This window comes from Micromonospora sp. DT68 (genome assembly GCF_049847245.1).
Classification (GTDB): domain Bacteria; phylum Actinomycetota; class Actinomycetes; order Mycobacteriales; family Micromonosporaceae; genus Micromonospora; species Micromonospora profundi.
Genome location: NZ_JBNCNZ010000001.1, coordinates 604,225 through 659,962 on the forward strand (window position 1 = coordinate 604,225; position 55,738 = coordinate 659,962).

A 55,738-nucleotide genomic window follows, 5' to 3' on the forward strand; every position below is an offset into this window, starting at 1 on the left:
GGTGTGGCCGTGCGGGGGGTTTGCGGCTCTCCGTGGGGGGGGGGGCCCCCCCGCCCCCCCCCCCCCCCGGTGGGGGGGGGGGCCCCCGCGGCGCTGTCGTGGACGGCGAGCAGGGCTTACGCGTCGAGCGACGCCTTGGCGGCGTCGATGGCGTCGAGCAACTCCTCGCTGTACTCGAAGCCGTCCTCGACGGCAGCCATGTCGACCCCGCATTCGCGCTGCCGCGCCTGCAGCAGCGTCTCCTCGACCGGACTCACCGGGAACGCCAGCGGGTCGAGCTCGGGGGCCCCGGCCAGGTCGTCAACCAGGAGCCACTTGCTGTGTTCGTCGTAGACGACCACACCGGCGGCGATTCCCCTGGTCCACTGGTCGAACAGCGTGGCCAGGCTGGTGGCGGCACAGACCGACTCCCAGGAGTCTTCTGAGACCGGGTAGCGCCAGATCTCGCCCTCGTGCTCGCCCGCGAGGACGAACGTGTAGAGGAGGAAATCGAAGTGGAACAGCGGCAGTTGCTGCCGCCACGGGAACGGCGTGCCGATCGACAGCCCCAGGTAGTCCAGCGCTTCCCCGCCCTCCGGCCAGGGCATGCGCCATCCGACGTTGGGCAGCACCTGCCGGTCGGGCCAGCGCTGTGAGTGCAACCAGGTGAGCTGCTCCGCCACGTGATCCACGTCGAAGATCCGGTGGACCTGATCCGGCGGTCGCCCAGCCGGCTGCTCGGGCTGCTCGGGCCAGTCGAGGCCGGCAGCCGTCGCCGCGACGCGGTACCCGTGCACCGCGTCGCGCAGCACGCGCATGTCATCGAGCATCAGGAAGCTCCTCGGCTACGGGGCCTTGGGGGTCATGCAGAGGCTAGCTCCGCCCCCGCTGACCTTGAAGGCGAAGCTCGGGCCGCCGGCGTCGACCCACGGCTTCACTGGCAACACGACGAACCTCGTTTCGTTTGTCACCTTGCACTTGCCGTAGAACGAGTTGATGTCTCTGGCCTGCGGCAGCGACTCCGTCGTCGGCACCAGCTCGAGGTCGGCGACCTGACCGGTCAGATTGACTGCCTGGTCTGTAGCCCAGAACGGGAATTCGTCGCAGGTCTGACCGGGCACCCGCACGTCGCACGCGTTCGGCTTGAACTGCGCGTCGTTGAACCAGCCGTGGTCGTAGCCCTTGGCGCGCGCTGCCTGACCGTTCACGCTGCGCGCCGGGTAGAACCACACCGCCCGCGTCGGCGGCTGCGGGAACCCGCCGTCACCCATCGCGGCCACGATGTGCTTTCCGGTGTGGATGAGGTCCTCTCCCCGGTAGTTCTTGCCGCCGGGGACGTAGACGATGACGTTGTCGTCACATCCGGCTTTGCCCTGGGTGCCACGCTGGGCCGTACACGCCGCGTCGATGATCCGCTTGAGTCGCGAGTCCTCACTGGAGTCCCACGCGAAGGGGAGATCGCGTTGGTCGGCCACCAGCTTCGTGGTCTTGATGACTTCGGCGTAGACCTTCAGGCTGTTGTACCACTCGCCCTCGTCCAGGCCCCAGTTGTCGAACGTGTCGAAGTCGACGTCGTGCTCGATCGGGTACTCGATGAGACCGTTGACGCCGATCGTGCTGGGGAACAGGATGGCGAGCAGGACGCCCAGCACGACACCGATGCCGATGCCTGCGGCACCGACGACGATCCACGAGGTGCCGGCGGCGGCGGCCGGAGCAAGCGCCACAACCTCCACCGTCTCCGCGATGGGCGCCAGGAGGGTCGCGCAGGCTCCGCTGGCACACCAGGCGATCGGTGCCGTCGCGCCCGGCACCAGCAGGCGGGCCTGCGGGGTGGCGTCCACCGAGGCGATCACCGGGCCGCGGCCGGTCGGGGCCACCGCGAAGAGCATGCTGGTGATGCTGTCCGCGCAGTCGAGCAGCTTCTCGCCCGACGGGGGCAGGAAGGCGTCGAGGCAGCTGCTGTCCGATGCCCGGTAGCAGCCGAGGAAGACCTCCGTGCTGCCGGCGGGTACCGGCACCGCGGCGCGTGAGCTGGCCGCGATGTAGAAGTCGCCACCGGCGCCAGCGCACTGCGACGCCTCGCTGGCGGTCGTTTGTGTGGTCGCCGCCGATACCTCGTCCACATGGACCATCGTGGTGAAGTCACCGGCGAGTTCCCGGGCCACCGTGCCGTCGGCACGCAGCGCCTCGACCCGGAACGCGTACGACGTGTACTCCTCAAGTGGCTCGATCGGGAGCTTGATGACGCTGTCGGCAGTGCACGGGTTGGCCACGTTGCCGTTGCCGTCCACGCAGAGCTGCTCCACGGAGAACTGGTCGTAGATCTGGCCGTCCAGATAGGCGCGGTAGCTCGTCTCGTTGGCGGGCTGCGGGTGCCAGCTGGCGAGGGCGCCCCCCTCGTCGGGGTCCAGGGTCAGACCGGCGTCGACGTCCGGCGGCGGCGGCAACGCGTCCGTCGTGAAGGACGCCGTGGCGGGCGTGGCGGACCTGTTACCGGCCAGGTCGATGGCGACCACGGAGACGGTGTGGTTGCTGGAAGGCTCCAACCCGGTGATCGAGTACGAGCGCGTGCCGACTGTGGTCCGCTGCGCGGTGCCGCCGTCGACGGTGACCTCGTATCCGGCGAGGCCGTAGTTGTCGGTTGCCGCGTTCCAGGTCACCTTGGCGCTGGTCGCCGTGATCGTGCCGACCGTCAGGCCGGGGACGTTGCTCGGCGGGATCAGGTCCACCACTGTGATGTCGCGCAGGATCTTCGCGTACCGATGGGGCTCACGTTCCGCGCGGGAACAGACCTGGACCGGTCCCAGGTGCGGCGGGCGCATGCTGGTGGTCCACGAGGCTGACCAGTTCGTGACACCGGGCGGCGGCGGACCGAAGGTGAAGCTGGACGAGATCGTCTTCTCGATCGAGACGTCCACCATCGTTGCCTGCTTGTGCAGGTAGCCGTTGATGGCGATCTTGCCGTTCGCGTCTACCGAGACCTCCGATCCGGCGATCGGTCCCTCCAGCCGGATGGAGGCGTGGTTGATGTCCTCCGGTACGGACGGGTCGCTGCACGCCGGAAGTTGCTCCTCGGTCACCGCCGCCGGAGTTGCCTGGGCGGAGGGCGGACTGATCAGGGAGACCGGTAGGACGAGCGCGACGGCCAACGCCGTCGCGCGGAGGGACCTGCTGAAATACCGATGACGTGTGTGGTCGGCCATGCCGCTCCATCCCCCGTAATGGATCAATACGGGCACATTCTTTCATCTTGATCTATATTCGGGTCACCCAATATTGCCCGTGCTTCCGAGGTGCGTGGTTGCGGTACGGCGGCAGTGTTACCGTTCGCAAAATCTCCTCTTTCGGGAACAAAGGGAAGCATCGATCCTCGACGCGTTCCCTGTCACGTACATGAGCGGTTGTACCGCGTGTGACCGTGACCTCTGTGGAGTGCCCGACCTGGCGAGCCGCCTGGGCCGAGCTCGAGAACGAGCGGCGCCGGCACGCGTACCGCACCGCGATCGCCACCTGGCGACGACGCGGCGACCACCTGACCCGCCTGCGGATCGAGGCCGCCGGGTTCCTCGGGTGCACGCAGCCACGTACCGGCCTGCCGGTGCACCTCGAGGACGACGAACTCGTCTTCCGGATCCTCCCCGTCGCCGACCTGGTCGAGGCCGAGGCGAGGCATGTCCCCGGCCTACCCGCGCCGGGGGCGCTCACCTGCGCCGAAACGGTGAGCGACACAGTGCCGGCGGGCCTGCGCGTCGTCGACACCGGCATGGCGGTGGTGACCAGCCACCGCATTGCCTTCGCCGGCCGCGAACACCGACGCGAATGGCGATACGCGGAGCTGACCGACGCCGCGCACCACCCCGACGTCCCGGTCACGCTGCTGCCGGACCGCGACACTCTGAGTGGGCTGCGCGTCCCGGCCAACGCCGTGGTCAATTTCCGCTTCTATCTCGCCCTCGCCGTCGCTGCCGCCGCCGGTAACCGCGCTGACGTCGTCGCCCAGGTCGACGCCCTGCTGGCCACCCACCGCCGCGAACGGCCGACGCCGCCACCGTCGGCCGAGCCGGACGAAGCGCCACTGATCGCGGTACGCCCCGACCGCCGGGCCCTCGCCGCCGCAGCCGTCGCGACTGTGGTCGTCGCGACGCTCGGCCCCGCCGTCGGGCCACCGCAGGCAAGGCCGGCACCGCGAACGGCGTCCGCTGTCGTCGCTGTGGTCCCGCCGCGTGCGGTCGGGCCGGTGACGTTCCAGGCGGATACGACCAGCCTGCCAACTCGCGCAGCGCCCACGCCGGTTACCGGTGCTGCACCGGTCGGGCCGTCGAACCCCACGCAGCCCGCCCGGCCAGTGGTCCCGTCGCGCGCCCCGGCTCCGCCGGCTGCCCCGCCCACCGCTGCTGCCCCGCCCGCTGCTCGGCACACCGCTCCGGTCGCGTCCACCGCACCGGTTCCGCCTACCGCTCCGGCCCCTTCCGCGAGTGTGCCGCCGACACCGGACCTACCCACACCATCGCCGTCGCCCACCGTGACGGAGGTAGCCACCACGCCGCCACCGGGTGACCTCACGCTGCTGACGGCCTGCCTGGATCCGCTGCTGCCGCTGGTCGACCGGCTGCTCTGCCCGCCGGTCGAGTAGTAACCCGCTGCTGCCGCCGGGTCAGCCCGCGGCACCGAAGTCGGGGACGGTGAGGGCGCCGTCCGGGCCGAGCGGGAAACCCGGATTCCAGGCGATCTCCCACACGTGACCGTCCGGGTCGGCGAAGCAGCCGGCGTAACCGCCGTAGAACGTCTCCCGCGCCGGCTGGGTCACCTCGGCGCCCGCCTCGATTGCGGTGGCGATCAGCTCGTCGACCTCCGCCCGGGAGCGCACATTCTGGGCCAGCGTCATGGCACCGGTGCCCGGATCGGTGATGCCGGCGTCAGCGGCGAGCTTGTCGCGGCTCCACAGGACGAGAGCCAGGCCGCCGGCCTGGAAGAAGACCGTCTCCTCGACCTCCTGGCCACGCCAGCCGAGCTGCTCGTAGAACGCTTTCGCACGCGCCACGTCCGTGACCCCGAGAGTGACCAGACTGATTCGCTGTTCCATCGGTAGATCCAATCACTCAGGAGGGGCGGGCGGCTTGGATGCTGGCTCCGTGGTCGGGGCTGAGGTCACGCTAGCGGTGAGGTGTGCCGCGGGGTTTCGTTCGTTCGTCACCCGCTCGGGTTGAAGTCATTGACGACACGCACTTGGGGAGCATGTCCCAACCCTCTCAACCCATAGCATCGACGCTATGGGTTGGGGTGGCGTGGAGCTGGAACCAGAAGTCCGAGACTGGCTGGAGGAACTACCAACCGCCGACTTCGCCCGAGCGGCGTTCTACATCGATCTACTGGCCAACCGAGGCGTGCTGCTCGGTGAGCCGCACAGCAGGCAACTCGACGGCAATTGCGAGAGCTGCGGTTCTACCTGGAGCGCGACGCGGTACGGGTGACGTACTGGATAGCCTCCGATCGGAGGATCATCCTGCTCACGGTGTTCCGCAAGACGCGGATGCGGGAGGACCGGGAGGTCGAGCGGGCTCGCCGCGCATTTGAACGGTGCGTGGCGGAGCGGCACATCGTGAACGAGGGGGCAGAGCGATGAGTGATCGCCTGGACTGGAATGACCTGCGCGAGCGCCGAATGGCGGAGCCAGGAGCGGCCGAGACCTACGACGCCACCCGGATAGCGTTCGAGCTTGGTCAGGAGGTACGTCACCTGCGCGAAGGGCATGGTTGGAGTCAGACCGAACTCGCGCGAGCTGCCGGCATGACCCAGTCTGCGGTGGCCCGCTTCGAGGCTGGCGGCACCGTACCGACTTTGCCGGTCCTGGAACGCCTCGCGCGAGCCCTGGACCGGAGGCTGGACGTCAGGTTCGCGCCGAACGCGGACGCCGCCTGACCGCGCCGGCTCGGGTCCGCTCTGACCGGCAGAGACAAGCCCGGGAGGTTCCCGGAACGCGAATGGCACTGCGCGCCACATCGCGCAAAACGGAGTGGAACCATTACCGAGGGCGATGGTTCCACTCCGTTTGTCAATGTGCCTCGTACATCGTTGGCGTTGACCCTGAGTCGGGGCGTCCTACCACCGCGTTTGTCCTCTCGTGCGCGCGGAACCTCCGCGTCACACGAGTCACACGATGGAGATCGACCGGATCTGGGTGTTGCCCTTGGTGTCGACGTACACCTTGTGCTCGCCGACGGTGTAGGTGCCGGCGGCGTTGTTGTTGATGGTGAACGTGCCCGTCACAGCAGACTCGCTGCCGTCGATACGGGTCTGCTTCACCGTGATGGTCAACTCGTTCGTGTTGCCCTTCAACTTCTTCACCACAGCCGACGGCTTCGCGTCGGTGACCGCGTTGGCCACTGTCACGTAGACCGCGTCGGGTGACGAGAACTCCGCGTTCTTCTGCCCGTCGCCGAACTGGAAGAAGCCCCGCTGCTCGATGGCCCCGCGACCCGGGAACGGATCCGGGTTCGACGCCAGGTACGTCGGGTTGACCTTGTACAGGTCCGCCTTGGAGTCCGCGAGCTTGGCCTGAACCCCGGTGTACGGCGCGTCGGTGATCGCGAGGTTGACCGACAGGTAGATGGCGTTGGGGTTGTTGGCCGAGATACGCGACGAGAAGAACTTGTCCGCACTCTGCCCGGCAGGAACGGCCAGCGGCACAACCTGGCCGCCGACGAGAATGTTGAACTGGAAGCCGCCGTAGCCGCCCGCGACGAACTTCGCCCACGCCGCGTCCGACATGTGGCCGGGACGCTCAACCTTGAACTCCAGACGCATCGGCGCCACGTACGTGCTGCTCTGGAACTCCGGGTCGGTCAGGGGCAGGTAGACCCCTCCCGGCTCGTGGCCCAGCGCGAACGCCGCAGCTGTCGGGGCCGAGTTGCCGCGTCCGTTCCACATCGGGATGTTGAACGAGGTGGCGCCGAGCAGCGCCTGGTTGCCCAACTGGTTCGCGCCGACAGCGCCCGACGCGTCCTTGTAGGTGCCGATGGTGACGTCGAGCAGGTCGAGGTCCGCCCGGTCGGCGTTCAGCCCCGGCATGTCCGCCCACATGAACTTGGCGCCGGCCGGCCCGGTGTAGCGGGCCATCTCCAGCATTCCGTCGGCCATCATCTTGGTCATCTGGACCGCCGAGTCGACCTTCATCCGCTCGTTGGCGGTGTGCCACCAGCGCTCGTTGCCGGGGATGACGGCGCCGAAGGCGGTCATCTTGTTGCGGAAGTTGCTGGCCAGGGTGCCACCGGTGGTGCCCTGCGGGTAGACCACGTCGCGCAGGGAGTGCGGGTCCGCGAACTCCTGCGGGTTGTGGTCGATGGTGGCCTGGTAGCTCTTGTACTGCAGAGCCGTCAGCGGGTTGTCGTGGGTGACGTACAACCCGGCGCCGATGGGCGAGCCGAGGTTGCCGATGGTGAATCCCTTGCCCTGGAAGGCTTCCGTGATCGCCGCGGTCGCCTGGGCGGAGTCAGCCGCGTTGACGTGCATGCTGCGCACGTACATCGGCATGCTGAGGTTGCCCGTGGCCTCCGTGTAGAAGCTCGTCGGGATCTCCGAGTTGATGTTGGCCATCAGGGCGAGGGTCAGGTTCGGCGTGCCGCTGTTCGGGTTGCGCAGCAGGTTCGCCGGGACGCCCATGTACTTGCCGATGTAGGCCTCGCCCTCGACCCCACCGCGGAAGAACAGGTCGGCGATGCCGTCGGCGGCCTTCTTCAACTGCAGGTCGGCAGTCGTGCTCCCCAACTCGCCGAGGCCCTTGGAGAGGAGGAACATCCCCCACACGACGGCGTTCTTGCCGTACTGCGGGGTGGGCATCTCCATCGCCACGTCAGTGTTGATCTCCAGCGTGAGCGAGTCGCCGGTGATCGTGGTCTGCACCTTGGGCGTGGTGCGGGGGACGTCCGGGAGCCAACCCTTCGTGGTCGCGGCAGCGGTGACCGCCGACACGAACCGGTCGCGCTCGGCGGAGCTGGCGCCCGCCACGTCGAGGGTGAAGATGGCCCGCGAGGCGATCTGCGTGGTGCTGCCGTAGGCGATGTCCTTGAGCGTCGGGTCGCCTTCGCGCAGTGTGACGCCGGCCGTGGCAGCCGTCAGCCGGAAGGGCTTGGCGCTGTCCGCCGCCAGGCTCATCGACACGGCCGGGGTCACCGAGCCGGAGTTGCCGACGATGACCGGGAACCGCGAGTCGGAGGTGTACGCCGCGATCGGCATCTCCTCACGGTTGAGGTTCTTGTAGGCCCAGTTGTCGTAGAAGCTCGGGTTCGAGTTGTACGGGATGGACTGGAAGGCGGCGGTGTTCGCCGCCGTGGGCGTACCGGGACCGCCGTCTTCGTAGATTCCCATGACGATGCGGATGCGTCGGTCGAGCGGCAGCCCTGCCTCGAGCAGCGCCTTGGCGGCGAGCAGCGTCGCCAGCGTCGGGCCGCTGTCGTCCTGGATGCCCGCGCCGTAGACCCAGCCGTCCTTGATGTAGGGCGAGTGGTAAGCGCCGGGGGTGCCGAGGTTGCCGTCGGCGTCCCGCCAGCGCGCCAGCTGGACCGCCGAAACGGAAGACGTCGGCGAGTCCAGGTGGCTCAACGCCATGATCATTTCCGGGGCGTCCGGGTCACCGATCTCGGCGTAGACGTACTTGTCGGCTTGGCGCTGCACGACCACCGGGAAACCCAAATCGGTGGCCAGCTTGACCACCCAGGCGAGCTTGGCGACCTTGCGGTCGTACTCGTACTGGTTGGTTGCGGTGTTGCTGACCGGGAAGGGGTACGCCGTAGCAGCCGTGCCACCACGGGAGATGGAGTCGTAGCTCGAACCGTCCAGCATCGCTCCGACCAGAGTGAGCGGGCTGTAGGTGCCGTCTCCCGCCCGGGCGTTGCTGACGCGTCCCGCCAACGCCTCGACCTCGGCGTGGATGGCGTCGCGCTCGGCGTCGGTTAGGGACAGGTCGTAGGTGACGCTCGGCTGGAAGCGCTCCTCGCCGGTGCTTGTCGCGGACGCGTTGGCCGGAGGGGCAATGGTCGCCACGAGGGTAGTGGCGACCAAGACGGAGAAGATCGATTTCCGTCTGTCTTTCATAGAAACTCCAGTACAGAGGGGATGACGCAGTGGTGACAGCACACACCAGCCGTGCCCCCAGCGGCCGTAACCTGGGATTTCTTGAGGATCATCTGAGATTCGGCTGGACGCTCTGCCCCAGTTCAGGTGCAGTACTTAGGCGGCGATCGTCCGAGCGGTGGCGTACACGTCGGCGGGGAGGGCATGGCAGAGCCGCCACAGGATGCGCATCGGTCGGTCGCCGGTGTGCGACTCGTACGTCATGGTTCCGGCGTACAGGTACGGCGGCGCGCCCAGGTCGCCCTCGGCGATCCGGGTTTCCCGCACGAAGAGGTGCACTGTCGAGCCGTCCGAGGTGTAGCGCTGTCCCGTCGCAGAGGCCGACGAGGTGGTGCTCTGCGACTCCCACTGGAACAGCGTGTCGGTGATGGCCCGGTCGGCGTACATGGTGGTGGGGGAGTAGTGAGCCTCCGACTTGACGAGGGTGACGAAGAACAGATCGGCCTGCGCGTCGGGCAGCCACTTCACCCCCTCGCGCAGTGAGCCCGGGTTGGTCATCCCGAAGGCAGCACAGGCCTCGTTGCGGCTGTAGCGGGCGTGCACCCGCAGCGGCACCTGACCCGGGACGGCGCTCGATGTGACCCTGTGGATGCGGTCCCGCAGCACGTCGGCGACCTGCCGCAGCTCGGCGCAGCGGGCCGGCTCCTTCCACAGCCGCGCCAGCCGCTCGTCCCGTGTCGCCAGAGGCGCAGTCGCTCCCCAGAGGCTGAAGTGCAGCATGTCCAGTAGGCGGCTGTTTCCCGCGTACACCTGCTGACCTGGCGCGGGCGGTCCGGCCGCGACGCAGGTCAGCAGCTCAAGCCGGTCGGGGTCGTCGGTGTGCAGCATGCGGCCGATAGCCCGGCCCAGGTCCCGGTCGTCCGGACCGGGCGCGGACGTCTCGATGCCGGCGAGTCGGCGTAGTCCGGTCCAGCCGCCAAGCCTGGCGGACCGGTACACGTCTTCGATCTCCAGGCCGGTCTCCCGCAGGAACGTCGCCAGGTTGACATCGCCGAGCTGACGCAGCTCAGCGACCAGGCCGGCCTTCGAGGTGGGCAGCGCATTCTTCAGGTTGGCGAGTACCAGATCCTTGGCGACCCGGTCCAACTCGATGTGGCAGCCGCTGGGCAGGCTCGGGAAATCGTCCTGGACCGCCTGTCTGATGGCCCGCCGGCTCACCCGGGTCAGGGCTCGCCACCGCAGGTCGAAGCGGAAGTTGGCGTGCTGCCCGCCGATGAAGTCGAGCACGGTCAGGCACGGCTTGTCGTCGTCCAGGCGCAGGCCACGGCCGAGCTGTTGCAGGAAGATCGTGGCGCTCTCGGTGGGCCGCAGCATCAGGATCGTGTCGACCATCGGCAGGTCGACACCCTCGTTGAACAGGTCCACTGTGAAGAGCACCCGCAGCCTGCCGGCCTTGAAGTCCCGCAGCAGCCCGGCACGGTCGGTGCCCGCCCGTGAGGTCACTGCCGCCGCCTCCACACCGTGCTTCCTGAACCAGGCGGCCATGAACTCGGCGTGCCCGATGCTCACGCAGAAGCCAAGCGCTCGCATCCGCCCGACGTCGACTTTGTCGCGGACCGCGCGCAGTACCAACAACGCCCGAGCATCGTTGCCGGTGTAGATGGTGTCCAACTGCGTCGGGTCGTAGCCCTGCCCGCGCTTCCAGGTCACCTGCGACAGGTCCACGTCGTCGTGCAGGCCGAAATACTGGAACGGCGCCAGCAACTGCCGCTCCAACGCGTCCCACAGATGCAGCTCAACGGCCGCGCGGCCGTCGAACCACCGGCGCACGTCGCCGCCGTCCGCCCGGTCGGGGGTCGCGGTCAGTCCCAGGAGTACGCGGGGACGCAGCCGCTCCAACAGCCGCGCGTACGTCGGCGCCTCCGCGTGGTGGAACTCGTCCACGATCACCATGTCGTACGCCTCGGGGTCGACCTCGCGGCGGTGCAGCGACTGGATGGAGGCGAAGACGTGCTTCCAGCCGTTCGGCTTCTCGCCCGCGACAAGCGTCTCGCCGAAACTGCCGTCCCCCATCACCTGCCGGAACGTCGACAGGCTCTGCCGCAGGATTTGCTCCTGATGAGCGACGAAGAGCAGCGAATCTGCTCGGCCCGCCTTGTGTAGCCGGCGGTAATCGAGGGCAGCGACGACGGTCTTGCCGGTGCCGGTCGCCATCACCACCAGGTTGCGCCAGCGCCCGTGCACCAGCCGCTCGGCGTCCAGGTCAGCAAGGATCTCCGCCTGGTACGGGTACGGGCGCACGTCCAGGTTTGAAATTTCGGTGGGTGCGTCGTCGCGGCGCTCCCCGCTCAACGCGTGCCGCAGCCGCTCGGCATCCCTGGCCGCGTCGTACGCCTCGAACGCCGGATCGTTCCAGTAGTCCTCGAACGTCGCCGTGAAAGTGTCGATGACGTGCGGCTGCTCCATGTTCGAGATGCGGACGTTCCACTCCACGCCGTCCACGAGCGCGGTCTTCGACAGGTTCGACGAGCCGACGTACGCGGTGCTGGTGCCGTTGGAGCGGCGGAACAGCCATGCCTTGGCGTGCAGGCGGGTGGTCCTCGTTTCGTACGAAACCTTGACCTCAGCGCCCAGCTCGGCGAGCCGATCCAGCGCTCGTTGATCGGTGGCACCGAGGTAGGTCGTGGTGATGACGCGGACTCGGCCGCCACGGGCGATCAGCTCGCGGAGGGCTGGCTCGACGATGCGCAGGCCGTACCACTTGATGAACGCGCAGAGCAGGTCGACGCTCTCGGCCGACGCCATCTCGTGGTTGACCTCGTGGCCGATGCGGGGCTGGTGACGGCCGTTGACCAGCAGCGCGCCGGTGGAGAGTGGAGTGGTGGGGCGCTGCGGGAAGGCTGGTAGCGCGGGAGGGGTTGGCGGGGCCGCGATGGCGTGGAGCAGGTGCTTGGCGTCGGTTACCTGATCCTGGTCCGTTGCTGCCTTTGGGCTCAGGGTGGCGATGGCATCGGCGATGCGATTCGCCATCTCGACCTGGTGGTGGAGCTTGTCGTCACCGCTCGGGATGGCTTGCAGGGCGCGGGCAGCCAGGGCGGCGATGTGGCGGGCGAGGGTGTGGTGGGCGTCGGCGGGGTCGAGTTTGTGGCGCTGGATCTGGTCGGGGTCGACGTGTTGGAGCCGGTCGGCCAGCTCACGGGTGATCAGGTGCTCGTAGACGCCCCGCTCAAGATCCGTCACGCAGGCACGGTAACTCTTTCCGAAGCGGCGCTGCCCTCCGCCACGCTGTCGGAAATTAACCCGGGGCTTCGCAAACTATGCGTTGGTCAGCAAGGGCAGCAGCCCCGCTGACTGCAATCGGTTGTACGCCATCCGGATGTGGGCTGGCGTGAACAGCCTCGCCTTGCGGCCGCTCCAGGCCTGCACCCGCTCGATCAGTTCATCGAGATCGTTGGTCTTTGGATCCAGTTCGGCGGCGTAGTGCACAGTTGCCAGAAGTTCGAGGCTGTACGGTGCTTCGAAGCCCTCAATGAGGCTAGCCAGCCGCTCCAGCGACTGCAGCGCTGGTGAGACGAGAGGCTCGAACCGCGATGACAGCGCCTCTGTCGTCCCGGCGGTCAGTCGGATTGGCTGAAGGTCCTCGACCCTATCGCTGCGATCACCGAAGCCGATGAGGTAGTGGCCTTCGAGCCTGTCGAGCACATGGTTCAGATTGTCCGCGTACGGCCCGTATCGTCCTCGGGTGAACTTGAGTCGGAGCGGTTGCCCCAAGATTTGAAGGAAGTAGGCAATCTTCTGGATCTCAAGCACGGTCACCCCGTCCCGAGGTTCGAGCGCCCGTGCACGCTCCAGGTAGCGGTCGATAGCGCACAGCAAGGTGGCGCGACCTGGAGTGAGCGGAGGTTTGGTGGTTGCCACCGGCATGTCCGCGGGATCTGGGGCGCCTTCCGGTGGAAACAGCAGCACCCGAACGTCTGGGAGGGCCGCGAAGGACCGTTCTATCAACGGCCGGACTTCGTCCCAGTCAAGACCGCCGTTGCCGCAACCGAGCGCCGGTATGGCCACCGAGGAGATTCCACGCTCACGGATGACTCGGACGAGGTCATTGAGGCCTGCCTGGATGTCCGACACCCTTGAGTTGGTACGCCAGTGCCCCTTCGTTGGAAAGTTGATCACATAGCGGCGTGGCCCTAAGAGAGCCGAGTCGAATAGGAATATTCGACCCAGTTGGACCTCTTTGGCGGCGCATGCTGCGCGGTAGGCGGCGTAGTTCGCCGGGTAGGCGCGCTTGAACTGCAGGGCTATCCCCTTGCCCATCACACCCACGGTGTTGACGGTGTTGACCAGAGCTTCGACGTCGGCGGTCAGCAGGTTGCCGTGAGCGATGACGATCATGTGCGCGCCTCCCCTCGCAGGAATCCGTAGTACCAGTCGGGCCTGACATCAACGTACGCGTCGATGATGCCAGCATCCCGTAAGACCCGCCTCAGCTGCTGCTGCCGAGCCGGTGTCCTTACGACGTAGCCCGCCAGCAGGTCGAGAGGGAACTCACGGTGGACCAGCAACTCCGCCATGCGGCGTCGGACTCGGTCGGGGTCTTCCGGCAGGTTCTTCCAGATGCGCTCCCTCATCAACGCCCAGTCAACGAGCTCGGCCATCTCCTCTACATTGCTGGAGAACCTGGTCAAGCTTGCAGCACAGTTGCCGTCGCTGGCGACCCACCTCAGCCCGGCCTCGTGCACGCGGTCGAGGGAACTGACCATGTAGACGAGCGGATCGTCCCCGTCTGGGTAGCAACCAACCTTTCCGTCCTGATGCTCGCGGGCAATCCGGTACATCATCGGTGAGCGAGGGGCGAAGTAAAAAGGTACGTAGTTGGCGACCGATCCGCCCGGCGGGCATGTCACTACGCGCTGGCGTCTACTGGCCTTGATGTCCGGAGCCCCTACGTTTGTTGCCAAGCGGTCGCCCACCGCATTCCCGGCGATAAGTCGGCCCGTGGAGAGGATGGCTGGCAGGTTGCCCACATGCGTGAAGTGCATGATCCGGGCGTGCGTTGGCCCAGTGGCCGGTCCGGGCATCGATCAATCCAGGTCGCTCGGGTCGATTCGTGCCTTCACGTCGCCATGTTCCGCGAGTAGGTAGAGCAAATTCGAGCCGTCGATCAGCTCGAGCGGTTTACCGGACGCGAACTCGTACGAAGCGGGGCCGTATCCGCTCGTTGTAACCAAGATCCCCTTGGATGCGCCCTCGTTTTGAAGCGTGCCGTAGAGGTCGCGGACGGCGGAAACATCGACGGTGTTGCGGTAACGCTTTGCCTGAATGACGACCTTGCCGCCGAAAATTGGGCGAGGGTCGAAGGCGACACAGTCCACACCCCCGTCTCGGGATGCGCGCGTCTGCTTAGTGTCGAGCCCCATCTTCGCGAAGAGGTTCTGAATTAGACTCTCGAACTCGCCGGGCGTCAGCCTTAGGAGATTTGGGCGCTGGTCGAGGTCAGCAAGCACGTCTACCTCATCAACGAAGCGCTTGTCGACCATGTCAAACTCCAGCACCGGCCGAACTGGCGAGAGCGCATCGGGACGCTTGGACACTGAGGCATTGAGGTGTTGCAGGCAGGCGGCTGGTTCGACTTTTCGAAGGTTTAGTGCGGTAAACATCTCGCGAGTTGTGCGAAGTGTAACTAGGCACGGGCGGATAGCAACACCAGTGCGCGGGTCGGTCGTTTCAACGATGCCGTTGAAGACGATCGCGCTGATGAGCCCGGCGCGGTCGGATTCGAAAAGCTCGTGGATAGTCCGCAACGTAGTCTGCGCCACGATGCTCGCGTAACGTTCCTTTATCTCCTTTGCTGGGCGCGCAGCGGTGCTGATCTCATCGCGCGCCTTAATGTAGCGGTACTCCCGCACACCTGGGATAACCTCCAACGTCGGAAGGTGGTATTCCACCACGAGTTGGTGAGACTCCGGCACATACGCGATGCGGTAGTGCTGGGGAAAGTCGTCGGGGTAGACGGAGTTGCCCAGCACCAACCCGAAGTATTCGACTACCGCTGCGGGATCCGCGGCAGCTAACGCGGCGGCGAAGCGGTCGACCTCGGCGTTGTGCGCTGCGGCTTCGGCCTCGACCTTCGCGCGGCCCTGCTGATAGCGCTGGTGAGCGGCGGCCAGCCGACGCTGTCGGTCGGACTCTGCCGCCACGTGTTGCGCCTTCGCCTGCTCGAAGGCGTACCGGGCATGGGCTTGCTGTTGTTCAAACTTGGCCTGGCCCCCGAACAGCTTCCCGATGAGCGACGGGGCGGACGGTTCGAAACGTCGCCAATCCGGCGGAGGCAAAGGTTTGGCGAGGGCCCCGGGTTTGAAGGGCGGGTGCTTCACGTTCTTACGAAGGCGCCGAAGGTCAATGTAGTCGTCCACGTCGAGAGTGGCCACGAGCAGTGCGTCAAGCTCATCCACGTGCGCTTGCAAGTCCGAGTTGTTCGCCGCCACCTCGGCAATGCGGGCCTCCGTGTAGAGCCGCTTGCGTTCCCGCGCATCGGCGGCGGATGCACGCTCGGCGGCCTTTCTGGCGCGCTCAGCCTCTCGGTGAATGTGCTGATGGTGTCGGTAAGCGGCGGTCTGGGCTTGCCTTTGGACGCGGGCTTGGCGTGCCTGCGCCCGCTGCATCTCCTTGAGGATCCCCACGTCATTCCTAATCTCGCGGCGACTGCGGCCCGCACACCCTAACCAGCGATCTCGTAAGGCGGTGAGCGATTCGGGGGCGCGTCGGTGAAGCCGGCGGATCGGTACGTCCTATTGTGCGCATTAACTAGCGTTCTCGGTGTCGGATTTCGGACACGCTCGTCATTCGGCGAGGTTGGCGTATGGCGTCCAAAGAGTCTCATGATCTCCGTTTCGGATCGTGCGGAGACGCTTGCTGAATTCGTCAGCGACTTTTGGTGAAGTTGCCAAGAGGGGTGTGGCTGCTGCGATCATCTTCAGTTCGCGTGCGTGTCGCAAGAGCACCCACCAATGATCTTGAACGACGTTGGAACCGTAGGCGGCGGCCAAAGAAGAATGTTTGCCGGTGCCTCCAAATCGCGCCTCGCCGACTGCGACCGCTGCTAGATCAACCTGCCACGGGCCGACGCATGTGGCGTCGAAGTCACACATCACGGTCCGCCCCGACGACTCCCGGAGGAGGTTACCGACGTGGGCGTCGCCGTGGATGAGCGTCCGCGTTCCGTGCTCGTTCAAGGCCGCGACTTCTGGCTCCAGACGGTCACACCAGTCGACTAGGAAGTTCCGGTCGGGGTTGCTGAGTCCGTCCGCGTCGGCCAGCCGTAGCCTGGCGTCGCCAATCGGATCCCAAGTGGGTAGCGGAAACGGGGGCACACCCAGAGCATGAAATTCGCGCAGCACCGCGCCGAGGTCTTCGACCGTCAGAGCAGACGGACACGGCGGGACGTATTGCCACACCGAAGCGACCAGGTCCCCGAACTCGATTGGCTGCTTAACGCCCCGCGCTAGGCGGATCGTCGGCGCATCGATCTCAGCGAACCACCGACCGAGCTGGACAACCTTCGTCACCCTGCCCCGGAGTTGATGGGTCCGCGCAGTCCGGATGACGATTCCTGCCCTGGGCAGCGCGAAGACGGCGTTGTTGGTCAACTGCAGCAACTGGGCGCCCTCAGGGGACAGGTCTAGCGCGGCGGCGATGTCCTGCATTGCCGCCGTCATAGCCTCCTTAGAGAACCGCCCGCTCATGCTGCTGTCGCAGCCCGAGCGGTTAGCACACGATCGAACTCGGCCACCTCGGGCAGCGCCCGATGCCGCGCGAGGTCGCGACGCAGATTGACGACCCGATCGATCACCCGCTTGGAGCTCATCGCCTGCGACTTCTTCACCACCCTGGCGCCGACCGCGAGCGCTTGCTCGGGCTCGTCGGCGAGGAACAACGCGCTGCACAGGCCAACCTCGTTCAGCACTGTGCTTCGCACGTTCGCCGGACCGAATGCGGCGATCGCATCCTCAACCCACCTCACCGCTTCGGATGCCTGTCCGCTATCTCGCCGCGCCCTGTCTCGGTAGACACGGCCGTACTGAGCGAACAGTTCGCCCTGGTCGTAGAAGCCCATCCAATCCGGCTCACGCTCGTTCTGGATGCGCTCGAACGCGTCGCTGGCCTTGCCGAGAGTGGTTACTGCGTTCTGGTGATCCCCGAGCGCGGCAATCGAGGCGGCTTCCGCGCCAAAGAGCAGGGCCTCGACTGCCGGGGTTGCGTGCGGCCCGAGCTGCGCATGAGCGAGTTGCAGCGTTGCGAGCGCGTCCCGGTTGTGCCGGAGGTGTTGAAGCTGCTTGGCCTGTGAGTACCGGATCATCGCAGCCAGCGGCACGTCCCCTGCCGTCAGCGCGGCCCGCTCGCCCGCCACGAAGTGCCGCTGCGCGTCAGCATGCCGGCCTGCATCGAGAGCGGTCCACCCCGCCAGATGCCGAGCTGCCGCCACCGCCGCGACGAGGCGCGGGGTGAGCCCGGCCGGGTGCGACCAGTCGAGCATCCGGTATACCGACTCAGCGAATCGGGCGACTTCCCGGTACAACAGGCCGCCGCCGCATTCGTAGTCGACGGAACGGTAAAGCTCCAGGACCGCGTTCAGTCGAGCGACATCGGCAGCGCCGACGCGTCGGGGTTGAACGATCTCGGTGCTTCCGAGCAGCCCAGCGCCTGCGGCCACCGCGGCGATGCCGGCCAGCAGCGTCCGCCTACCTTCGTCGGGTCCGCCACTGCGAGGCGCGACTGAGGTGCTGGCGGCTTGACCGTTCTCGCTCGCTCGGTGAGTTCGACCAGGGAGCGCGAACCACAGGTGTGCCTCGGGGATGTGGAGCACCTGCGCCCAGTGCGACAGCCGGTCCAGGTGCACCAGCGGAGGCCCGTTCTCTACCCGACTCAACTGTGCCTGCGTGATCCCCAGCCAGCCAGCCACCACGGTCTGCGGCAAGGCGACCCGCCCGTGGTACGGATGGCAGCGGTAGGCCCGGATCACCCGCCCCAGATGCCGCTCTGCCAGCGCCCGCCGGACCGGCTCGTGGTTCCAGAAACTCGCCGGCACCACCGGTGGCGCGCTCAACCGGTCGCGTTCGGCGGCCTGGCACGGCGTACACCGTCCGCTGTCGTTGTCCCGGGCCAGTCGTCCGCCGCACCGGGGGCAGTCCGCAGGGGTCACCGGCGGCTCCATCCGTCTCGCCTCATCAAGCCTGTCCATTGAACACGGTGTGTAGAGGTTCGGTATACGCGCGACGCATATCCGAGGCTCGCCGGATCGCGCAGACAGAGGGGCGTCTGCTCAGGGCTGACGTATTGAGCGCAGCGCCTCGATGACCACGGTCCACCGAACCGGCCCGTGTGCCAGGTCGAGCACCTTCCCGTCAGCGACGTGCACGCCGGCAGCGCGCAGCACCGCCAGGTGACCGGCGTACGCCGGATGCGCGGCCAACTCCGCCTTGACATGCGGGACGGCAAGGATCGGTAGACCCGCCCCCAGCGATTCGTTGAGGATGCCGAGCGCCAACGTGTCGTTGATGCCCAGCGCCCACTTCGCCATCGTGTTGAACGTGACCGGTGCGGCCAGCACCGCGTCGGCCGGCGGGTGTGGCTCGGGGTCGCCGGGCATCCGCCACTCCACGCGTACGAGATAGCCGGTCTTGTCTTGCAGGGCCTCCCGATCGAGCCATGGCCCGGCGGTGGGGCTGACGATCAGGCATACCCGCCATCCGTCGGTGATCAGCAGATCGACCAACTCGTGGATGTGTTCCGCCGGGCCCGCGGCGCAGACGACCAGGTACAGCACCGGGCGTTCCGTCATGCCCGCAGTCTGCCCGACCGGGACGGTAGGTAGTGGACCGCATGCGAACTGCGCATGCCCTCGACGATCACTGTGACATGCCCCCGTACCTGGTCAACCACGAGGGTCGACGCATGGCCCGGGGCGGGTGCTGGCTCCGGGGCTGCGCCGACCCGAACGGCGCAGCTCCGCTCCCGCCCGCCCCGGCGCCGCATCATCCGTCAACGTCTCGGAGCCGGCATGCCCACCCTGATCGACGACTTTCCGGTCCTCACGCCCGTCACCGACGAGGATCTGTGCATCGCGCTGCGGGCGGTCACCGTCCACGTCCCCGAGAGCTGGCCGCAGGGCGAGTTGTGCCGCAGCGAACGCGTCCCGTTTCCGTGTCGGCTCGCCCGTTGGGGGTGGGCGACCATGGAAGCCGCCGGCTTCAGCGAGGCGCAGCGTCAGCTCGGCCAGGGGCCGGCGGCATGACGCCAGGAGAGGCGGTCGGCCAGTGGCTGCGGCTCGTCGTGGCGGACGCGGAGCTGTCGCCGTACCTCATCGGGGTTGACCTGGGCCGACTCGCCGCGCACCTCACCGCGGGCCTGGAGAACGCGCTGGCCGGAGGAGCAATGCCGAGCGACGGCTGGCGGGGTCTGGGGTTGTCGGAGGCGCAGCATCGGAGAGTCGTCGACTACCTGGCGGGGGTGCTGTGGGCGGCCGATCTGCCGGATGGCCAGATCGCCCGGGTGCGGCGGGCGTTCGAGGTGCTCGCGTGAACTTCACCGACGCGTGGACGTCGGTTGTTGACCGGGCCGCCGGTGACTTCTGGCGGACCATGGAGGATCGGAGTCCCGGGCTGGTTCCCGAACGGGTGGCGCCGCTTCTCTTCCACACGCTGGGTCAGCTCATGCTCGGTAGCGACGACCGGGCAGGCCGGGCGGCGCTGCTGGTGGTGCTCGGCCGCGCGTACCGTCGCTACGACCTGCTCCCACACGCCCTCACCATCGGGGACGCGCTGCTCGCGACGGTGGCCCGGCATGCCCATCCACTATGGACAGCCCCACTCGCCTTCGCCGGGGAGCGCGCCGTGGACCGCGCCACGCACGCCGTGCGTCGCGCCGCCGCCCGCGTCGGCGACGGTCCGGCCTGGTGGCCAGCCCAGGTGATCGGCCACGAACGGCCATCACCCGGCATCGCCATCCTGACGGTACGTCCCTGGCGACGCCTGCCCCACCAGCCTGGCCAGGCCGTTCCGGTCTGCACACCACGCCTGCCCGGGCGTTGGCGCTGGCTCTGCCCGGCCAACGCCCCACGCGTCGACGGCACCGTCGAGCTGCACGTCCGCGCCGTACCCGCCGGCACCGTCTCCCACCACCTGACCCATGAGGTACGCCCCGGCGAGCTGATCTGGCTCGGCCCACCCGCCAACACCGGGCTGGGCCTGCATGGCGGTGATCTGCTGCTCGTCGCCGGCGGCACCGGCCTGGCGCCGCTGCGCGCCCTGGTCGAACAGGTCGCCGCCGCACCCGACGGTCGGCGGGTGACGCTGGTCGTCGGGGCGCGCACCTTCACCGACCTGTACGACGCGATCACCCTCGACAAGCTGCAACGCGCCCACGACTGGCTGACCGTCGTACCGGCGTTCTCGCACGATCCCAGCGCCGAGCCGGCCGAACAGGGCGACGCCCTCACCATCGCGCTCGACTTCCACCGTGCCGACCAGGAGGTCTACGTCTGCGGGCCGCCCGCGATGCTGGCGGGCGCCCGACCACGACTGCGCGCCCTCGGCATCCCGGCCGCCCGCGTCCACCTGCCCGTATCGCAGTGATGGGCGTCTACCGCAGTCGGCATACCCTGACCGGTCGGCTCACCTCCGACCGGATCGCCGCTCTCGACCTGCCCCGCACCCGGCTCGGTCGCCGCGGCTACGAACCCGAGCACGTCCACGCGCTGCTGCACCGCCTCGCCCACGAGCTGGACGAACAGGGTCGCCAACTCGACCTCGTTGAGGCCGAGAACCACCGCATCAAAGACGCATTGCACGCCTGGCAGACCCACCAGGCCAGGATCCGGCAGGAGCAGGGTCGGCACGGAGAGCTTCCCCGAACTGGTTGATGCCGGTGAGTTGTCAGAATGACTCACACGCATCACGCTCGTCAGCACAAGGCCGGCCGGGTGATGCCGGTGCCCGGGGGAGGCTTTCCAACGCGGCGAGGACGACGGCGGTGATGACGCGGCAGCATGCCTGGCCGAGCCATAGCGGTCGTGCATTGATGCCGATGCGCATCCCGCCGAGTCGCGGAGCTGCCGAATGCAACTTCCGTCGTTGCGCTGTGCGGCGATACGTAAAGCACCCAGTGGTGTCCAAATAGCGCATTGTCAGAATGCTGCACCGATTACACCTGGCGATCAATCACGCGTGTTCCATACGCTGATCCGGCGGCGTACCGCATTAATTCTCCGCGTTGCGCAGCTCCGCTGACCTGGCGGGAGCTGTCGCCCGTCCGTCCCTGCGCGCCACCATCGCGAGGTGTCGAATGGTCATTCCACGCCCTGTTCGTGCGGCGCTTGCCGCCGTACTCGCCTGGCATCTGACTGTTTCCCCGACGCCCGGCCCCGCGGGCGTCACCGTGGACAGCGGCCAGGAAATGGCCGCTTATCTGGCCGCCCATCCGGGTGGAAAGGCGATCAACGACAACGAGATCAGCTACGACGGTGGAGCTTTCGTCGTCTCCCTGCGGCGGCCGATCGGGACGCTCGCCGCCGCCGACTGCCCCTCGGGCTGGTTCTGCTTCTACGAGTGGCCCAACTACGGCTATCCCCGGGGCCGGCTCGCCGACTGCGGCCGGCAGAGCCTCGCCACCTGGCAGTGGCAGTTCCGGGTCGAGTCGGCGCACTACAACCTGGGCAGCGGGACGGTGTCGTTCTACTACTACGACAGCCGGCTCTTCGACATCGGCGCGGGCAACCGGGTCCGCAGCGACGCGTCCCCCTACCGGAACTGGCCCAACTATGTGGAGCGTCGCTGCGGTTGACCCGCCTGCCGATCGTTCAGGCGCAGCCGGGCCCGGTGGTCCGGTCGGTCCGCGCCTTGTTCAGGAAGAGCACGTATTCGAGGATCTGATTGTCGGCCACCGTAGTCGTCTCGTGGCTGAGCAACTCGCCGTTTCGCGGGTCGAACTGCACCGTCTCGCGGCGGCCCTGAGCATCGTCGGCGCTGAAGGCCAGCCCGGTCCGGCCGTTCCAGTCGGGGTACGCGCCCCGGTCCTGGATGCCCGGCGTCGCCGCCAGCTCGAACAACAGCGCCGAGATCTGACCCGGGCTCAGCAGGTGGTAGCGGAAGATCCGGCTGACCACCTTGAGCAGGCCAGCGGCGTTGCGTAGCTCCGGCGGAAGCTCGCCCACCAGCGCGGTGAGCTGTCTACGCAGCTCCGGTGGGTCTACCGACGGCACAGGCGGGATCTCGGACAGGTCGCCCCGGCGGTAGGTGACCGGCGCGGGTGCGCGGGACCGGCGACCGTCGATGGTCGGCGTGACGATCCGGCGGCCGGACAGCGCGGAGTCCCACCACAGTTGTTCGTCCCGGTAGCTGTCGTGGTTGATCCCGGGCGCGAGGTCCGCCGGGGCCCAGCCCCGCAGACAGCAGACGGTGTACGACCCGTCGGCGGCTGTCGGCGCTATGCCCCCAACGAACCCCGCGAGGTCCGCGAGACGCCCGGCCCTGCCGGCGTATGCCGAGGTGCTGCCTGGCGACGGCAGATTGCCGGGCGGAGACTCGCTGGTCGGCGTGACCCGGGCCTCACCACGGCCCCGGACCGTGGTGGCGCTGACCACCAGCGGTGCCAGGGACACCCCGCTGCCGAGCAGGATAGCCAGGACGGTCCGTAGCTTCGGTGGCAGCCGGCGGACGACTGCTGCCGGGGTCGCCGTTACGTCCTGGTCGAAGGGTCGGCGGGGGCGCGGAATTCCGTTCGTCTGGGCCGAGACGGCGTGTCGTGGGGCCGGCCGGTTCGCGTGTCGCTCGCCGTTCCGGGTCGTGGGACGTCCCGGAACGCCGGCGCGGGTGACGCCGGCCGCGTTCCCGGTTGCGGTGCCTGGCCGGTTGCCGGTTGGCGCGTTCCCGGTCCCAGCAGCCGGTCGGTTGCCTGCGGAGGCGTTCCCAGTCGCCGCCGTACCGCCCAGAAAGCCTAGCGGGCTTTCCTCGTCGCCTCGACGGGCAACGGGTGGGGCTGCCCCCAGTTGGGGTGTGCCGTGCCACCCTCCAGAGGGCTGCCGCTGCGGCATCTCCACCGCCCACCAGGGCCGCATCGGCGCCTCCGGGTCGGGTTGACGCCGCGTCTGGTCGGGGTGCGTCCAGTCCAGTCGCGCGCCGCGGTTCTGCTGGCTCGGCTGTGGTCCCACCGCGTCGAACCGGGCCGACCGGTCGTTGCCCGGGAACGTGGGCTGAGGGTCCACTCCGGCGAACGGCACGAGGGGCAGACTGGCTGAGGTAGGCGGAACGATGTCGCTCTGGAACTCCTGCTGGTACGCCTGGGCCGCGTAGGCTGCCAGCCGGAAGTACCAGACTCGCCCGGCGGGGCCGGCATCCTCGTAGGTGCAGCAGATCAATGCCTGGCTCACCAGGGAGAGCAGGTACTGGCCCCGCCAGGTCATCCCCCAGTTGCCATCCTTGGCGACCGCCAGCCCGACCGCATAGCTGGCTTTGATCACCTTGACCGACAGGGCGGGCAATCGGCCCGAGGCTCGCAGGGTCGGGGTGATCAGCAGTGTGCGCAGTGCGTCGGCCGGAATGGCGCCGAGGTGATCCGCCAACTCGGGGAGCACGGCATCCAGGAGCAGAGTGGTCAGGTCCCGGGTGAGCGGCGCGTCGACGGCGAACCGATCCAAGTCCACCAGGCAGAATTTCTTGACGTCCACCAAGCCCGGTCGGGAGAGCGGGTAGAGCGCGTTGCGCCCCTGCAGGTCGCCGTGCGACGCCCCGCAGAGTTGGTCGAGCCGGCCGTCGTGCCATATCGAGCCGGCCTCGGCGAACCGGAGCGGGTTCGGCAGCACCGCGCCGGTTGCGGCGTCGTGCAGCCAGTCGGCACCGGTGTCGCCGAGGCCGAGGGACGTTGCGAACGCGTTCACCTCGTCCTGAGCCCTGGCGTCGGTCAGTTCGCGTCGCACGAACTCGCCAACGGTCGTCCGGCTGATCCGCCGTCCCTTGCGGTACCACCCGTTCCACACCCCGTCGAGCAGCGTTCGGTAGGCGTCCTTGCGCTGGTCGTCGCGTACCTCGCAGAGCGGGAGGACCTGCTCCGCGCCGCGCGCGATATCCTGGAACATCAGATACCGACCGTCACCGACGGGGTGTCGCGGGTAAGGCTGGCGGACCAGATGGCGCTCGGCGAAGCCGGCGTCGACGTCGACCGCCTCCATGTGCCTGGCTGTCTCCTCGGCGGCCTGCCCGGTCGGCAGCACCTTGACGTACAGATGCTCGGCGTCCCGACCGTCACGCCGCGCCACGATGACCGGGATCAGTTCGGCGCCGCTGTGCCCACGGCGTCGGCTGGGTTGGCACGGAGGGCGGACGGTGGCGCCGAGCCCGGCCGCCCACTCCCGCAGCGCGGCTGAAACCGGCGCATCCTCTATGTACGAATTGAAGTCGTCAACGAGACCATCGCCCATGTCCGTCGTTGGACCTTCCACGTAGTGGTGAAAGTGGACGCGGACGCGCGGGGGTGGCACGTCCGAGTGAGGGATGCGCGGGTAGGCGCAGTGGTCAAAGTACCCCAAGTTTCGGACGAACGCGGTATTAATTCGCAGCCACTCCTGCATCTACCCAAAAGTAATAACCGATTACTTTCTGCTTTCTCCGGAATGCAATCCGTGACATCCAGAAAGGTGGATATAGGATCGTCACGGAAAGGGAGGGTTATGTGACAGAGCGCACGGATTCCCTGCTCCAGCGCCAGCGCCGGCCCGAGATGATGGCGCTGCTGCACGCCATGTCGGTCTGCCACCGCCGGGCGCAGCGGCTCGACAACCTCCGGATGGCGCTGTCCATCGCCATCGGTGTCGCCGGGGCGGCGATCGCCCTCACCCGCGCGTCGGCCATCGGCGTCACCGCGGCCGGTGCCCTCTGGGCTGTGGTCAACGCGATAGGGCTCGCCTCGTGGTCCGCCGGGCACATCCGCCGCGCCGCCACCCTTCAGGAGATGTTCGACGTACGGCTCTTCGGGCTGCCCTGGAACGCGGTCGCGGCCGGCGAGCCTCTCGCCCCCGAAGAGGTCAGCCGACTCGACCGTGCCTACCGGGGCGACGAGCGGTACCTCCACGACTACTACGAGGTGCCGCCGCTGCCCCGCCCGTACGACGTGCTCGCCTGTCAGCAGCAGAACCTCGGGTGGGGCGCCAGAGTCCGCCGGCGCTACGCGTACACCGTGCTCGCGGGGGTGGCGCTCTGGGCGGCGCTCGGAGTCGTCGTCGCCGTCACCGCCGACCTGACCGTGTCCGACCTGCTCACGCAGTGGTTCGTCCCGTCACTCGGCACTCTCCTGCTGGGCGTCGAGATCTACCGCGGCCAACGCGACGTCGCCGCCGAACGGGACCGCGCTCTCGGGATCCTGCAGACCCAGGTCACCGCCGCCGTCCGGCACGGCGACCCCACCGCCGACTCGGCGCTGCTCACTCTCGCCCGGCAGACCCAGGATCTGATCTTCCGGAGCAGGCAGGGCCAGGCCCGCGTGCCCGACTGGTTCTTCCGGCGATTCCACGCGGCCGACCGCGTCGACTTCCAAGCCGCGATGGCGACCCTCGCGGAGTTGCTGAGCAGCCATCCACCGGCCGCCCGCACCGACTGACGTCAGCCATCGCCAAGACCGCGGGCCCGGGCCGGGAGGGTCGCCTCAATCGACAGTCGCGCCTGGCCGGGTACGCGTACGGATCGGCTGCCACGCGTAGTCCTGCCATCAGGTCGGCCAGAACGTCGAGCCGGTCGGCGAGCGCGAAATGGTGCAGCACGGTGGCGTCGAATACGAGCAAAGGCTCGTAGACCGGGGCTGTGGCGGTCACGGTGCCAAATCTGTTTCGCCGCGTGTCGGTAGGTCGCCCAGGCTGATCTGGCCATGCAGGAGTTCGACGGCACGGGCATCCGTTATGAAGTCTCGGCGCCAGGCTTCCATGACGGCGGCTATCAACCTGACTGGTGGCGCGTTCCCCTTCGATACCGCGATATGACGTCAGCGGGCGGTGGGTGGAAGCGCCTCGGCCGTAGCGTCCGGACAGACGGCGCGATTCCGAGGGGGCAACCATGCAGGCAGTCGAGGGTGGGGTGTTACCGGGGGAGGAAGCCCCGGTCATCGTGAACATCGACCGGTGGCGGGCGGGGCTGCCATCGGACGCGTGGCCCGACAGCCTTCCGGCGAACGGCGAGATCTGGCGGCGCGACGTCTTCGCGGTGACCGACGCGTACCGGGCCGGTTCCGCGACCGCGCGGCAACTGTTGACCGCCGTGCTGGTCTGGGGTTACGGCCCCATCGGGTACGGCCCGTGGCGCACCGCCAAGTCGCTCGCGGCCGACCCGGATGGCAAGCGCCTGGCGTACGCGCTGGAGGCGATGTCCGAGCCAGCGCCGGACGAGGATGCGTTGCGCACGGCGTACCGCCGATTGTCCGACCCCGACCATGCGCGCCTGCCGTGGTTGGGGCCGGGTTTGTTCACGAAGGTCCTCTACTTCGTCGGTTACCGGCGCGGCGTGGGCGGTGTGCAGCCGTTGATCCTCGACCGTGTCGTGGCCAGCCACCTTCCGGTGGAGGTCGGCGTCAGTCGCCGCAACGGGTGGTCATCCGAGGAGTGGCTGGCCTATCTGCGGTGGGCAGGCGCGCAGGCCCAGGCAAGGGGGATCGAGCCGGAGGCGGTGACGACGGCGGTTGCGAACGACTGGTGAGGCGGTGGGGACGCTCAGATCGGTCAACGGCGCACCTGATAGCGCAGGTGAAGCACCCGGTTGCCCTGAATCACCACGTCAGGGTCCTCCAGCAGGTGCTGCGCGTCGACCGACCCGAAGTAGCGCTTGCCGGACCCGAACACGACGGGTACGACGTCCATGCGTACCTCGTCGATCAGGCCCGCGGCAAGAACCTGGCCACCGACGTCGCCAGCGGCGACCTCGACTATGCGGTCACCCGCAAGCTCCTGCGCTTTGGCCACGGCTGCCTCGACGCCGTCGACGAAGTGAAACGGCGCCGTGGGGTCCCAGCCCTCGGGCTCCGGCCGGTGCGTCACGACGACCACGTGGTCGATCCCGCCCGGCGGCTTTCCGTCCCAGCCGTCCGTCATGTCGAAGACGTGGCGGCCGACGACTGTCACCCCGATCTGGTCCCAGTACGGGCGGGTGTAGTCGTAGGACGTCTGCGACACCTTCAGCGCGCCGCTGGGGTCCAACGGGACGTCACCGCTGGACAACCAGTCGAACAGCGGTCCAGGCTGGTCATTCTCGTCCGCGACGAAGCCGTCCGTCGACACCGAGCTGTACATGACCACCTTGCCCACGGGGCTCTCCTCTGCTTTGGGTTGCCCCCAAATTAGCGTGCCGTGAGCTGCCGCTCTTGTAAGAAATCAATCCGCCGGCAGTGGCCAACTGTCCAGCACGTGGCCGGGATGTTCGCGCAGGAACCGCCGCCGGACTTCGACGTACCGGGTCGGGGTGAGCCCGGTGAACGCCCGGAACTCGTGGCCGAAGTGGGCCTGGTCGAAGTAGCCTGCGCCACCGGCGAGGTCGGCCCAGTCGATCGGTTCGGCGGGGTTGATCGCGAACACGGTGGCGGTGAAGCGGTAGGCGCGGGCCAGGCGCTTCGGCGTGACGCCGATGAGTTCCTTGAACCGCTGTGTCAGATGAGTGCTGCTGACACCGGTTGCCACGCTCAGGTCGCCGATCGCCACCGCCCCGCTGGTCGCCGCGATGACCCTGCTCGTGTGGCGGACCAGCCCCAGGCCGGCGGTCTCGCACAGCCGTCGCATCAGCTCCTCCTCGAGCAGCGTCAGCATCTCGTGCGGTCCGTCCGCCGTGGCCAGCCGGTCTCGCAACTCAGCAACGGCGGGCCGGCCCCAGACCTGCTCTACCGTCACCGGCCGGTCACACAGCTCGGCCGCGGGCATCGGCAGGAACGGCGCCAGCCCCCACGGTTTGAAGTGCACGCCGACGGACCGCGTCGGGCGTGGGTAGCCGAACTCGAACGCGCGGGTGGGCGTGGTGACCACGCAGCCGTCGGCGTACTCGGCCGTCTCGATGTCGGTGCCGGCGCGGATGCGGAACGGCGCCCCGAGGTTGACGATGAGCAACGCCGCCGGACTTGCCGGCAGCGTCAGTCGGGCGTACGGCGGCGCACCCTCCAGGTAGTAGAGGTCGTCGATCAGCCCGTCCAGCGGCGGTCGCGACACTCTGGACACGTACTCCACGCCCACAGCATCGCCGACGCCCCGCCGATATCGCGCGCCGGCGCGCTGCCGTCAGCATCGAGCCGGCGCCGATCCCGGACGCCTCGCCATCCGCTCGCAGCCGCCGGGGGAATTACGTGAACGCTGACAGCGGCTACGCCGCGGCGCGGAGACGGTCGTCGAGCGCGTCGAGGTCGGGGACGAACCAGACGTGCCCGCCCTGGTTCGACTCGTGCACCAGGGCACGCAGCGCCGAACTCTCCGCGAGCTGTGCGGAGATGTCGCCGACGACGACCAGGCGTAGCCGGTAGTTGACGAACTTCTGCATCACGTCACCGGCGAAGCGGGTGCCCAGCGAGAAGAAGCGCTCGTCGAGTCGGTTGGCGGGCACGGCCACCACCTGGGCGCCGACGAAGGCCGCTCCGATCAGGTCCAGCGCGTCCTGCTCGGTGGCGACCGGCGGGCCGGCCGGGTCGCAGACGAGCACCTGCACCCCGGCGCGCTCCTGGATCTGGTCAGGCATCGTGGACCTCCCGGTCGATCAGGCCGTTGTCGGCGTTGAGGACGGCGTCGAGCAGGTGCAGCAGCTCGGCGGTGGCGGCGGGGTCACCCAGAATGATGATCTTCAAGCGGCGTCGCGCCTCGTCGTGCACGGTCTGCACCCGCAGTGGATTGGCCTGGTCATGGCCGGTGTTGGCGCTGGCGAGCACGAGCGTGCCGAGTCGGTCGGCGGAAGCCCGGTCGACGCCGTCGATCTGCACGATGCTCGACACCTCGGCCGGCCCGGGGGCCACAGCGGGCGACGTCTGCCCGGTGAGCGCATCGAGGTCGGTGGCGGCGATCCGGTACTGCTTGCCGATCCGCACCGCCCTCAGCCGACCGGACCGGATGTAACCGCGCACTGTCCGCACGTGCAGCCCGAGTCGGTCGGCGACCTGCTCCACCGAGTACATGTCTTCCTTCATCGCTCCCTAACCTACCTTAACCGATGATGTTAGGGAGTGATGGGGAGTGGTGGCAACGGCGAATCGTTTACGGCATCAGCTCCAAAGGGCCTGGGGGACACCAGCGCCCCCAGCGGCGGCGTCACCCTGAGTAAATAAGTGGGCGACCGGTGTCGGACGGTTCCAGTACCGTCTGGAAACCATGGACGCGCACCTCGGCGACGCCATCATCGGGCGGGATCATCCCGCGGCCCTGCTGCGCGCCGAGCTGGACCGGGCCGCCACCAGCCACGGCGGCCTCGCCCTCGTCACCGGCGAGCCGGGCATCGGCAAGACCACCCTTGTCACGGCGGCTGCCCGGGAGGCTCGGCAGCGCGGCGCGCTGGTGCTCGGCGCAGCCTGCTGGGATTCCGGCAGCGCTCCCGGCTACTGGCCGTGGGTGCAGGTGCTGCGCGGCCTGCGGCGCTCCGCCGACGACTGGGCGGCGGCGCGGCAGTCCGCCGAGCCGGCCCTCGCGGCTCTGCTCGGCGAGACCGGCGCCGAAGCCGACCAGGCCGGCCGCACCGCCAGCTGGGCCGGTATCGACACGGGCGGGGAGATGGCGGACCGTGAGGCGTTCGCCCTGTACGACGCGGTGACCGCCGCGCTGGTCGCAGTCTCCCAGCACCGACCGGTAGTGGTCGTCCTCGATGATCTGCACTGGGCCGACCCGGCATCGCTGCGGTTGCTGGAGTTCGCCGCCCAGCACACCTGGTTCGAACGGCTGCTGCTGATCGGCACCTACCGCGACGCCGAGGTCGAATCGGGCGACCATCCGTTGCGCCCACTGCTGATGCCGCTGGTCGCCAAGGCCACCACGATCACCCTCAGCGGCCTGGCCCGCGACGAGGTGGCTGCTCTGATCACGCGTACCGCCGGGCGGGAGCCCGACGCCGACCTGGTCGATCGGGTGCACGGCCGTACCGGCGGGAATCCGTTTTTTGTCGAGGAGACCGCCCGGCTGTGGCGCGCGGACGGTGGGGCGGGGACGATCCCACCTGGCGTACGGGAGGCGGTGCGGCGTCGGCTGGCCCAGTTGCCGGGGGCGGTGGTCGAGGCGCTCACCGTCGCCGCCGTGCTGGGCCGCGAGTTCCACCGGCAGGTTCTGGCAGCCAGCTCGGCGACCCCGACAGCGCAGGTCGACAGGCTGCTCGATCGTGCGGTGACCGCCCGGCTGGTGGTCGCCCGGGGCGGCGGCCGGTTCGCCTTCGCTCACGACCTGGTGCGGGAGACGCTCTATGACGGGCTCACCGACGAGGATCGGCAGACCCGGCACGGCGCGGTCGTGCGAGCGGTCGATGATCTGCGGGAGCTCACCGACCGGCTGATCCCGGCCGACCTCGCCCGGCACGCCTACCTCGCCGGCCCCGCACTTGAACGGGCCCGGGTGGCCACGCTGCTGGTCGCCGCCGGGCGGGACGCGTTCGGCCGGCTGGCCGCCGACGAGGGTGCGGTGCACTTCCGCCGGGCGCTGGAGGTCGTCGACGACCGGGCGCAACGGGTGCGGATGCTCATCGAGTTCGGTGAGGCCCAATATCACCACGCCGGTCGTGACGAGGCCGCAACACTGCTCACCGAGGCCGGGGCGCTGGCCCGCACCCTCGACGACCCGGTGTTGCTGGCTCGCGTCGCCCTCATCGTCAACCGCGCCCGCCAGGTGGAGACCATCCACTCGGTCGAGAGGGCGGAGCTGGTGCGGGAGGCGTACCGACGGCTGATCGGCGAGCCGGACGCCACCGCGCCGGTGGGCGCGCTGGTCGCCGACCTGATCACCGCGACCGAGACGATCGCTCGTCGAGGGCAGGACGACGAGGCGCTCACCTTCAGCCTGTGGGCCCGCCATGACACCACCTGGGGTCTGGGCACTGCCGCGGCCCGGGCGGCGCTCACCGCCGAAATTCGGGACGTGGCCCGCCGCTCGGGCGACCGGGAGACGGAGCTGTGGGCCACCTCGCTGCGTTGGGTGGCACTGCTGGAGTTGGGCAACCGCGGCTTCGTCGAGGAGTTCACCGCCTTCGTCAACGCGGACCGGCACGGCGACCTCACCCGACACCAGATTTCGGCGGTCGTCGACAGCGGGATCATCGCGGCCTTCCGGGGTGACTTCGCGGAGGCCGACGAGCGGTTCGTCTTTCTCACCAACCTCTCCGATCCGGGCCATGCCCAGTTCGGGTTCATGGGCCATCACCTGCGCTGGTCCCGGCTGGTGCTCCAGGGTCGGTTCGCCGAGGCCGAGACCCTGCTCGATGAGCTGGCGCCGATCGACTACCCCTATCAGGAGTTGCTGCGGGCGATCACTGCCGCTGAGCGTGGCGACGGTGCGACGACGATCCGGCTGACCGTCGGCATCGAGGCCGCCAACATCCGGTACCCGCGTCCCGTGTCGCCGCTCTGGCTACGACTGCGTGCGCAGGCCGCCGCCGCGTCCCGCGACCCGCTGCGCTGCGACGACGCGCGGGCCGCGCTGACCCCCCATCGTGGAGAGTGGATGGTCGGGCTGTTCGGCTGCGACATCAGCGGTCCCGTCGACCACTGGCTCGCGGTGGTCGACGCCGCGCAGGAGCGCTGGGACGACGCCATCGCCGGGTTCACAGCGGCTCGCGACTCCGCCGACCGGCTGGGCTCCCGAACCTGGTCGCTCATCGCCTGCGCCGGGCTGGTGAACGCCCTGTTCGCCCGCGGCCACGCGAGCGACGCCGCGACAGTGGCCGAGCTACGCGCCACCACCACCCGCGACGCCACCGCCCTCGGCATGCTCCAGGTCCTGCACCGACTCGGCACCCCGGCGACAGCCACCACCACCGCCCATCCCACCAGCCCAAACCAGACCGCCATGCCGGGCCAGGTCGTCATGCCAGATCAGGCCGCCGTGCCGGGCCAGACGGCCGTGCCAGATCAGACCGCCGTCCCAGGTCAGGCCGCCGCGCCGGGTCAGGCCGCGTCGATCGTGGCGGCAGTTCAGGGGTACGAGTTTCGGCGCGACGGGCCCGTCTGGCAGCTCGCCTACGCGGGCGTCGTCGCCCAGTTGCCCGACGCCAAGGGCCTGCACGACCTGCACCTGCTGCTGAGCCGGCCAGGCGGTGACGTGCCGGCCGTGGAACTGCTCGACCCGGCCGCCGGGCCGGAGCTGGTCGCGGCCCGGCGGATGGGCGGTGACCCGGTCCTCGACGACGAGGCGAAGGCCCGCTACCGGCGGCACCTGGAGCGCCTCGACGAGGAGATCGACCGGGCCGCCGCGCGCGGAGACGACCGGAAGGTGGCCGCGCTGGATGCCGAGCGCGGCGCGCTGCTCGACGAGCTGCGCGCCGCGGCGGGGTTGGCCGGCCGGAGTCGCCGGCTGGGTGACGAGGCGGAACGGGCCCGCAAGACGGTGACCGCCCGGATCAGGGACACGATGCGCAAACTCGACGAGCGGCACCCAGCGCTGGCCGGTCACCTGCGCGAAGCCGTCTCGACCGGCAGCACCTGCCGCTACCTGCCGTCCGAGACGGTGCCCTGGCGGCTCTGAACACCTCGGGGACGTACCCCGATGGCTTTTCGAAGAGACGGGCGTGCCGCGCCGGACGTCGGTCCGGCTGCTGCTCGCCACGCACCCCAACGACGTCACCGGGGTGGGCAGCCGTGTCGGCTACGAGAGCCCGTCGCAGTTCAGCCGCGAATATCGTCGCCAGTTCGGTGCGCCTCCGAGCCAGGACGCCACCCGTCTGCGGGCCGTCCCCCGAGTCGAGGTGCCCGCAGTCGTCTGACGCGACGGGCGCCGCCACGGTCGTGGCGGCGCCCGTTGGACGGAGCAGGATCAGCGGCGGTTGTAGCGGTACATGGTCAGCGTGCCGAAGACGACCAGGAAGCCGGCGCTCCACGCCAGCAACCACATCGTGCTGGACGGGTCCGACGAGCCGGCCATGGCGGCGCGTACGGCGGCCACCAGTTGCGTGACCGGGTTGACGTTCACGAACGCCTGGAGCCAGCCGGGCATTGTGCTCGGCTCGACGAAGACATTGCTGAGGAACGTCAGCGGGAACAGCACCATCATGCTGACCCCCATCACCGACTTCTCGCTGCGCAGAACCAGGCCGAAGAACGTCCACACCCAGGAGAACGCGAACGAGAAGACCACAAGCAACCCGATCCCGAGGGCCACCCCGGCGACCCCGCCGTCGGGCCGGAAGCCGAGCGCCAACCCGACGCCGAGGATGACCAGGGCGGCAAGGACGTAGCGCAACACGTCGCCGAAGATCATGCCGACCAGGGCGGCCGGCCGCCACACGGGCAGGGTCCGGAAGCGGTCGAAGACACCCTTCTCGATGTCGGTGTTGAGGCCGACGCCGGTGTACATGGTGATCATCACGACGCTTGTCACCATGATGCCGGGAAGGAAGAACTGCAGGTAGTCGCGCGGGCTGTCGGCGAGTGCGCCACCGAACAGGTACGTGAACATCAGCACCATGATGATCGGGAACGCGGTCACGTCGAAGAGCTGCTCCGGCACGTGCTTGATCTTCAGCATGGCTCGCCAGCCGAAGGTGAGCGACGCCCCCAGCGCGCTTGGTCGGGGCGGTCGGGCTCCGGGCGCGAGGACCGTTGCCAGCGCCTCGGCGGACGGTACGTAGACCGACGGAGCCCGTTCGGTGGTGGTCGTTGTGGTGTCGCTCATCGGGCTGCCTCCAGCTGGTCGTCCCGCTCGTCGGCAGGCACGGCGGGATGGTCGGTCAGGGCCAGGAAGACCTCGTCAAGGCTTGGCTGACCGAGGGAGAAGTTGTCGACGACGATGCCGGCGCGGGCCAGGTCGCCGAGCGCGCGGGCGGCCTGGGCGCTGGCCTCGAGGTCGGTGCCGGCCTCCCCGACCCGGGCGAGCAGCGCGACCGGGTCGGCTTCGAGCTGCACCGGTACGCCCAGTGCCGCCTGGAGCACCCGCTCCGCCTCGGGACGCTGCCCGGGGTCCCGTAGCCGCAGGTGGATCGTGCCGGAGCCCACCGACGACTTCAGCTCGCCCGGGGTGCCCTCCGCGATCACCCGGCCGTGGTCGACGACGGCGATCCGCCCGGCGAGCTGGTCCGCCTCGTCGAGGTACTGCGTGGTCAGCAGCACTGTCGTGCCGTGCGCCACCACGGCCCGGACGATCTCCCACACCTGGTTGCGGCTGCGCGGGTCGAGACCGGTCGTCGGTTCGTCGAGGAAGAGCAGGTCGGGCGTGTTGAGGATGCTGGCGGCGATGTCGATACGCCGCCGCATCCCACCGGAGTACTTCTTGACCTGGCGGCCGCTGGCCTCGGTGAGGCCGAACGCGGCGAGCAGAGCTGCGGCGCGGTCGCGGGCGGCCGGTTTGCGCAGGCCGAGGAGCCGGGCGAGGAGCACCAGGTTCTCCGTGCCGGTCAGGTCCTCGTCGACTGAGGCGTACTGGCCGGTGAGGCTGACCCGGCTGCGGACCGCGTCCGCCTCGGTGACCACGTCGTGCCCGAAGACCCGCGCCGATCCGCCGTCGGGCCGCAGCAGCGTCGCGAGCACCCGGACCGCAGTGGTCTTGCCCGCCCCGTTCGGCCCGAGCAGGCCGTAGACGGTGCCGGCGGGCACCTGAAGGTCGATGCCGGCAAGCGCCTTGGTGTCCCCGAACGAGCGGGTGAGCCCTTCGGCTTCGATGGCCAGGCCGGTGGTGCGTCTACTCATGATGGAAACCTTTCGTCGAACGTGTTCAGGAGACGTAGGGCCGTGCGGCCCGGCCGTTGCGAAGCGCCAGGCCCCACCAGCGGAGCTGGTCGAGCAGGGCGCGGATGTCACGGCGTAGCTCGTCGGTGCAGAGTGGCGTCGGCTCACCGGCGAGCAGGTCGAGCCCGACGACGTCGCGCACCGTCATGGCGTGCAGGGCGGTGAAGACGGTGCGCAGTTGGTCGACGGCGTGCAGACCGGTGGACCGGCAGCCGTACGACACGAAGCCGACCGGTTTGGCCTGCCACTCGTCGTACGCGTAGTCGATCGCTTGTTTCAGAGGTGCCGGAAAGCTGTGGTTGTACTCGGGGGTGACCACGACGAACGCCTCCGCCCGACCCACCTCGCTGACGAACGCCCGGATGGACGCCGTCGGCTCAGCGGGATAGCTGGCCGGGAAGTCGTAGTCGTTGAGGTCAACGACAGTCACGGTGAGGTCGTCGTGCCGCGCGGCCTCGTCGAGAAACCAGCTGGCGACCCGGTCGCCCGCCCGTCCCTCCCGGGTGCTGCCGATGATGACAGCGAGTTCCAACGGTGTCATCGTCACCTCCTCCCATCAACCTCAAGGCGCGAGGCAAGGCCGATCGCCCGCTAGATCTGATCTAGCGGGTGGCGTTTCGGCGCGGGATGTCGGATGCGTCGGCTTGACTGGGGCCGACGAACAGGGGAGCACGATGACGCAGGTACGCATCCAGCCGTGGCAGGAGGACGACCTCGACCTGCTGCGGCAGCTCAACTCACCGGACACCCGCAGGCACACCGGCGGCCCGGAGACCGACGAGCAGGTGCTCGCCCGACACGAACGCTACGTGCACTTCGCCGAGGGCGGGCAGGGCTGCATGTTCACGCTGGTCCTGCCGGACGGGGCACGGGTGGGCAGTGTCGGCTACTGGGGCCGCGAGTGGCGCGACCAGCCGGTGTACGAGTTGGGCTGGGCGGTGCTGCCCGCGTACCGGGGGCAGGGGTTGGCGACCGTCGCGGTGCGCGCGGCTGTCGACGTGGTCCGCGCCCGGCGGGACCGGCGCTACGCCCACGCCTACCCCTCGGTCGACAATCCCGCCTCGAACGCGGTCTGCCGCAAGGCCGGTTTCACGCTGCTCGGCGAGACGGGCTTCGAATACCCGCCGGGGCGGATGATGCGCGCCAACGACTGGCGGCTCGACCTGACCGCCCCGCCCACATGAGCGTGATGCCTCAGAGTCATTCTGATGACTCTGAGGCATCACGCTCGCGGCAGCATGTCCCGCCCGGCGGCGGCCGGGATCAGCGGGGGACGTAGTCGAACGTGTCCGGGTGCGAGCCCTGCCGACCGGCCTCACCCTTGTCCAGCTCGGTGATCCGCTCCATCGCGGCGTCGTCGAGCTGGAAGTCGAAGATCTGGAAGTTCTCCTCGATCCGCTTCGGGGTTGTCGACTTCGGGAAGACGATGTCGCCGCGCTGCACGTGCCAGCGGAGCACCACCTGCGCCGGGGTCCGGCCGAGCTGCTCGGCGATGTCGACGACCGTCGGATCGCCCAGCACCTTGCCCTGCGCGATGGGCGACCACGCCTCGGTGATGATGTTGTGCTCGCGGTCGTACGCGCGGACCTCCTCGTTGCCGAAGTACGGGTGCGCCTCGATCTGGTTGACCGCCGGCACCACGCTCGTCTCGGCGGCCAGCCGCTCCAGGTGCGGCACCTGGAAGTTCGACACGCCGACCGAGCGGGCCCGGCCGTCGCGCTGGAACTCCTCAAGCACCTTCCAGGTGGAGACGAAGTCGCCGTCGTACAGGGTCGGCAGCGGCCAGTGGATGAGGAACAGGTCGATGTAGTCCATCTTCAGGGCGGAGAGCGTCGAGTCGAACGCCTTGCGGGCGTCGTCCGGGCGGTGGAAGCCGTTGTTCAGCTTGCTGGTCACGAAGACCTCGCGACGGTCCAGCCCCGACGTGCGCACCGCCTGGCCCACCTCGGCCTCGTTGCCGTACATCTCGGCGGTGTCGATGTGCCGGTAGCCCACCTCCAGCGCCTTGCTCACCGCCGCGACGGTGTCCTTCGGTTTGATCTGGAACACCCCGAAGCCGAGCTGCGGAATGGTGTTGCCGTCGTTCAGGCTGATGTCGGGGATCGTCGTGGCCACTGCGGCTCCTTCGCGTCTGTGTGTCGTGTCATCCATACCCGGGCCGGCCACCGATTCACCGCCCGAGGGCGAGCGCGGCGAGCGCAGGCGGGGCCGGTTCACCCGGTCGTGTCGAACAACACCGGCCACGGCCGCGCCGCCGGCACCGACGGGTCAGCCCTGGTCGGTGCCGGTTCGGCGTCGGCAAGCACCTCGGCGGCGAGCTGCGCGAACATCGGCGCCGCCGGATGCGCGGACCGGTCCGGCCACGCCGCCGAGGTGCGCTTGGCAAGCGGCGCGTCGGCGATCGGCCGCCAGGCGATCCGAGGCTCCCGCCGAGCCACGGTGGCCGGCTCCAGGGCCGCCCCGCCGCCGGCCAGCACCAGCCCGAAGAGGAACTCCGGGTTGCGCGCCGGCCGGACCCGCGCCGGCCGCCAGCCGTACCGTCGGCACACCCCCAGCAGGTGGTCGTGCCAGCCGGGCGCGGTGGCCCGGGGCGCGGCCACCAGGTCCAGGCCGGCCAGCGACGCGAGCGTCACGTCCCGCCCGCGGGCCAGCGGCGAGGTCCGCGGCAGCAACACCCCCAGCGGTACGTCGACGGCGGCGCCGAAACGCAGCCCGTCCGCGTCGACCGGGTGGTGCACAAGCCCCACGTCGAGGTTGCGTTCGGTGAGCATCCGGGTCTGCTCGGCGGTGGTCAGCTCGTGCAGCTCCACGTCCAGGCCGGGTGCCCGGGTGGTGAGCCCGTCGAGCAGCGCGCGCAGGGTCACGGCGGGGGTCTCCGGCGGCACGCCGGCCCGGAGCACGCCCAGCTCACCCGCGCGGACCTGCCCCATCAGGCTGCGCAGCCGGCCCTCACCCGCGAGCAGTTCCTCCGCCTCGCCGAGCAGCAGCTCACCGGCGGTGGTGAGGCGCACCTGACGGCGGGACCTGTCGAACAGCTCGACGGTCAGCTCCCGCTCCAGCCGCTGGATCGACTGGCTCAGCGGCGGCTGGGCCATCCCGAGCAGCTCGGCCGCCCGCCCGAAGTGCAGCTCGTTGGCGACCACCACGAAGTGCCGCAGGTGTCGGAGCAGGTCCACGGCCGGACCCTACGCCAGCGTCGACGGCCCGCCGGTACCGTGCGGGCGTGGACGTGGGGGAACGCATCGAGGCCATCTTCGCCGGCGCCGGGGTGACCGCCAGCCTGCACGCCGTCGACCTGGACGCCGTGAACCTGGATCTGACGGTCGGCCAGCATGGTGGCGGGCGGGAGGTCGGGGTGCGGGCCGACGAGCAGGTGGTGATCGCCTCGATCTTCAAGATCCTGCTGGTGCTGGAGTTCGCCCGGCAGGTCGAGGCCGGTCAGCTCGACCCGACCGAGCGGATCCTGGTCACCGCCGACGACCGGCTCGGCGGGTGGGGCGTGGCCGGCTGCACCGACGACGTCGAGGTGTCGCTGCGCGACCTCGCGTACTTCGCCATGTCGGTGAGCGACAACACGGCCGCCGACCTGCTGCTGCGTCGGGTCGGCCCGGACCTGCTGCCGATGCTCGCCGCCGAGTTGGGGCTTACCCGTACCCGCGTTCTGGGCGGTCCCCGGGAACTCGTCGAGGTGATGCTCGCCGACGTGGGCGCCCGGACCGAGGCGGAGTTCGCCCGGATCTTCCCCACCTTGCCGGACGACCGGGTCCGGGCCATGCGGGTCTTCGACCCGGAGCGAACCACCTCCAGCACAGCTCGGGAGATCACCCGGCTGCTCACGCTGATCTGGCGGGACGAGGCCGGGCCGGCTGTAGCCTGCGCGATGGTCCGCACCTGGATGGCCCGGCAGATCTTCTGGACCCGGCTCGCTGCCGGTTTCCCGCCCGGCGTCCGGGTGTCCGGCAAGACCGGCACCCTGCCCGGTCTGCACCTGGAGGCCGGGGTCGCCGAATACCCGGATGGCGGCCGGTACGCCATCGCCATCTTCGCCCGCGCCGACCAGCTGACGCCCCGCCGGATCGACGTGGACATGGCGATGGGGGAGGCCGCCCGGACCGCCGTCGAGGCGCTGCGCGGCGGCTGATTTTTTTCACCTGTCCGCGCGTCGGCACGTGGCCGGTGAGCGGGCCCGATATGCGACCGCGTATCGGAGCCGGCGGTGTTGGATCTTGGACCTGGGCCGGTGGGCGCTGATTGGCTCGTGTCGACCCATCGCCCGACCACGGGGAGTAGATCCGCATGCCCAATCTCGACCGCCGCCGCTTCCTCCGCGACACCGCAGCCACCACCGCCCTGGTCTCCGCAGGCGGCCTCGTCGCCACCTCGGCCGCACCCGCCCAGGCCGCGCCGCCGGCCGCCGCCCCCGCGCCGACGACCCGCCGCAGTGGTGCGGTCAGCTTCCGCTGGTGGGGGACGGCCGGCTGGCGCGTCGACATCGGGAACCGGACCGTCCTGGTCGACCCGTACCTCAGCCGGATCGACACCGGCCTGTTCACCGGCCCGTTCAACCAGGCGGCCAAGCTGACCGTGCGCACCGACGTGATCGACAGGCGCGTCGACCGGGCCACGACGGTGCTCGTCACCCACACCCACTGGGACCACTTCATGGACGTGCCGTACATCGCCGGCCGTACCGGCGCGCGGGTCTTCGGCACGCTCACCGCGTACCACCTGGGGTTGGCCTACGGGGTGCCGTCGACACAGCTGAGCGCCGTGAAGGGCGGCGAGGTGCTGGACTTCGGCGACCACACCATCGAGGTGGTCGGGTCGCTGCACAGTCGCAACGCCTCGTACTCGGTGGCGTTTCCGGGGGTGCGGGTGAGCCCGCCGCCGCTGCCGGCGACCATCGCCGATCTTCCGGAGGGCGACACGCTCGGCTACCTGCTGCGCGTCGACGGTGGACCGTCGGTCTACTTCACCGGGGCCAGCGACGTCGCCGAGCGGAACCTCACCGGCCTCGCGCCGGACGTCGCCATGGTGGCCATGCAGAACGCCACCACCACCGGCGACTACCTGCCCCGGCTGCTCGCCGGCCTCGACTACCCGAAGGTCGTCGTGCCGGTGCACTGGGACAACTTCGAGACCGCGTTGCGGAACCCGCCGGTCGTCGCCCCCGCCGACCGCACCCGGTTGAACGAGATGATCACGGCGATCCGCCGGATCTCGCCGCGCAGCCGGGTGCTGGTGCCCGAGTACGAGACCGCGTACCACTTCTGACCGGCCTCGGTGGGGGCCCGCGGCCCCCACCGGGTCAGCCGGCGGCCATCTCGGCCAGGGCACGCACCGACTTCCAGTTCCGGGTGGTGGCCACCACGGCGAGCTTCTTCTCCAGGTACGCGTTGGTGAACTTCGACCGCCCGTAGCCGCCGTCGGGGAAGTGCAGGAAGACCTCCCGGCCGGTCACCGTGAACGCGGCGTTCTCGCCGCCGGGCACGGTCAGCGCGTCCACGGCGGACGTGGTCGGCGCGGACCGCAGGAAGGCCACCAGCAGCCTCGTCGGGTCGTCCTCCCGCTCGGCGTACGGGTTGCCGCCGGCCACCGCCGCCAGCTCCCGACCGCTGCGCACCAGCACCGGAACGGTCAACCCCAGCTCGTCGGCGAGCGCCCGCTCGATCCCGGCGGCCAGCTTCTCGGCGTCGCGCACACTGCTGCCGAAGGCCACGTTGCCGCTCTGCAGGTACGTCTTGACGTCGTCATGCCCGAGGTCGGTGACGATCCGGCGCAGGTCGGCCATCGCGAGGCGGACGCCGCCGACGTTGACCCCGCGCAGCAGGGCGACGTACCGGGTCATCGGCTCCTCCTCGCTGCGGTTGATCCGCTCAGCGTAGATCGGTCGGCCTCGACGCACCGGAACCGACCAGGCCCGTTTCGTAGGCGACGATGACCAGTTGCGCGCGGTCCCGGACGCTCAGCTTGGTCAGCAGCCGCCCGACGTGGGTCTTCACGGTGGCCTGGCTGAGACTGAGGTGCGTGGCCAACTCCGTGTTGGACAGGCCCCGGCCGATCAGCGTGAGCACTTCGCGTTCCCGGTCGGTCACCCCGCTCAGTCTGCGGGGCAGTGGCCGGGCCGGCTCCGCCCGCCGGGCGAACTCGTCGATCAGCCGGCGGGTCACCGTCGGCGCGAGCAGCCCCTCTCCGGCGGCGACCACCCGGATCCCGGTCAGCAGATCCGCCGGTGGGGTGTCCTTGAGCAGGAACCCGCTCGCTCCTGCGCGCAACGCGCCGTAGACGTACTCGTCCAGGTCGAACGTGGTCAGGATGATGACTCGGCTGCCGGCGATCGCCGGGTCGGCGCAGATCCGCCGGGTCGCCTCGATGCCGTCCATCTCCGGCATCCGGACGTCCATCAGCACCACATCCGGCCGGTGCCGCGCTGTCAACGCGACGGCCTCCACGCCGGTGCCCGCCTCGCCGACAGCGGTGCAGTCCGGGGCGAGATCGACGAGCAGCCGGAAGCTGCCGCGCAGCAGCGCCTGGTCGTCGGCGATCAGCACCCGGATCACGTGGCCACCCGGTAGGGCAGGCTGGCCGTCACCGCGAAACCGCCGTCCGCGCCCGGTCCGGCACGGAACTCCCCGCCGTGCAACGCCACCCGTTCCTGCATGCCGATCAACCCGTGCCCCTCCCTGCCGGTCAGCACCGGACGTCGACCGTCGTCGGTCACCTCCACCCGTACCTCGCCGGGCGTGACGGTCACGGTAGCCCGGCAGGCGGCCGGTGCCGCGTGCTTCACCACGTTGGTCACCGCCTCCTGCACGATCCGGTACACCGCCAGGCCCACCGACTCCGGGACGATGCCGTCGGGTGCCTCCCGCCGTACGTCGAGCCGTACGTCGACGCCGCCGATCGCCGCCTGCTCGGCCAGCGCGGGCAGCTCGTCCAGCCCGGGTGCCGGGGCGTACGAGGTGCCGTCGCGCAGGACGCCGAGCACCCGGCGGACGTCGGCCAGGGCGTTGCGGCCGGTCTCCTCGATCACCCGCAGGGCGGCGCCCGCCTCGCGGGGGTCCGCCTCGGCGACGTGGTTGGCGACTGCCGCCTTCACCACGATGAGGCTCAGCGTGTGGGCGACCACGTCGTGCAGCTCGCGTGCCACCCGCAGGCGCTCCTCGGCGGTGGCCTGCCGGACCAGGTGGTCACTCTGCCGGGCGGCGAGGGCTCGCCGCTCCCGGACCAGCCAGCCGATCACCCAGGCGGGCGCGATCATGACGACGGCGTAGACGACCGCACCGGTCCGCGACCACAGATCGCCCGCCGTGAGCACCAGGGCGACGCTCACCAACGCGAGACAACCGGCTGCGCAGAGCATCGAGCGGCGGGTGGCCGTCGACACCGCGACCGTGTAGAAGGACAGGCCGATGGCGAGCGCCGGCGCGGCGGCGGCGAAGTTCGGGATCACCCCGGTGACCAGGGCGACGGTGGCGACGGAGCTGATCACGGCGGCCACCGTCAACGGCCACCGGCGGCGTACGGCAAGCGGCAGCCCGAGGGCCATCCCGACGAGCACTGACACCCAGAGCGGCTCGTGTACGCCACCGTGCAGCGGTGACTCCAGGGCCGCGTACGGGCAGAGCAGCCCGCCGACCGCCACCGCCAGCAGGGTGTCCGCGATGTACAGGTCCGTCGGCCGCAGCCGCCGGGTCAGCAGGGTGGGGGTCACCGGTCCGACGGTATCGGCCGGCTCGCCGCTCGGCGTCCGTCCACGGGTGGTCATCCCGGGGGACGACCTGGCGGCGGTTTCGGGCCGTCGTCTCCACCCGGGGCACTGGCGGAAACTGTCCGCGCCGGTACGACGCGCGCCACCCGTCGGGGACTGCATTGTGGTGGCCATGACCACACACACGGTGACCCTGACGGGGCTGCGCGCGGTGTACGGCACCGGAAACCGGCGGGTGACCGCGCTGGACGGCGTGACGACGAGCTTCGTGACCGGGACGTTCACGGCGGTGATGGGCCCCTCCGGTTCGGGGAAGTCCACTCTGTTGCACTGCGCGGCGGGGTTGGACAGCCCGACCGAGGGGATCGTCGCGATCGACGGCGTCCGCCTCGACCAGCTCCGCGAGGACGAGGTGACCCGGCTGCGGCGCGACCGGATCGGGTTTGTGTTTCAGGCGTTCAACCTGGTGTCCACGCTGACCGCCGCGCAGAACGTCGAGTTGCCGTCGCGGCTGGCCGGCCGTCGCCCACCGGCCCGGGACGTCACCGCCGCTCTGGACGCGGTCGGGTTGGCCGACCGGGCCGGGCACCGGCCGAGTGAGTTGTCCGGCGGTGAGCAGCAGCGCGTCGCCGTGGCCCGAGCGTTGATCACCCGCCCGGCCGTGGTGTTCGCCGACGAACCGACCGGGGCACTGGACAGTGCGGCGTCCCGGCAGGTGCTCCGGCTGCTGCGTGCGCTCGTCGACGACCACGGGCAGACAGTGGTGATGGTGACCCACGATCCCGCCGCCGCCGCGTACGCCGATCGGGTGCTGCTGCTCGCCGACGGCCGGGTCGTCGACGAGTTGGACGGCGCGATTTCCGCTGCGGTCGTCGCGGCGCGGATCGCCGAGCGGGAGGCGGACCCGGCGGGCTCGTCGCGGCACGCCGTCGAGACGGCGGGGGAGCGGTCATGCTGAGTGTCCGACGGTCGGCCAGCGCGTTCGTGGCCGTCGCCATCGGCGTCGCGCTGGTCGCGACCGCCACCCTCCTGCTCGCCTCCGGACGTCCGCAGGTGCCGGACCGCCTGGCGCGGGCGGCGGTCGTGGTGCAGAGCCCCGAAGCGGGTGCGTCGACCGACCAGTTCGTGCCGACCCGCCCGTGGTCCGCCGACACGGCGGCGGGACTCGCCGGGAGGCTGGCCGCGCTGCCCGGCGTGGTGGCGGCGGTACCGGACCGGACCTTCTACGCCCAACCGCTCGTCGACGGTCGGCCCTCCGCTGTCGACACCCGGCGGGAGGACGCTCAGCAGGGGCACGGCTGGGCCAGCGCCAAGCTGGGTGGATCGCGCCTCACCGCCGGTGAGCCGCCGCGCGGGCCCGGCGAGGTGGTCGTCGACAGCGCGCTCGGCCTGCGTATCGGTGCGCCGGTGACGCTGCTTACGGCGACGGGTGCGCAGGCGTACACCGTCACGGGTCTGGTCGACGGGCCCGGCGTGCACGTCGCCGACGAGGTCGCCGCGGCGCTCGCGCCCGGCGTCCGGGCGATCGGGCTGGTCCTCGCGGCGGGGGCCGATCCGCAGCGGGTCGCCGCGACGGCTCGCGGTGTCGTCGGCGGCGACGGTCGGGTGCTGATTGGCGACGCGCGCGGCGCGTTGGAGCCGCGCAACGACGCCCGGACCCGGTGGATCGGCATGCAGGTGCTCAGCGCCACGGCGGCCCTGGCCGGCTTCGTCACGGTGTTCGTGGTGTCCTCCACCTTCGCGTTCACCGTCGCGCAGCGCCGCCGGGAGCTGGGCCTGCTGCGCGCCGTCGGCGCCACCGCCCGGCAGGTCCGCCGCATGGTGTGCGCCGAGGCGCTCGTCGTCGGCGTCAGCGCCGGGCTGGTCGGCCTGCTGGTCGGCGCGGTACTCGCCCCGGTGGTGGGTCGCCTGCTCGTCGATGCCGGGTTCGAGCCGTCGACCTTCCGGGTCGGATACGCCGTCTGGCCGGTCGCGGTCTCGCTCGCGGCCGGGCCGGTGATCGCGTTGCTGGCGGTCTGGTCGGCCTCGCGCCGGGCGGCGCGGGTCCGCCCGTTGGAGGCGCTGCGCGAGGCCGCTGTGGAGCAGCGACCGATCGGGCGTGCCCGGGTCGCCACCGGCGCGCTTCTCGTCGTGGCGGGCATCGCGCTCAGCGTCGGGACGGCGACAGCGGACGAGCCCCGGGTGGCGGCGTCGTACGCCCTGTACGCGGTGATGGCCCTGGTGGCCGGTGCCACAGTGCTCTCTCCGGCGATGGTCGGGCCGGTGGTGCGGCTGCTGCGGTCTCCGGTGCGGCGGCGCGGTGGGGCGATCGGGATGCTGGTCCGGGGCGGGGCGTCGACCGCCACCCGGCGGACCGCCTCGATCGCCGCGCCGGTGCTGCTCACTGTCGCCTTCGCGGTGCTGGTGTCCGGGATGGTGCGCACCACCACCGCCGCGTACGCGGCGGGCCGGGCGGACAACGTGAACGGCGGTTGGATCGTCGTGCCGGACCGGACGCCCGGTCTGTCGGATGCGGCAGTCGCCGCGACCGGCGGCACCGCCCTGCTGCCGACCACCGTCTACCGCACCGATCCGGCAACGCAGACGGTGAACCGGCCACTGACCGCGCTCGGTGTCGACCCGACGGGCTTCGCCGCCGCGAACCGGGCGCTCACCGTCGTCGCCGGTTCCCTGGAGGAGCTGCGCGGAGACGACACAGTGGTGGTCACCGCCTCGGCGAATCTTCTGCCGTCCGCGCCGTACGAGCTGACCTTCGCCGACGGAACTGCGGTGTCGTTGCGGGTCGTCGCGGTCGTCACCGACAATTCGCTGCCGGGCCACCTGCTGGTGCCCCGGGCCGTGGTGCGGGCGCACGACCCGTCGGCGTTGACCTCGACGGTGTACGTCCGGGACCGGATCGATCCGCCGGTCGGCGCGCGGATCGTCGACGTCGCCACCTGGGCGGCCGAGGCGGACGCCGCCGAGGACCGGCTGGTCTGGCTGTTCACGCTGCTGCTGATCGGTGTGTCGGCCGGTTACGGGGCCATCGCGGTGGCCAACACGTTGCTGCTGGCCGCCGCCGGTCGGGTAGCGGACCTGCGGCTGATCCGGTTGGCCGGGGCGACCCGGCGGCAGGTCGTCTGGCTGGTCACCGCCGAGTCCGCCCTGGTGGTGCTGATCGGCGCGCTGCTCGGTGGCGCTGTCGCGTTCGTCGGGCTGCTCAGCATCCGCGCCGGCCTGGCCGAGCAGGTCGGCGCGTCCGTCGACCTGGTGGTGCCCTGGTCGGTGATCGCAGCGGTGGTGGGGCTGTGCCTGCTGCTCGCCGTGCTGGCGAGCGTGCTGCCGACCTGGCGGTCACTGCGGCACCGTCCGGCGCGGACCCCGGTCGGCGTCGTCGGATGAGCGCCCGCTCACTCCGCCACCGGCAGCGTGACCTCGTTGCGGCGCAGGAACCACGGCTTCCACGGCGGGTCGAAGCGCGCGTACCGGATGGCGCCGGTGGGTTGCAGCCCGGCCGAGGTGACCGACCGGCCGAGCATGGTGGCCCGCTGCCCGAACGCCTGCTCCGTCCACCGGCCGGAGAAACGCATCGCCGCCACGAGCTGCGGCGGGATCTCCCGGATCCGCACGCGGGCGTCCACCGGCTCGGGCAGGGTGGCGGCGGTGCAGGCGGCCGGCATGACGAACTGGATCAGGTACGCGCCGGGCCACTCGCCCTCTACCTGCACCACCGGCACGGTCATGGCGATCTTCTGCGAGCCGTCGGCCGTCGACGGCGCCGGCGTGGCTACGTCGATCGGCTGCCGGGCACGGTTGGCGCCCCCGATGTAGGCCGACAGCGGCCGGAACGCCTCGATCGGCGCCCGGGTGAACGACGCCTGGACCCGCATCTCCGCCACCAGGTGGGCCGGGTAGCGGCGCAACTCGAAGCCGGGGTGTCGAGACACCACCCGGTACGGCTGCTGTTCGGTCATCGGCGCGCTCCCAGGATCTCCTGGGATTGACGCTACCGGTCGTGCGGCTCCCGCTCGGGCGAAGTCCGCTGCTCCGTCCCGGGGGCGACGGCCCTGCCGCTCAGCCGCCAGTACTGGCGCTTCTCCTCGTCGCGCAGCACCACCCCGAGCCTGCCCAACTCCCGGCGCAGCTCCCGGACGTCGTCGCTGCGGTCCTTGCCGATCGCCGTCTCGCGGGCGCGCAGCAGTGCGTCCGCCCCGGCGGGCAGGCCGGGCAGGTCGGGCACCCACAGCCGGTACGCCGACCGGTGCGGGTCGTCGTCGGCCCAGCCCCAGCCGTGCTCCCGGAACGCCGCCGCCAGCCGGTCGGCCGGCAGGTCAGTGGACTCGCGGGCCAGCTCGGCGCCTTCGGAGTCGAGCAGCACCAGGTGCCCGCCGTCGACGAAGACCACCCGGGTGTCGACGCGGGCGATCGTGCGGTTCTGGTCGGAGCGGCGCAGCCGGACCTGCGCCGCGTCCACGGTGACGATCAGCCGCTCGGCGGTGCCGACCCCCGCGACGACAAGGCCGGCCAGGACGCCCACCGCGATCGTGCCGGCGGTGGCCTGCGGCTCGGGCAGCCGGTCCAACCACTCGATCAGGTCGCCGAACGGCATCCAGGGCAGCCGCGTGAGCCAGCCCGTGGCCGCCGAGAGGAGCCATCCGGCGCCCGCGCCGAGCAGCGGGAAGCCACCCCACATGACGGCCAGCTCCAGCGGGCCGCCGGTGACCACCGTGTGTGGTCGGGCGCCGGAGACGTCCATGGTCAGGACACCTCCCGGCGGAGTGTCCGGATAAGGCCGACGGCCAGCGGGAGGACCAGCCAGGCCAGCAGGGACACCGCCAACCGCGCCCACTGCCCGCCCGTGACATGGCTGGTGAACAGCGGCTCCATGGTCCGGCTGGTGTCCAGCCAGTCGGCCGGGCGGTTCAGGGGCCGGACCACTTCGCCGAGCACCGTCCAGATGGTCGGCAGCAGCAGGTAGCCGACGATGGCCAGCGGCGGGTTGAGCAGCAGCAGGCCGAAGGCGGCGCCCATGAGCACGCTGGCCACCTGGACGATCCCCGCGTGCACTATCAGCGACCCGTCGGCGTCCCAGGTGCCCGCGCCGCCGGTGGCCGACGCCACGAGCGTCCCGACGGCGGCGACGGCCAGGCTGATCAGCAGCGAGGCGAGCGCGGCGAGCACCACCGCGACGAGCTTCGCGGCCACCACCCGCTGCCGCCGGGGAACCAGCGCGTACGTGGTGAGGGCTGTGCGTTGGGACCACTCGCTGGTGATCGACAGGATGCCCAGGACCGGCAGGAGCAGGCTGACCGGCAGCAGCGACGGAACGAAGAAGGTGACGAAGGTCTGGTCGGCGTCCTCGGCGTAGATCAGCAGGAGCGTGACGATCGCGACGACGACCAGACCGATGGTGACAAGCAGCCAGCGCCCGGCCCGGGTGTCGACGAGCTTGCGCAGTTCGACGGTGGTGAGCCGCAGCAGCGACGGCCGGCGTACCGGGGCATGGTGCGATGGTGCGACCGCTCTGGCGGAGGGCGCGGTGGTGGTGGTCATCGGACGGCCTCCTTGGTGGTTTCGCCGGCGGTCAGCGTGAGGAAGAGTTGTTCGAGGCCACCGCCGCTGGCGGGGCGCAGCTCGGCGAGCGCGACGCCGGCGTCGGCCGCGGCCTGGCCGACCGCCTCGGCGTCGGCCTGCACCAGCAGGCCGTCGGCACTCTCGGCGGCGGTCAGGTCGGCGGCGTCCAGGGCCCGGCGCAGTGCCGCGTCGTCGCGGGCCCGCACCACAGTCCCGCCGCCGGCCAGCAGCTCGTCCTTGCTGCCCTGGGCCACGATCCGGCCGCCCCCGATAACCACCAGCCGGTCCGCGACCGCCTCCACCTCGCGCAGCAGGTGGGAGGAGAGCAGCACGGTGCCGCCCCGGTCGGCGAAGTCGCGCAGCAGGCCGCGCATCCAGAAGATCCCCTCCGGGTCCAGGCCGTTGGCCGGCTCGTCGAGGATCAACACCCGGGGGTCACCGAGCAGCGCGTGCGCCAGGCCGAGCCGCTGCCGCATGCCCAACGAGTACGCCTTCACCCGCCGCTTGGCGGCCACCGTGTTCAACCCGACCAGGTCGAGCTTCGCGGCGACCTCACGCCGGTCCAACCCCATCGTGTACGCGGACAGCGTCAACGCCTCGCGGCCGGTGCGCCCGGCGTGCTGGGCGGAGGCGTCCAGCAGCACCCCGACCTCCCGGCCGGGGTTGGGCAGGTCCCGGTAGAGGTGCCCGGAGACTGTGGCGCGGCCGGCGGTCGGCGCGGTGAGGCCACAGATCATCCGCATGGTGGTGGACTTGCCGGCCCCGTTGGGCCCGAGGAAGCCGGTGACGGTGCCCGGTTCGCACTGGAACGACACGTCGTCCACGGCCGGGTGTGGCCCGTACCGTTTGGTGAGGTTCTCCACGGTGATCATGCGGTTGAGCCTGCCCGCGCCACCCGGCCATCCGCTGCGGCCGGCGGTCGGTGCCGCGCCGACTTTGGTCGACCGGCGGGTCTCGACTTTGGTAGCTGGTTGCCGGCGGCTGTTGCTGCCTAGCATTGGCGCGTGACCAGCATCGCCGTCCCGGAACACCCCTGGCTGCTGCCGGGGGAGCTGGTGGTGCCGGCGGAGCCCGAGCGTGTGCGTCCGCGCCGTACGACCCGTGACTGGGTGGTGGACAGCCTGGCGTTCCTGCTCAGCCTGCTCTGGGTGCTGTACGTCACGGCGGACGCGCTGTCGCCCGACCCGCAGACGGCGGTAGCGCTGCCGTACGACTGGATGGTGGGCGCGGACGCGCTGATCGGGCTGGCCTGCTGTGGGCTGCTCTGGCTGCGTCGGCGGTGGCCGCTCGGGTTGGCGGTGGCGACGCTGCCGCTGAACCTGTTCTCGATGGCCGCCTCCATCCCGCTGTTGATCTTCTATTTCACCCTCGTGGTGCACCGGCGGACCGCCGTCGCGGTGGCGGTGACCGGGATGGGTCTGCTCACCAACCTGGTCTTCAGCTGGACCCGTCCGGATCCGAACATGCCCTACTGGGCCACTGTGACCTGGGGCGTGGTGATCACTTTCGCCGTGCTGGCCTGGGGGATGTTCGTCCGCGCCCGGCGGCAGTTGATCGTGTCGCTGCGGGACCGGGCCGAACGGGCGGAGGCCGAGCAGCAGCTGCGCGTCGCCCAGGCCCGCCACCTCGAACGCACCCGGATCGCCCGCGAGATGCACGACGTCCTGGCGCACCGGATCTCCCTGCTCAGCCTGCACGCGGGCGCGCTGGAGTTCCGCCCCGACGCGCCACCGGACGAGGTGGCCCGGGCGGCCGGGGTGATCCGGGACAGCGCACACGCCGCCCTCCAGGACCTGCGGGAGGTCATCGGCGTGCTCCGGGCCGAAGGTGAGGGCGGCAGCGATGCGCCGGAGCCGCCCCAGCCCACCCTCGCCGACCTGCCCGCCCTGATCGCCGAGTCGCGGGCTGCCGGGGTGCGGGTGAACGTCAACGACAGCGTCGTCGACGCGGGGAAGGTGCCGGCGGCGCTGGGCCGGGCCGCGTACCGGATCGTGCAGGAGGGGCTGACGAACGCCCGCAAGCACGCTGCCGGAGCGGCCGTCACCGTGGACGTGTCCGGCGGGCCGGGCACCGGGCTGACAGTGGCGATCGGTAACCGGTGGCCGGTGGGTTCGGCCACCGGGAACGAGTTGCCCGGCGCCGGCACCGGGCTTGTCGGCATCAGCGAGCGGGTCACCCTGGCCGGCGGCCGACTCGCGTACGGGCGGGACGAGGCGGGCGACTTCCGGCTGGCCGCCTGGCTGCCGTGGCCGGCGTGACAGCGCCCTCCGGCGGGACCGACAGCGGGCCGGCGACGCCGCGCGTGCGGGTCCTGATCGTGGACGACGACCCGCTGGTCCGGGCCGGGCTCTCGATGATCCTCGGCGGCCTACCTGACCTGACAGTGGTGGGCGAGGCGGCCGACGGCAGCGAGGTCCCGGCCGCTGTCGCCGCGTACGCCCCGGACGTGGTGCTGATGGACATCCGGATGCCACGGGTGGACGGGCTGAGCGCCACCGAGGCGCTGCGCGCCCAGCCGCACCCGCCGGAGGTGCTGGTGCTCACCACCTTCGACGCCGACGAGCAGGTGCTGCGGGCGCTCCGCGCCGGGGCTGCCGGTTTCCTGCTCAAGGACACCCCGCCAGCGGAGATCGTGCACGCCGTACGCCGGGTGGCCGCCGGTGAGGCGACGCTCTCCCCGACGGTGACCCGGACGCTGATCGACCACGTGACCGCCGCCTCCGTCTCCGGCCCGGTCGGCCCGGACCCGCGCCGGGAGCGGGCGCTGCGGCTGCTCGCCGATCTCAGTGAGCGGGAGCGGCAGGTGGCGGTCGCGCTGGGGCAGGGGCGTACCAACGCGGAGATCGCGGGGGAGCTGTTCATGAGCGTGGCCACTGTGAAGGCGTACGTCTCGCGGCTGTTGACCCGGCTCGACCTCAACAACCGGGTCCAGGTGGCCCTGCTCGTGCACGACGCCGGCCTGGTCTGAAGCTCCGTTCCGCCGACCCGCTCACAACGGTTTTCGCGTGCTCTCGTGCGAGGCACCGCTTACGGCGTACCAGGTTTGAACTTTCGTCCGATGCCGGCCGTACCAATTGCTGAGGATGTCGGTGCGGTGGGTCCGCCGTACCGCTGCCGAACTGCGGGAGGCCTGCCGTGCGAGTTGGTGAGCAGTCGACGGATCCCATCGACCAGGTACTGGGTGAGGTGCCGATGCCGGCGCCGCTGACACCCGAGGACGTCCGGCTCGCGGTCCGGGCGGTGGTCGTGCACACCGCCGAGGAGTGGCCGACCGGGCCGCTGTGCCGCAACGACGGCGCCTCCTACCCCTGCCGCCTGCACCGCTGGGGACGGCGGGTGCTGGAGGCGCACGGGCTCAACGAGCGGCAGATCGAGGCGCTCATCCGGCACGGCAACCCGTTCGTGCACGTGCCCTTTCCGTTCACCGCCACCGGGCCGTCGCCCGCGCGTCCCGCCGGCTCCCGGCCCGCGGCGGCCGGATACCCGGCCCCGCCACCCGGTCGTGCCGGTCTGCCGACGCGGCACCAGGCCGCGCGGGTCGTTCCTCCCGGGGTACGACCGACAGCCGCTGGCCGGCCGGTGACTCCCCCCGTCACCGCGCCGCGCTGGCCCCGGGCGAGCTGAGCGGCTCACCCCCCGCCCTGCCCGGGGCGTACACGACGCCGGCCCGGCGCGGAGGGTCCCCACCGCGTGCCGGGCCGGCGTCGCTTCGGCCGTCAACTCAGTTGTTGATCCCGCAGTCGGGGGCGGACCAGCTCGTGGTGTTCGAGCTGCGGTCGCTGTTGTTCTCCCGACGCGAGTCGACGTGGATGTGGTCGTCGTGGTCGGGGTAGCCCGGTCCGTAGATCCCGCTGAAGCCGTGGTTGCGGGCGTTGCGGGCGATCTGGCACAGCGACGACGTCCGCGAGGTGACGTCGGCGGCGTGGCCGTACAGGTGCTGGCTGTCCGACGCGCCGCCGACGCGGTCGTTGCAGGCACGGCTGCGGAACCCGCTGGACACGTAGAGCGGCTTGTCGCCGAGGCTCTTGCGCAGCGCCTCCAGCTTCCACATCGTGCGCAGCGCGTTCTGCTTGGTCTGGCTCGCCGAGAGCGGGCCGCCGCTCCAGCCGCTGCTGCCGCACCCGTTGTCCATCTCGCTGAAGCTGAAGTGCGCGGGCGTGCAGTCGTTGTCCTGGAGTTGGTACAGCTTGGCGTAGGTCTGCGGTCCGGCGATGCCGTCGGCGCGCAGCCCGTACGCCTGCTGGAACCGCTTGACAGCGGCGGCGGTCTTCGGGCCGTACCGGCCGTCGTTCTCCACGATGTTCCGGTTGCCAGCCCAGCCCGCGACCCGGATCTGCAACTGGCGGACGTCATCGCCCGATCGGCCCTGGTAGAGGTTGCGGTTCCAGGTGTAGCAGGCGTCCGCGTGGGCCGCTGGCGCGGCGACCACCGTGGCGATCGCTGCCCCGGGCAACGCCAGGGCGAAGGCGACGGCGGCTCGCTTCAAGGTGTTTACGCGCACAGAAGTCCTCCCGATAGGAGAGCGAATGGGGTGGCACCAGGACATCGACCGAGACATCCCGTGATTTCCACCCTCGCACCGATCAGTGCGGTTGGCGGCTATTAACGAGAATTGTCCTCACGATCTGTCGTTCCTGGGCGTCGCCTGTGAATTAGGCCCATTTGCGAATCACCCAATGACGTCGAGGACCCCCCCGCGCAGGACAACCGCACCGAACGTCGCAACCGACCACACCAAGGGCGATGTTCCTCGACGGGCGGTGCCCGGTAACGTCAGCCCGGGCGGCGGACTGGCGGAGGTACGCGTGGCACGAGCTGGTGTCTTCTGTGTCGAAGGTCAGTGGCACCGCGACCTCAACGACAGAGGCTCCGTGCTGCCGACCCTCGAACTCCTCGAACGGCTAGGCAAGATCCGCTTCATCCACAAGGGCGCGGCCACCCGCGACGAGCTGTTCTACTTCCTCGACCGCTGGCTGCTCAGGCAGTACGCCGACCACCGGGTCGGGTTCTTCGCCATGCACGGCGAGCCGAGCCGACTCTGCCTCACCGACTGGCAGTCGGTGGAGTTGAACGAGGTGGCTGAGCTGATGGCCGGCCGCTGCGAGGGGCGCCGACTCTATTTCGGCAGCTGCTCCGTCCTGCGCGCCTCAGACGCCGTGCTGCGCGAGTTCCTCGAAGTCACCGGAGCGGCCCTGATCTGCGGTTTCACCCGAGAAGTCGACTGGGTTGAATCGGCGGCCTTCGAAACCGTCCTCCTGGACGTCCTGGCCAACGGTCAGCGGCACAATGCCGCCGAACTGCGGATGGGCTCGGCGCACTGGGCGCCGCTCGCGTCGTACCTCGGCTTTCGGGTGATCTATGCCAACGGCCGTGCCTGGCGGCCCGCCGGCCGAACGCGCGTGCCCGCCCAGACAGCGCACCATCAGCTGCGGCCAAACTGACAGCCGGCTCGTCACTGCCGGTCCGCATCCTCCCGTTCTTTGCGGGACCACACCATCCGGTCGACGACGTGGAAGACCTGACTGTTGGACCAGGCCACCTCCAGTTCCCTGCTGTCGGCGCTCACTCCCACGCTGACGTCCATCTGCTGGCCGTTGACCAGGAACAGTGTGAAGTGGTTGTCGGCGAAACGCCTGACGTAGCGTCCTGACTTGTCGTCGAAAACAGAGATCCCTCCCGTGGAGTTCCTGGGATGGACGATCGTCCGAGACGAGATGCTGACGACATCCCGGTAATGGAAGGTGTATGTCGACTCGGTGCGAAGATAGCGGGTGGCCAGGGCGAGGTCACACGCGAAGACTGAGATGCGGTGCGTGGTCAGGTACAGCACCAACACGTGGTAGTGGTCGGACCGCAGTTTGCCGTCCCGGCCGACCTTGCTCTTGCCCACCTTCGTCCGCTGTCGTACCAGACGAGTCGCCGTGGAACCGTCTACCCATGACACCCACTCGACCGTCTCTTCCTCCAACTGAGACACACCGACGGCAGCCTGTGGTTCCACGAGCAGATCCCCGGAGGCAGCGACAAGCGCGGGGTTGAGGCGTAGACGCCGCGCGCCTCTGGCCACTATCCACCGGACGTCTTCCGCGAGCCACCGGTCCATCTGCGCGTCGTTCGGCGCGCCGGATGATGCCGCCACGGCCTCCGCGTATCGCACTTGAGCAGCGCGGTCTTCCCGCGCGTCGCGCCACACGCTGATGCCGATCAAGGTCACGAAGATGCCCGCGAATGGTGCCGCGACAAGCAGGGCGAGTCCGACGTACCACTCGGTCCGCACGAACAGGCCCGCGCACGGCAGGAAGATCAGCGCTGTCCCGGCCGCCATGGTCACCGAGGCGCGGAAGCCGCGGTCGGCCGGTGGAGTAGCTGGCAGGGCGACGAAGTACTTTGGCACGCCGATTCTCCGGTCCGGCGTGGCTGGAGGTGTTTCCTCGTCTGCGGGAACCGTGGGTAGGTGTATCCCGACGGACGCGCAGTGGGCGCTCAAACGACGCCACATAAAGCCGGGGACGGCCGCGACGTGGTTCTTGACGAGTACGAGGTCGGTCCGATCAAGTCGGACGGGGTCGCCGCCGTCGGCGAGCCTGGCCAGGTCGGGAGGGACCGCAATGCCCACCGACAGGTAGAAGTCATCTCGAATCAGCGCAGCCAGCACGCTCGCAAGTGGTGTGCGGGAAGCTAGGAGGTGGCGTGCGACATCTGTTATCTGCTGAGGCGTCCGATACGAGGGCGGACATCCGGCGAGCATCGCGACCGCCAGGAGGACGTGCGCCTCGGCTCGAAAGACTTCGGACTCCGATGAGGTCGAGTTCAGGAAATCCTCGAAGCAGCGCACGGCTCGTCTGTAGTTCCGTTCCGACAAGAACCGCTGTCCCGCTGCCAGCCAATCATGATCATTGGCATAGTTGTAGATGTTGTCTGCATTCTGGATGTTGCCGAACTGAGGCCCCGTGTGGTTGGCCATGGCGGTGTCCGGTTCACCGTCCGCCGCCGTCATGAAGCAGGGCGATGAGTTTGGAGACTGCTTCTACGAGCGGAGTGGCAGCGGCGGCGGCACCGAGCATCGAGCGGATACGTTCGAGTCGCTTCGTTGCCACGTCGTGCTGGCCGGCCGCCAACGCTGTCCTGGCCGTCGCGATCTCCAATGCGGCGGCCTCAGCGTGCACCGATTCCAGTGCCCCGGCCGTCCGAGCATCCTCCAGCTGGACCTGCACGTTGTCGAAGGCTTCCAGGACCTGACTGTCACGTCCACCGAAGGTGGCCGAAACCGGACCGCTATTAATGATCGTGTCACCGTTCTGGATGGTGCCGAACTGATTCCCCTTGACCTCCATGTGCCCTCCTGCATCCGGACGGTTGCTGAGTGCAATTAACATAAAGGATTGTGAACGTATGTCGACTGACGTCTTCCTGACCATCTGTCCTGGCGATTTCACTTGACACCGGGCTGTGTGCCACGTTCGCGGCACCTGGTAGGAACGGGAGTCATGGCACGCAACATCGCGACGAACACCC

At 69.8% G+C, this 55,738-nt stretch carries 54 protein-coding genes (1 of these 54 cut by a window edge); 23 read left to right on the forward strand and 31 right to left on the reverse strand.

Annotated features, from left to right (window positions below):
• Positions 1–116: 116 nt before the first annotated feature.
• Positions 117–809: a hypothetical protein gene (locus ACPXB1_RS02915; RefSeq protein ID WP_355592372.1), complete on the reverse strand. Its 693-nt coding sequence runs from the start codon at positions 807–809 to the stop codon at positions 117–119.
• A 15-nt stretch (positions 810–824) separates the two neighbouring features.
• Positions 825–3,185 (reverse strand): fibronectin type III domain-containing protein, encoded by a 2,361-nt coding sequence (locus ACPXB1_RS02920; RefSeq protein ID WP_355592370.1) that lies wholly within the window; start codon positions 3,183–3,185, stop codon positions 825–827.
• Positions 3,186–3,400: 215 nt separating this feature from the next.
• Between ACPXB1_RS02920 and ACPXB1_RS02925 the strand changes: the two genes are divergently transcribed.
• Entirely contained in the window at positions 3,401–4,615 is a 1,215-nt protein-coding gene (locus ACPXB1_RS02925; protein WP_355592368.1) for a hypothetical protein, read from the forward strand.
• 21 nt (positions 4,616–4,636) lie between these two features.
• On the opposite strand, the gene ACPXB1_RS02930 is transcribed toward ACPXB1_RS02925, so the two are convergent.
• Positions 4,637–5,065 carry a VOC family protein gene (locus tag ACPXB1_RS02930; RefSeq protein WP_355592366.1) on the reverse strand — a complete coding sequence of 143 codons (429 nt, stop codon included), beginning with the start codon at positions 5,063–5,065 and terminating at the stop codon, positions 4,637–4,639.
• A gap of 187 nt (positions 5,066–5,252) precedes the next feature.
• Here ACPXB1_RS02930 and ACPXB1_RS02935 point away from each other — a divergent pair, with 187 nt between their 5' ends.
• The 3 genes from ACPXB1_RS02935 to ACPXB1_RS02945 are packed head-to-tail and all read left to right on the forward strand — an operon-like array spanning position 5,253 to position 5,901.
• Positions 5,253–5,453 carry a hypothetical protein gene (locus ACPXB1_RS02935; protein ID WP_355592479.1) on the forward strand — a complete coding sequence of 67 codons (201 nt, stop codon included), beginning with the start codon at positions 5,253–5,255 and terminating at the stop codon, positions 5,451–5,453.
• Complete coding sequence (locus ACPXB1_RS02940) at positions 5,450–5,605, forward strand: hypothetical protein (RefSeq protein WP_355592475.1); 156 nt, start codon at positions 5,450–5,452, stop codon at positions 5,603–5,605. Before ACPXB1_RS02935 ends, ACPXB1_RS02940 begins: the two co-directional genes overlap by 4 nt.
• On the forward strand, positions 5,602–5,901 hold the full coding sequence (locus tag ACPXB1_RS02945) for a helix-turn-helix domain-containing protein (protein WP_355631685.1): 300 nt from the start codon (positions 5,602–5,604) through the stop codon (positions 5,899–5,901). The genes ACPXB1_RS02940 and ACPXB1_RS02945 overlap by 4 nt, the downstream gene beginning before the upstream one ends.
• Positions 5,902–6,132: 231 nt before the next feature.
• On the opposite strand, the gene ACPXB1_RS02950 is transcribed toward ACPXB1_RS02945, so the two are convergent.
• The 8 genes from ACPXB1_RS02950 to ACPXB1_RS02985 all read right to left on the reverse strand — a co-directional run bounded on the left by ACPXB1_RS02950 (position 6,133) and on the right by ACPXB1_RS02985 (position 18,892).
• Positions 6,133–9,021: a M20/M25/M40 family metallo-hydrolase gene (locus ACPXB1_RS02950; protein WP_425734747.1), complete on the reverse strand. Its 2,889-nt coding sequence runs from the start codon at positions 9,019–9,021 to the stop codon at positions 6,133–6,135.
• A 186-nt stretch (positions 9,022–9,207) separates the two neighbouring features.
• Entirely contained in the window at positions 9,208–12,291 is a 3,084-nt protein-coding gene (locus tag ACPXB1_RS02955; RefSeq protein ID WP_355592360.1) for a DUF3427 domain-containing protein, read from the reverse strand.
• A gap of 75 nt (positions 12,292–12,366) precedes the next feature.
• The gene (darG, locus tag ACPXB1_RS02960) at positions 12,367–13,446 is read right to left on the reverse strand and encodes a type II toxin-antitoxin system antitoxin DNA ADP-ribosyl glycohydrolase DarG (RefSeq protein ID WP_355592358.1); all 1,080 of its coding nucleotides are present in this window, start codon (positions 13,444–13,446) and stop codon (positions 12,367–12,369) included.
• Positions 13,443–14,093: a type II toxin-antitoxin system toxin DNA ADP-ribosyl transferase DarT gene (darT, locus tag ACPXB1_RS02965; RefSeq protein WP_425734748.1), complete on the reverse strand. Its 651-nt coding sequence runs from the start codon at positions 14,091–14,093 to the stop codon at positions 13,443–13,445. Before darT ends, darG begins: the two co-directional genes overlap by 4 nt.
• Positions 14,094–14,135: 42 nt before the next feature.
• Positions 14,136–15,734 carry a restriction endonuclease gene (locus ACPXB1_RS02970; protein ID WP_355592354.1) on the reverse strand — a complete coding sequence of 533 codons (1,599 nt, stop codon included), beginning with the start codon at positions 15,732–15,734 and terminating at the stop codon, positions 14,136–14,138.
• Positions 15,735–15,893: 159 nt separating this feature from the next.
• Positions 15,894–16,796 (reverse strand): aminoglycoside phosphotransferase family protein, encoded by a 903-nt coding sequence (locus tag ACPXB1_RS02975; RefSeq protein ID WP_355631673.1) that lies wholly within the window; start codon positions 16,794–16,796, stop codon positions 15,894–15,896.
• Positions 16,793–18,253 carry a helix-turn-helix domain-containing protein gene (locus ACPXB1_RS02980; RefSeq protein WP_355631670.1) on the reverse strand — a complete coding sequence of 487 codons (1,461 nt, stop codon included), beginning with the start codon at positions 18,251–18,253 and terminating at the stop codon, positions 16,793–16,795. Before ACPXB1_RS02980 ends, ACPXB1_RS02975 begins: the two co-directional genes overlap by 4 nt.
• A 120-nt stretch (positions 18,254–18,373) precedes the next feature.
• The gene (locus ACPXB1_RS02985) at positions 18,374–18,892 is read right to left on the reverse strand and encodes a flavoprotein (protein WP_355631668.1); all 519 of its coding nucleotides are present in this window, start codon (positions 18,890–18,892) and stop codon (positions 18,374–18,376) included.
• Positions 18,893–19,111: 219 nt separating this feature from the next.
• Here ACPXB1_RS02985 and ACPXB1_RS02990 point away from each other — a divergent pair, with 219 nt between their 5' ends.
• From ACPXB1_RS02990 to ACPXB1_RS03010, 5 genes are all read left to right on the forward strand, one after another.
• On the forward strand, positions 19,112–19,345 hold the full coding sequence (locus ACPXB1_RS02990; RefSeq protein WP_355631665.1) for a hypothetical protein: 234 nt from the start codon (positions 19,112–19,114) through the stop codon (positions 19,343–19,345).
• On the forward strand, positions 19,342–19,632 hold the full coding sequence (locus ACPXB1_RS02995; protein ID WP_355631663.1) for a hypothetical protein: 291 nt from the start codon (positions 19,342–19,344) through the stop codon (positions 19,630–19,632). The genes ACPXB1_RS02990 and ACPXB1_RS02995 overlap by 4 nt, the downstream gene beginning before the upstream one ends.
• Complete coding sequence (locus tag ACPXB1_RS03000; RefSeq protein ID WP_355631660.1) at positions 19,629–20,684, forward strand: FAD-binding oxidoreductase; 1,056 nt, start codon at positions 19,629–19,631, stop codon at positions 20,682–20,684. Before ACPXB1_RS02995 ends, ACPXB1_RS03000 begins: the two co-directional genes overlap by 4 nt.
• Positions 20,684–20,971 (forward strand): hypothetical protein, encoded by a 288-nt coding sequence (locus ACPXB1_RS03005; RefSeq protein ID WP_355631657.1) that lies wholly within the window; start codon positions 20,684–20,686, stop codon positions 20,969–20,971. The genes ACPXB1_RS03000 and ACPXB1_RS03005 overlap by 1 nt, the downstream gene beginning before the upstream one ends.
• 422 nt (positions 20,972–21,393) lie before the next feature.
• The gene (locus ACPXB1_RS03010; RefSeq protein WP_355631654.1) at positions 21,394–21,891 is read left to right on the forward strand and encodes a peptidase inhibitor family I36 protein; all 498 of its coding nucleotides are present in this window, start codon (positions 21,394–21,396) and stop codon (positions 21,889–21,891) included.
• A 16-nt stretch (positions 21,892–21,907) separates the two neighbouring features.
• Here the strand turns inward: ACPXB1_RS03010 and ACPXB1_RS03015 are convergent, their stop codons facing one another.
• On the reverse strand, positions 21,908–24,523 hold the full coding sequence (locus tag ACPXB1_RS03015) for a hypothetical protein (protein ID WP_355631651.1): 2,616 nt from the start codon (positions 24,521–24,523) through the stop codon (positions 21,908–21,910).
• Positions 24,524–24,774: 251 nt separating this feature from the next.
• Here ACPXB1_RS03015 and ACPXB1_RS03020 point away from each other — a divergent pair, with 251 nt between their 5' ends.
• Together ACPXB1_RS03020 and ACPXB1_RS03025 are read left to right on the forward strand one after the other, a co-directional pair.
• On the forward strand, positions 24,775–25,698 hold the full coding sequence (locus ACPXB1_RS03020) for an S-4TM family putative pore-forming effector (protein ID WP_355631648.1): 924 nt from the start codon (positions 24,775–24,777) through the stop codon (positions 25,696–25,698).
• A 449-nt stretch (positions 25,699–26,147) separates the two neighbouring features.
• Positions 26,148–26,783, forward strand: a complete 636-nt coding sequence (locus ACPXB1_RS03025; protein ID WP_355631645.1) for a hypothetical protein — start codon at positions 26,148–26,150, stop codon at positions 26,781–26,783.
• Between the two features lie 23 nt (positions 26,784–26,806).
• Here ACPXB1_RS03025 and ACPXB1_RS03030 read toward each other — a convergent pair whose 3' ends face one another.
• From ACPXB1_RS03030 to ACPXB1_RS03045, 4 genes are all read right to left on the reverse strand, one after another.
• Positions 26,807–27,388, reverse strand: a complete 582-nt coding sequence (locus ACPXB1_RS03030) for a dihydrofolate reductase family protein (RefSeq protein ID WP_355631642.1) — start codon at positions 27,386–27,388, stop codon at positions 26,807–26,809.
• A gap of 66 nt (positions 27,389–27,454) precedes the next feature.
• A complete protein-coding gene (locus ACPXB1_RS03035) occupies positions 27,455–28,294 on the reverse strand; it encodes a helix-turn-helix domain-containing protein (protein ID WP_355631639.1) in 840 nt (279 codons plus the stop codon).
• Between the two features lie 133 nt (positions 28,295–28,427).
• On the reverse strand, positions 28,428–28,796 hold the full coding sequence (locus ACPXB1_RS03040) for a DUF4180 domain-containing protein (protein WP_355631636.1): 369 nt from the start codon (positions 28,794–28,796) through the stop codon (positions 28,428–28,430).
• Positions 28,789–29,238: a helix-turn-helix domain-containing protein gene (locus ACPXB1_RS03045; protein WP_355631634.1), complete on the reverse strand. Its 450-nt coding sequence runs from the start codon at positions 29,236–29,238 to the stop codon at positions 28,789–28,791. The genes ACPXB1_RS03040 and ACPXB1_RS03045 overlap by 8 nt, the downstream gene beginning before the upstream one ends.
• Positions 29,239–29,419: 181 nt before the next feature.
• On the opposite strand from ACPXB1_RS03045, the gene ACPXB1_RS03050 reads away from it, so the two are divergent.
• On the forward strand, positions 29,420–32,764 hold the full coding sequence (locus ACPXB1_RS03050) for an ATP-binding protein (protein ID WP_425734749.1): 3,345 nt from the start codon (positions 29,420–29,422) through the stop codon (positions 32,762–32,764).
• Positions 32,765–32,807: 43 nt separating this feature from the next.
• Positions 32,808–33,002 (forward strand): helix-turn-helix domain-containing protein, encoded by a 195-nt coding sequence (locus ACPXB1_RS03055; RefSeq protein WP_425734750.1) that lies wholly within the window; start codon positions 32,808–32,810, stop codon positions 33,000–33,002.
• A 50-nt stretch (positions 33,003–33,052) separates the two neighbouring features.
• Here ACPXB1_RS03055 and ACPXB1_RS03060 read toward each other — a convergent pair whose 3' ends face one another.
• Genes ACPXB1_RS03060 through ACPXB1_RS03070 form a run of 3 tightly spaced genes read right to left on the reverse strand, consistent with a single transcriptional unit; the run spans position 33,053 to position 35,500 of the window.
• Positions 33,053–33,910: an ABC transporter permease gene (locus ACPXB1_RS03060; RefSeq protein ID WP_355631287.1), complete on the reverse strand. Its 858-nt coding sequence runs from the start codon at positions 33,908–33,910 to the stop codon at positions 33,053–33,055.
• The gene (locus ACPXB1_RS03065) at positions 33,907–34,920 is read right to left on the reverse strand and encodes an ATP-binding cassette domain-containing protein (protein WP_053655157.1); all 1,014 of its coding nucleotides are present in this window, start codon (positions 34,918–34,920) and stop codon (positions 33,907–33,909) included. The genes ACPXB1_RS03060 and ACPXB1_RS03065 overlap by 4 nt, the downstream gene beginning before the upstream one ends.
• Positions 34,921–34,945: 25 nt before the next feature.
• Positions 34,946–35,500 carry an NADPH-dependent FMN reductase gene (locus ACPXB1_RS03070; RefSeq protein ID WP_053655246.1) on the reverse strand — a complete coding sequence of 185 codons (555 nt, stop codon included), beginning with the start codon at positions 35,498–35,500 and terminating at the stop codon, positions 34,946–34,948.
• Positions 35,501–35,633: 133 nt separating this feature from the next.
• On the opposite strand from ACPXB1_RS03070, the gene ACPXB1_RS03075 reads away from it, so the two are divergent.
• Positions 35,634–36,143, forward strand: a complete 510-nt coding sequence (locus ACPXB1_RS03075; RefSeq protein ID WP_053655155.1) for a GNAT family N-acetyltransferase — start codon at positions 35,634–35,636, stop codon at positions 36,141–36,143.
• Between the two features lie 79 nt (positions 36,144–36,222).
• On the opposite strand, the gene ACPXB1_RS03080 is transcribed toward ACPXB1_RS03075, so the two are convergent.
• Together ACPXB1_RS03080 and ACPXB1_RS03085 are read right to left on the reverse strand one after the other, a co-directional pair.
• Positions 36,223–37,074, reverse strand: coding sequence for an aldo/keto reductase (locus ACPXB1_RS03080; RefSeq protein WP_355592315.1), 852 nt, complete (start codon positions 37,072–37,074; stop codon positions 36,223–36,225).
• 98 nt (positions 37,075–37,172) lie between these two features.
• Positions 37,173–38,135, reverse strand: coding sequence for a LysR family transcriptional regulator (locus ACPXB1_RS03085; protein WP_425734751.1), 963 nt, complete (start codon positions 38,133–38,135; stop codon positions 37,173–37,175).
• Between the two features lie 47 nt (positions 38,136–38,182).
• Here ACPXB1_RS03085 and ACPXB1_RS03090 point away from each other — a divergent pair, with 47 nt between their 5' ends.
• Both ACPXB1_RS03090 and ACPXB1_RS03095 read left to right on the forward strand, forming a co-directional pair.
• On the forward strand, positions 38,183–39,100 hold the full coding sequence (locus ACPXB1_RS03090) for a serine hydrolase (protein WP_425734752.1): 918 nt from the start codon (positions 38,183–38,185) through the stop codon (positions 39,098–39,100).
• Between the two features lie 155 nt (positions 39,101–39,255).
• Complete coding sequence (locus ACPXB1_RS03095) at positions 39,256–40,233, forward strand: MBL fold metallo-hydrolase (RefSeq protein WP_425734753.1); 978 nt, start codon at positions 39,256–39,258, stop codon at positions 40,231–40,233.
• A gap of 34 nt (positions 40,234–40,267) precedes the next feature.
• Here the strand turns inward: ACPXB1_RS03095 and ACPXB1_RS03100 are convergent, their stop codons facing one another.
• Genes ACPXB1_RS03100 through ACPXB1_RS03110 form a run of 3 tightly spaced genes read right to left on the reverse strand, consistent with a single transcriptional unit; the run spans position 40,268 to position 42,673 of the window.
• Complete coding sequence (locus ACPXB1_RS03100; RefSeq protein WP_355592307.1) at positions 40,268–40,807, reverse strand: DUF1697 domain-containing protein; 540 nt, start codon at positions 40,805–40,807, stop codon at positions 40,268–40,270.
• 28 nt (positions 40,808–40,835) lie between these two features.
• Complete coding sequence (locus ACPXB1_RS03105; RefSeq protein ID WP_425734754.1) at positions 40,836–41,519, reverse strand: response regulator; 684 nt, start codon at positions 41,517–41,519, stop codon at positions 40,836–40,838.
• Positions 41,516–42,673 (reverse strand): sensor histidine kinase, encoded by a 1,158-nt coding sequence (locus ACPXB1_RS03110; protein WP_425734755.1) that lies wholly within the window; start codon positions 42,671–42,673, stop codon positions 41,516–41,518. The genes ACPXB1_RS03105 and ACPXB1_RS03110 overlap by 4 nt, the downstream gene beginning before the upstream one ends.
• Positions 42,674–42,842: 169 nt before the next feature.
• Here ACPXB1_RS03110 and ACPXB1_RS03115 point away from each other — a divergent pair, with 169 nt between their 5' ends.
• Positions 42,843–43,628, forward strand: a complete 786-nt coding sequence (locus ACPXB1_RS03115; protein ID WP_053655242.1) for an ABC transporter ATP-binding protein — start codon at positions 42,843–42,845, stop codon at positions 43,626–43,628.
• On the forward strand, positions 43,622–46,051 hold the full coding sequence (locus tag ACPXB1_RS03120) for an ABC transporter permease (protein WP_053655141.1): 2,430 nt from the start codon (positions 43,622–43,624) through the stop codon (positions 46,049–46,051). The genes ACPXB1_RS03115 and ACPXB1_RS03120 overlap by 7 nt, the downstream gene beginning before the upstream one ends.
• A gap of 8 nt (positions 46,052–46,059) precedes the next feature.
• On the opposite strand, the gene ACPXB1_RS03125 is transcribed toward ACPXB1_RS03120, so the two are convergent.
• From ACPXB1_RS03125 to ACPXB1_RS03140, 4 genes are read right to left on the reverse strand one after another with little or no spacing between them, the layout of a single operon-like run.
• Positions 46,060–46,623 (reverse strand): SOUL family heme-binding protein, encoded by a 564-nt coding sequence (locus ACPXB1_RS03125; protein ID WP_053655138.1) that lies wholly within the window; start codon positions 46,621–46,623, stop codon positions 46,060–46,062.
• A 32-nt stretch (positions 46,624–46,655) separates the two neighbouring features.
• A complete protein-coding gene (locus ACPXB1_RS03130) occupies positions 46,656–47,405 on the reverse strand; it encodes a YqeB family protein (RefSeq protein ID WP_053655136.1) in 750 nt (249 codons plus the stop codon).
• Between the two features lie 2 nt (positions 47,406–47,407).
• Complete coding sequence (locus ACPXB1_RS03135; protein WP_053655134.1) at positions 47,408–48,202, reverse strand: hypothetical protein; 795 nt, start codon at positions 48,200–48,202, stop codon at positions 47,408–47,410.
• Positions 48,199–49,095, reverse strand: coding sequence for an ABC transporter ATP-binding protein (locus ACPXB1_RS03140; RefSeq protein WP_053655132.1), 897 nt, complete (start codon positions 49,093–49,095; stop codon positions 48,199–48,201). Before ACPXB1_RS03140 ends, ACPXB1_RS03135 begins: the two co-directional genes overlap by 4 nt.
• A 132-nt stretch (positions 49,096–49,227) precedes the next feature.
• Here ACPXB1_RS03140 and ACPXB1_RS03145 point away from each other — a divergent pair, with 132 nt between their 5' ends.
• The 3 genes from ACPXB1_RS03145 (at position 49,228) to ACPXB1_RS03155 (ending at position 51,847) form a co-directional block, all read left to right on the forward strand.
• Entirely contained in the window at positions 49,228–50,481 is a 1,254-nt protein-coding gene (locus ACPXB1_RS03145) for a sensor histidine kinase (protein WP_425734756.1), read from the forward strand.
• Positions 50,460–51,191: a response regulator gene (locus ACPXB1_RS03150; RefSeq protein WP_425734774.1), complete on the forward strand. Its 732-nt coding sequence runs from the start codon at positions 50,460–50,462 to the stop codon at positions 51,189–51,191. Before ACPXB1_RS03145 ends, ACPXB1_RS03150 begins: the two co-directional genes overlap by 22 nt.
• Positions 51,192–51,358: 167 nt before the next feature.
• Positions 51,359–51,847 carry a hypothetical protein gene (locus ACPXB1_RS03155; RefSeq protein WP_053655127.1) on the forward strand — a complete coding sequence of 163 codons (489 nt, stop codon included), beginning with the start codon at positions 51,359–51,361 and terminating at the stop codon, positions 51,845–51,847.
• A 97-nt stretch (positions 51,848–51,944) separates the two neighbouring features.
• Here ACPXB1_RS03155 and ACPXB1_RS03160 read toward each other — a convergent pair whose 3' ends face one another.
• The gene (locus tag ACPXB1_RS03160; RefSeq protein WP_053655125.1) at positions 51,945–52,724 is read right to left on the reverse strand and encodes a D-Ala-D-Ala carboxypeptidase family metallohydrolase; all 780 of its coding nucleotides are present in this window, start codon (positions 52,722–52,724) and stop codon (positions 51,945–51,947) included.
• Between the two features lie 304 nt (positions 52,725–53,028).
• Between ACPXB1_RS03160 and ACPXB1_RS03165 the strand changes: the two genes are divergently transcribed.
• Positions 53,029–53,664: a DUF6642 family protein gene (locus tag ACPXB1_RS03165; RefSeq protein ID WP_355592290.1), complete on the forward strand. Its 636-nt coding sequence runs from the start codon at positions 53,029–53,031 to the stop codon at positions 53,662–53,664.
• 11 nt (positions 53,665–53,675) lie between these two features.
• Here ACPXB1_RS03165 and ACPXB1_RS03170 read toward each other — a convergent pair whose 3' ends face one another.
• On the reverse strand, positions 53,676–55,220 hold the full coding sequence (locus ACPXB1_RS03170) for a hypothetical protein (protein ID WP_425734757.1): 1,545 nt from the start codon (positions 55,218–55,220) through the stop codon (positions 53,676–53,678).
• Complete coding sequence (locus ACPXB1_RS03175) at positions 55,201–55,557, reverse strand: hypothetical protein (RefSeq protein ID WP_355592286.1); 357 nt, start codon at positions 55,555–55,557, stop codon at positions 55,201–55,203. The genes ACPXB1_RS03170 and ACPXB1_RS03175 overlap by 20 nt, the downstream gene beginning before the upstream one ends.
• A 153-nt stretch (positions 55,558–55,710) precedes the next feature.
• On the opposite strand from ACPXB1_RS03175, the gene ACPXB1_RS03180 reads away from it, so the two are divergent.
• A protein-coding gene (locus tag ACPXB1_RS03180; RefSeq protein WP_425734758.1) for a PPOX class F420-dependent oxidoreductase crosses the window boundary here: on the forward strand, positions 55,711–55,738 show its 5' end (the start). The gene runs 437 nt beyond the window's last position; 28 of the gene's 465 nt are visible here — the first part of the coding sequence; its start codon is at positions 55,711–55,713; its stop codon lies beyond the right edge, outside the window.

What these genes read in the sequence shown, in the direction of transcription:
- ACPXB1_RS02915 (WP_355592372.1), bottom strand. Translation starts at nt 809, where the DNA reads ATGCTCGATGACATGCGCGTGCTGCGCGACGCGGTGCACGGGTACCGC.
- ACPXB1_RS02920 (WP_355592370.1), bottom strand. Translation starts at nt 3,185, where the DNA reads ATGGCCGACCACACACGTCATCGGTATTTCAGCAGGTCCCTCCGCGCG.
- ACPXB1_RS02930 (WP_355592366.1), bottom strand. Translation starts at nt 5,065, where the DNA reads ATGGAACAGCGAATCAGTCTGGTCACTCTCGGGGTCACGGACGTGGCG.
- ACPXB1_RS02935 (WP_355592479.1), top strand. Translation starts at nt 5,253, where the DNA reads ATGGGTTGGGGTGGCGTGGAGCTGGAACCAGAAGTCCGAGACTGGCTG.
- ACPXB1_RS02945 (WP_355631685.1), top strand. Translation starts at nt 5,602, where the DNA reads ATGAGTGATCGCCTGGACTGGAATGACCTGCGCGAGCGCCGAATGGCG.
- darG (WP_355592358.1), bottom strand. Translation starts at nt 13,446, where the DNA reads ATGATCGTCATCGCTCACGGCAACCTGCTGACCGCCGACGTCGAAGCT.
- darT (WP_425734748.1), bottom strand. Translation starts at nt 14,093, where the DNA reads ATGCACTTCACGCATGTGGGCAACCTGCCAGCCATCCTCTCCACGGGC.
- ACPXB1_RS02975 (WP_355631673.1), bottom strand. Translation starts at nt 16,796, where the DNA reads ATGAGCGGGCGGTTCTCTAAGGAGGCTATGACGGCGGCAATGCAGGAC.
- ACPXB1_RS02985 (WP_355631668.1), bottom strand. Translation starts at nt 18,892, where the DNA reads ATGACGGAACGCCCGGTGCTGTACCTGGTCGTCTGCGCCGCGGGCCCG.
- ACPXB1_RS02990 (WP_355631665.1), top strand. Translation starts at nt 19,112, where the DNA reads ATGCCCACCCTGATCGACGACTTTCCGGTCCTCACGCCCGTCACCGAC.
- ACPXB1_RS02995 (WP_355631663.1), top strand. Translation starts at nt 19,342, where the DNA reads ATGACGCCAGGAGAGGCGGTCGGCCAGTGGCTGCGGCTCGTCGTGGCG.
- ACPXB1_RS03005 (WP_355631657.1), top strand. Translation starts at nt 20,684, where the DNA reads ATGGGCGTCTACCGCAGTCGGCATACCCTGACCGGTCGGCTCACCTCC.
- ACPXB1_RS03010 (WP_355631654.1), top strand. Translation starts at nt 21,394, where the DNA reads ATGGTCATTCCACGCCCTGTTCGTGCGGCGCTTGCCGCCGTACTCGCC.
- ACPXB1_RS03015 (WP_355631651.1), bottom strand. Translation starts at nt 24,523, where the DNA reads ATGGGCGATGGTCTCGTTGACGACTTCAATTCGTACATAGAGGATGCG.
- ACPXB1_RS03025 (WP_355631645.1), top strand. Translation starts at nt 26,148, where the DNA reads ATGCAGGCAGTCGAGGGTGGGGTGTTACCGGGGGAGGAAGCCCCGGTC.
- ACPXB1_RS03040 (WP_355631636.1), bottom strand. Translation starts at nt 28,796, where the DNA reads ATGCCTGACCAGATCCAGGAGCGCGCCGGGGTGCAGGTGCTCGTCTGC.
- ACPXB1_RS03045 (WP_355631634.1), bottom strand. Translation starts at nt 29,238, where the DNA reads ATGAAGGAAGACATGTACTCGGTGGAGCAGGTCGCCGACCGACTCGGG.
- ACPXB1_RS03050 (WP_425734749.1), top strand. Translation starts at nt 29,420, where the DNA reads ATGGACGCGCACCTCGGCGACGCCATCATCGGGCGGGATCATCCCGCG.
- ACPXB1_RS03060 (WP_355631287.1), bottom strand. Translation starts at nt 33,910, where the DNA reads ATGAGCGACACCACAACGACCACCACCGAACGGGCTCCGTCGGTCTAC.
- ACPXB1_RS03065 (WP_053655157.1), bottom strand. Translation starts at nt 34,920, where the DNA reads ATGAGTAGACGCACCACCGGCCTGGCCATCGAAGCCGAAGGGCTCACC.
- ACPXB1_RS03070 (WP_053655246.1), bottom strand. Translation starts at nt 35,500, where the DNA reads ATGACACCGTTGGAACTCGCTGTCATCATCGGCAGCACCCGGGAGGGA.
- ACPXB1_RS03075 (WP_053655155.1), top strand. Translation starts at nt 35,634, where the DNA reads ATGACGCAGGTACGCATCCAGCCGTGGCAGGAGGACGACCTCGACCTG.
- ACPXB1_RS03095 (WP_425734753.1), top strand. Translation starts at nt 39,256, where the DNA reads ATGCCCAATCTCGACCGCCGCCGCTTCCTCCGCGACACCGCAGCCACC.
- ACPXB1_RS03100 (WP_355592307.1), bottom strand. Translation starts at nt 40,807, where the DNA reads ATGACCCGGTACGTCGCCCTGCTGCGCGGGGTCAACGTCGGCGGCGTC.
- ACPXB1_RS03115 (WP_053655242.1), top strand. Translation starts at nt 42,843, where the DNA reads ATGACCACACACACGGTGACCCTGACGGGGCTGCGCGCGGTGTACGGC.
- ACPXB1_RS03120 (WP_053655141.1), top strand. Translation starts at nt 43,622, where the DNA reads ATGCTGAGTGTCCGACGGTCGGCCAGCGCGTTCGTGGCCGTCGCCATC.
- ACPXB1_RS03125 (WP_053655138.1), bottom strand. Translation starts at nt 46,623, where the DNA reads ATGACCGAACAGCAGCCGTACCGGGTGGTGTCTCGACACCCCGGCTTC.
- ACPXB1_RS03130 (WP_053655136.1), bottom strand. Translation starts at nt 47,405, where the DNA reads ATGGACGTCTCCGGCGCCCGACCACACACGGTGGTCACCGGCGGCCCG.
- ACPXB1_RS03135 (WP_053655134.1), bottom strand. Translation starts at nt 48,202, where the DNA reads ATGACCACCACCACCGCGCCCTCCGCCAGAGCGGTCGCACCATCGCAC.
- ACPXB1_RS03140 (WP_053655132.1), bottom strand. Translation starts at nt 49,095, where the DNA reads ATGATCACCGTGGAGAACCTCACCAAACGGTACGGGCCACACCCGGCC.
- ACPXB1_RS03170 (WP_425734757.1), bottom strand. Translation starts at nt 55,220, where the DNA reads ATGACGGCGGCGGACGGTGAACCGGACACCGCCATGGCCAACCACACG.
- ACPXB1_RS03175 (WP_355592286.1), bottom strand. Translation starts at nt 55,557, where the DNA reads ATGGAGGTCAAGGGGAATCAGTTCGGCACCATCCAGAACGGTGACACG.